The sequence below is a fragment of the Streptomyces coffeae genome, from assembly GCF_016741875.1.
Taxonomy (GTDB): Bacteria; Actinomycetota; Actinomycetes; order Streptomycetales; family Streptomycetaceae; genus Streptomyces; species Streptomyces coffeae.
The window spans coordinates 1-56626 of the sequence record NZ_JAERRF010000026.1; the positions used below are offsets into that span (position 1 = coordinate 1).

At 71.8% G+C, this 56626-nt stretch carries 50 protein-coding genes, 5 tRNA genes and 1 pseudogene (1 of these 56 cut by a window edge); 43 read left to right on the forward strand and 13 right to left on the reverse strand.

From position 1 onward, the window contains the following. Positions 1–30: 30 nt before the first annotated feature. The gene (locus JK363_RS31865) at positions 31–3813 is read right to left on the reverse strand and encodes a sensor histidine kinase (RefSeq protein ID WP_201880637.1); all 3783 of its coding nucleotides are present in this window, start codon (positions 3811–3813) and stop codon (positions 31–33) included. A gap of 584 nt (positions 3814–4397) precedes the next feature. On the opposite strand from JK363_RS31865, the gene JK363_RS31870 reads away from it, so the two are divergent. The 8 genes from JK363_RS31870 (at position 4398) to JK363_RS31905 (ending at position 7637) form a co-directional block, all read left to right on the forward strand. Beyond that, positions 4398–4577 (forward strand): hypothetical protein, encoded by a 180-nt coding sequence (locus JK363_RS31870; protein WP_201880805.1) that lies wholly within the window; start codon positions 4398–4400, stop codon positions 4575–4577. A gap of 141 nt (positions 4578–4718) precedes the next feature. Next, positions 4719–5510 carry a fumarylacetoacetate hydrolase family protein gene (locus JK363_RS31875; RefSeq protein ID WP_201880639.1) on the forward strand — a complete coding sequence of 264 codons (792 nt, stop codon included), beginning with the start codon at positions 4719–4721 and terminating at the stop codon, positions 5508–5510. Then, on the forward strand, positions 5503–6990 hold the full coding sequence (gltX, locus tag JK363_RS31880; RefSeq protein ID WP_201880641.1) for a glutamate--tRNA ligase: 1488 nt from the start codon (positions 5503–5505) through the stop codon (positions 6988–6990). Before JK363_RS31875 ends, gltX begins: the two co-directional genes overlap by 8 nt. A 164-nt stretch (positions 6991–7154) precedes the next feature. Beyond that, a tRNA-Gln gene (locus JK363_RS31885) sits at positions 7155–7226 on the forward strand. A 53-nt stretch (positions 7227–7279) separates the two neighbouring features. Further along, positions 7280–7352, forward strand: a tRNA-Glu gene (locus JK363_RS31890). A gap of 30 nt (positions 7353–7382) precedes the next feature. Then, a tRNA-Glu gene (locus tag JK363_RS31895) sits at positions 7383–7455 on the forward strand. Between the two features lie 13 nt (positions 7456–7468). Next, positions 7469–7540 (forward strand) — tRNA-Gln (locus JK363_RS31900). A 24-nt stretch (positions 7541–7564) separates the two neighbouring features. Next, positions 7565–7637, forward strand: a tRNA-Glu gene (locus JK363_RS31905). Positions 7638–7709: 72 nt separating this feature from the next. On the opposite strand, the gene JK363_RS31910 is transcribed toward JK363_RS31905, so the two are convergent. Then, entirely contained in the window at positions 7710–8348 is a 639-nt protein-coding gene (locus JK363_RS31910) for a MerR family transcriptional regulator (RefSeq protein ID WP_201880642.1), read from the reverse strand. A gap of 95 nt (positions 8349–8443) precedes the next feature. Between JK363_RS31910 and JK363_RS31915 the strand changes: the two genes are divergently transcribed. After that, complete coding sequence (locus JK363_RS31915) at positions 8444–8935, forward strand: DUF4188 domain-containing protein (RefSeq protein WP_201880644.1); 492 nt, start codon at positions 8444–8446, stop codon at positions 8933–8935. A 149-nt stretch (positions 8936–9084) separates the two neighbouring features. On the opposite strand, the gene ndgR is transcribed toward JK363_RS31915, so the two are convergent. Beyond that, positions 9085–9801, reverse strand: a complete 717-nt coding sequence (gene ndgR / locus JK363_RS31920) for an IclR family transcriptional regulator NdgR (RefSeq protein ID WP_201880646.1) — start codon at positions 9799–9801, stop codon at positions 9085–9087. Positions 9802–9944: 143 nt separating this feature from the next. Here ndgR and leuC point away from each other — a divergent pair, with 143 nt between their 5' ends. From leuC to JK363_RS31940, 4 genes are all read left to right on the forward strand, one after another. Then, a complete protein-coding gene (leuC, locus tag JK363_RS31925; RefSeq protein WP_201880648.1) occupies positions 9945–11375 on the forward strand; it encodes a 3-isopropylmalate dehydratase large subunit in 1431 nt (476 codons plus the stop codon). A 6-nt stretch (positions 11376–11381) separates the two neighbouring features. Continuing rightward, positions 11382–11975: a 3-isopropylmalate dehydratase small subunit gene (gene leuD / locus JK363_RS31930; RefSeq protein ID WP_201880650.1), complete on the forward strand. Its 594-nt coding sequence runs from the start codon at positions 11382–11384 to the stop codon at positions 11973–11975. Positions 11976–12099: 124 nt separating this feature from the next. Further along, positions 12100–12345 carry an SCO5555 family protein gene (locus tag JK363_RS31935; protein WP_176180444.1) on the forward strand — a complete coding sequence of 82 codons (246 nt, stop codon included), beginning with the start codon at positions 12100–12102 and terminating at the stop codon, positions 12343–12345. Between the two features lie 125 nt (positions 12346–12470). Then, entirely contained in the window at positions 12471–13043 is a 573-nt protein-coding gene (locus tag JK363_RS31940) for an HU family DNA-binding protein (RefSeq protein ID WP_201880652.1), read from the forward strand. 78 nt (positions 13044–13121) lie between these two features. Here the strand turns inward: JK363_RS31940 and JK363_RS31945 are convergent, their stop codons facing one another. Together JK363_RS31945 and cofC are read right to left on the reverse strand one after the other, a co-directional pair. Continuing rightward, positions 13122–13325, reverse strand: coding sequence for a hypothetical protein (locus tag JK363_RS31945; protein ID WP_201880653.1), 204 nt, complete (start codon positions 13323–13325; stop codon positions 13122–13124). Positions 13326–13335: 10 nt separating this feature from the next. Then, on the reverse strand, positions 13336–14040 hold the full coding sequence (cofC, locus tag JK363_RS31950; RefSeq protein ID WP_201880655.1) for a 2-phospho-L-lactate guanylyltransferase: 705 nt from the start codon (positions 14038–14040) through the stop codon (positions 13336–13338). A 171-nt stretch (positions 14041–14211) separates the two neighbouring features. Between cofC and JK363_RS31955 the strand changes: the two genes are divergently transcribed. From JK363_RS31955 to JK363_RS31965, 3 genes are read left to right on the forward strand one after another with little or no spacing between them, the layout of a single operon-like run. Then, a complete protein-coding gene (locus JK363_RS31955) occupies positions 14212–14973 on the forward strand; it encodes a lysophospholipid acyltransferase family protein (RefSeq protein ID WP_201880657.1) in 762 nt (253 codons plus the stop codon). After that, the gene (locus JK363_RS31960) at positions 14970–15989 is read left to right on the forward strand and encodes an NAD(P)H-dependent glycerol-3-phosphate dehydrogenase (RefSeq protein WP_201880659.1); all 1020 of its coding nucleotides are present in this window, start codon (positions 14970–14972) and stop codon (positions 15987–15989) included. The genes JK363_RS31955 and JK363_RS31960 overlap by 4 nt, the downstream gene beginning before the upstream one ends. A 34-nt stretch (positions 15990–16023) precedes the next feature. After that, positions 16024–17196, forward strand: a complete 1173-nt coding sequence (locus JK363_RS31965; protein WP_201880661.1) for a D-alanine--D-alanine ligase family protein — start codon at positions 16024–16026, stop codon at positions 17194–17196. Here JK363_RS31965 and JK363_RS31970 read toward each other — a convergent pair. Further along, entirely contained in the window at positions 17193–17690 is a 498-nt protein-coding gene (locus JK363_RS31970) for a DUF3515 domain-containing protein (RefSeq protein ID WP_307821947.1), read from the reverse strand. The two genes, JK363_RS31965 and JK363_RS31970, sit on opposite strands and share 4 nt — an antisense overlap. Positions 17691–17709: 19 nt before the next feature. After that, a complete protein-coding gene (locus JK363_RS31975) occupies positions 17710–17943 on the reverse strand; it encodes an Lrp/AsnC family transcriptional regulator (protein ID WP_014055158.1) in 234 nt (77 codons plus the stop codon). Between the two features lie 137 nt (positions 17944–18080). Between JK363_RS31975 and JK363_RS31980 the strand changes: the two genes are divergently transcribed. Together JK363_RS31980 and thiD are read left to right on the forward strand one after the other, a co-directional pair. Beyond that, positions 18081–19049, forward strand: coding sequence for a thiamine-phosphate kinase (locus JK363_RS31980; RefSeq protein ID WP_201880665.1), 969 nt, complete (start codon positions 18081–18083; stop codon positions 19047–19049). Positions 19050–19059: 10 nt separating this feature from the next. After that, positions 19060–19908: a bifunctional hydroxymethylpyrimidine kinase/phosphomethylpyrimidine kinase gene (gene thiD / locus JK363_RS31985; protein ID WP_201880667.1), complete on the forward strand. Its 849-nt coding sequence runs from the start codon at positions 19060–19062 to the stop codon at positions 19906–19908. Between the two features lie 178 nt (positions 19909–20086). On the opposite strand, the pseudogene rpmB reads toward thiD, so the two are convergent. Next, positions 20087–20197 (reverse strand): annotated as a pseudogene (gene rpmB / locus JK363_RS45065) (50S ribosomal protein L28); the annotation flags it as partial. Positions 20198–20418: 221 nt separating this feature from the next. On the opposite strand from rpmB, the gene JK363_RS31995 reads away from it, so the two are divergent. The 9 genes from JK363_RS31995 (at position 20419) to mutM (ending at position 29999) form a co-directional block, all read left to right on the forward strand. Further along, complete coding sequence (locus JK363_RS31995) at positions 20419–22236, forward strand: DAK2 domain-containing protein (RefSeq protein WP_215911469.1); 1818 nt, start codon at positions 20419–20421, stop codon at positions 22234–22236. Between the two features lie 61 nt (positions 22237–22297). Beyond that, complete coding sequence (gene recG, locus JK363_RS32000; protein WP_201880671.1) at positions 22298–24574, forward strand: ATP-dependent DNA helicase RecG; 2277 nt, start codon at positions 22298–22300, stop codon at positions 24572–24574. 144 nt (positions 24575–24718) lie between these two features. Beyond that, positions 24719–25306: a 16S rRNA (guanine(966)-N(2))-methyltransferase RsmD gene (gene rsmD, locus JK363_RS32005; RefSeq protein ID WP_201880673.1), complete on the forward strand. Its 588-nt coding sequence runs from the start codon at positions 24719–24721 to the stop codon at positions 25304–25306. Further along, on the forward strand, positions 25303–25812 hold the full coding sequence (gene coaD / locus JK363_RS32010; RefSeq protein WP_215911470.1) for a pantetheine-phosphate adenylyltransferase: 510 nt from the start codon (positions 25303–25305) through the stop codon (positions 25810–25812). The genes rsmD and coaD overlap by 4 nt, the downstream gene beginning before the upstream one ends. 101 nt (positions 25813–25913) lie before the next feature. Further along, positions 25914–27143 (forward strand): cell division initiation protein, encoded by a 1230-nt coding sequence (locus JK363_RS32015; protein ID WP_201880675.1) that lies wholly within the window; start codon positions 25914–25916, stop codon positions 27141–27143. A gap of 173 nt (positions 27144–27316) precedes the next feature. After that, a complete protein-coding gene (locus tag JK363_RS32020; protein ID WP_307821948.1) occupies positions 27317–27907 on the forward strand; it encodes a YceD family protein in 591 nt (196 codons plus the stop codon). Positions 27908–27909: 2 nt separating this feature from the next. Next, the gene (gene rpmF, locus JK363_RS32025) at positions 27910–28083 is read left to right on the forward strand and encodes a 50S ribosomal protein L32 (protein ID WP_009714764.1); all 174 of its coding nucleotides are present in this window, start codon (positions 27910–27912) and stop codon (positions 28081–28083) included. A gap of 19 nt (positions 28084–28102) precedes the next feature. Next, a complete protein-coding gene (rnc, locus tag JK363_RS32030; RefSeq protein ID WP_201880676.1) occupies positions 28103–28984 on the forward strand; it encodes a ribonuclease III in 882 nt (293 codons plus the stop codon). A gap of 109 nt (positions 28985–29093) precedes the next feature. Beyond that, positions 29094–29999, forward strand: a complete 906-nt coding sequence (mutM, locus tag JK363_RS32035; RefSeq protein ID WP_201880677.1) for a bifunctional DNA-formamidopyrimidine glycosylase/DNA-(apurinic or apyrimidinic site) lyase — start codon at positions 29094–29096, stop codon at positions 29997–29999. Here mutM and JK363_RS32040 read toward each other — a convergent pair. Beyond that, positions 29942–30388, reverse strand: coding sequence for a winged helix-turn-helix transcriptional regulator (locus JK363_RS32040; RefSeq protein ID WP_201880678.1), 447 nt, complete (start codon positions 30386–30388; stop codon positions 29942–29944). The genes mutM and JK363_RS32040 overlap by 58 nt on opposite strands. Before the next feature lie 111 nt (positions 30389–30499). On the opposite strand from JK363_RS32040, the gene JK363_RS32045 reads away from it, so the two are divergent. Beyond that, on the forward strand, positions 30500–31087 hold the full coding sequence (locus JK363_RS32045) for a flavodoxin family protein (protein WP_201880679.1): 588 nt from the start codon (positions 30500–30502) through the stop codon (positions 31085–31087). A gap of 125 nt (positions 31088–31212) precedes the next feature. On the opposite strand, the gene JK363_RS32050 is transcribed toward JK363_RS32045, so the two are convergent. Beyond that, positions 31213–32052: a CAP domain-containing protein gene (locus JK363_RS32050; RefSeq protein ID WP_307821949.1), complete on the reverse strand. Its 840-nt coding sequence runs from the start codon at positions 32050–32052 to the stop codon at positions 31213–31215. Positions 32053–32311: 259 nt separating this feature from the next. Here JK363_RS32050 and JK363_RS32055 point away from each other — a divergent pair, with 259 nt between their 5' ends. The 4 genes from JK363_RS32055 to JK363_RS32070 all read left to right on the forward strand — a co-directional run bounded on the left by JK363_RS32055 (position 32312) and on the right by JK363_RS32070 (position 39011). After that, positions 32312–32593 (forward strand): acylphosphatase, encoded by a 282-nt coding sequence (locus JK363_RS32055; protein WP_176180424.1) that lies wholly within the window; start codon positions 32312–32314, stop codon positions 32591–32593. 370 nt (positions 32594–32963) lie between these two features. After that, positions 32964–33170 carry a hypothetical protein gene (locus JK363_RS32060; RefSeq protein WP_201880683.1) on the forward strand — a complete coding sequence of 69 codons (207 nt, stop codon included), beginning with the start codon at positions 32964–32966 and terminating at the stop codon, positions 33168–33170. A 239-nt stretch (positions 33171–33409) separates the two neighbouring features. Further along, complete coding sequence (locus JK363_RS32065) at positions 33410–37372, forward strand: AAA family ATPase (protein ID WP_201880685.1); 3963 nt, start codon at positions 33410–33412, stop codon at positions 37370–37372. A gap of 217 nt (positions 37373–37589) precedes the next feature. Beyond that, positions 37590–39011, forward strand: a complete 1422-nt coding sequence (locus tag JK363_RS32070; RefSeq protein ID WP_201880687.1) for a sugar porter family MFS transporter — start codon at positions 37590–37592, stop codon at positions 39009–39011. A 42-nt stretch (positions 39012–39053) separates the two neighbouring features. On the opposite strand, the gene JK363_RS32075 is transcribed toward JK363_RS32070, so the two are convergent. After that, the gene (locus tag JK363_RS32075) at positions 39054–40034 is read right to left on the reverse strand and encodes an LLM class flavin-dependent oxidoreductase (protein ID WP_201880688.1); all 981 of its coding nucleotides are present in this window, start codon (positions 40032–40034) and stop codon (positions 39054–39056) included. Between the two features lie 236 nt (positions 40035–40270). Here JK363_RS32075 and JK363_RS32080 point away from each other — a divergent pair, with 236 nt between their 5' ends. The 5 genes from JK363_RS32080 (at position 40271) to ftsY (ending at position 45618) form a co-directional block, all read left to right on the forward strand. After that, positions 40271–40693, forward strand: a complete 423-nt coding sequence (locus JK363_RS32080) for a YqxI family protein (RefSeq protein ID WP_215911478.1) — start codon at positions 40271–40273, stop codon at positions 40691–40693. 141 nt (positions 40694–40834) lie between these two features. Beyond that, a complete protein-coding gene (locus tag JK363_RS32085; protein ID WP_201880690.1) occupies positions 40835–41122 on the forward strand; it encodes a hypothetical protein in 288 nt (95 codons plus the stop codon). Position 41123: 1 nt separating this feature from the next. Further along, positions 41124–43700 carry a histidine kinase gene (locus JK363_RS32090; RefSeq protein ID WP_236076269.1) on the forward strand — a complete coding sequence of 859 codons (2577 nt, stop codon included), beginning with the start codon at positions 41124–41126 and terminating at the stop codon, positions 43698–43700. Then, positions 43690–44358 (forward strand): response regulator, encoded by a 669-nt coding sequence (locus JK363_RS32095; protein WP_201880691.1) that lies wholly within the window; start codon positions 43690–43692, stop codon positions 44356–44358. Before JK363_RS32090 ends, JK363_RS32095 begins: the two co-directional genes overlap by 11 nt. A 33-nt stretch (positions 44359–44391) precedes the next feature. Then, positions 44392–45618: a signal recognition particle-docking protein FtsY gene (gene ftsY / locus JK363_RS32100; protein WP_201880692.1), complete on the forward strand. Its 1227-nt coding sequence runs from the start codon at positions 44392–44394 to the stop codon at positions 45616–45618. A 110-nt stretch (positions 45619–45728) separates the two neighbouring features. On the opposite strand, the gene JK363_RS32105 is transcribed toward ftsY, so the two are convergent. Next, positions 45729–46400, reverse strand: a complete 672-nt coding sequence (locus tag JK363_RS32105; RefSeq protein ID WP_201880693.1) for a bifunctional DNA primase/polymerase — start codon at positions 46398–46400, stop codon at positions 45729–45731. A gap of 445 nt (positions 46401–46845) precedes the next feature. Here JK363_RS32105 and nsdA point away from each other — a divergent pair, with 445 nt between their 5' ends. The 5 genes from nsdA (at position 46846) to ffh (ending at position 54669) form a co-directional block, all read left to right on the forward strand. After that, the gene (nsdA, locus tag JK363_RS32110; RefSeq protein WP_201880811.1) at positions 46846–48372 is read left to right on the forward strand and encodes a transcriptional repressor NsdA; all 1527 of its coding nucleotides are present in this window, start codon (positions 46846–46848) and stop codon (positions 48370–48372) included. A gap of 210 nt (positions 48373–48582) precedes the next feature. Continuing rightward, positions 48583–49884: an ammonium transporter gene (locus JK363_RS32115; protein WP_201880695.1), complete on the forward strand. Its 1302-nt coding sequence runs from the start codon at positions 48583–48585 to the stop codon at positions 49882–49884. Continuing rightward, on the forward strand, positions 49881–50219 hold the full coding sequence (locus JK363_RS32120) for a P-II family nitrogen regulator (RefSeq protein ID WP_176180413.1): 339 nt from the start codon (positions 49881–49883) through the stop codon (positions 50217–50219). The genes JK363_RS32115 and JK363_RS32120 overlap by 4 nt, the downstream gene beginning before the upstream one ends. Before the next feature lie 149 nt (positions 50220–50368). Continuing rightward, positions 50369–52888, forward strand: coding sequence for a [protein-PII] uridylyltransferase (locus JK363_RS32125; protein ID WP_307821953.1), 2520 nt, complete (start codon positions 50369–50371; stop codon positions 52886–52888). A 233-nt stretch (positions 52889–53121) separates the two neighbouring features. After that, positions 53122–54669, forward strand: coding sequence for a signal recognition particle protein (ffh, locus tag JK363_RS32130; RefSeq protein ID WP_201880699.1), 1548 nt, complete (start codon positions 53122–53124; stop codon positions 54667–54669). Positions 54670–54783: 114 nt separating this feature from the next. Here the strand turns inward: ffh and JK363_RS32135 are convergent, their stop codons facing one another. Then, positions 54784–55680 (reverse strand): SAM-dependent methyltransferase, encoded by an 897-nt coding sequence (locus JK363_RS32135; protein ID WP_201880701.1) that lies wholly within the window; start codon positions 55678–55680, stop codon positions 54784–54786. A 280-nt stretch (positions 55681–55960) separates the two neighbouring features. Here JK363_RS32135 and proS point away from each other — a divergent pair, with 280 nt between their 5' ends. Continuing rightward, positions 55961–56626, forward strand: partial view of a proline--tRNA ligase gene (gene proS / locus JK363_RS32140; protein WP_201880703.1) — the beginning only. The gene runs 750 nt beyond the window's last position; the window shows 666 of its 1416 coding nt (coding positions 1–666); the start codon lies at positions 55961–55963; its stop codon lies off the right edge, out of view.

The following is a 56626-nucleotide window of genomic DNA, read 5'->3' on the forward strand; positions in this document are numbered from 1 at the left end:
ATTCTGCGCCGCCTGGCTCATCGGGCTCAACTAACGCTCCTGCTGGTAAGTCGGGCCTACGCCGCGATCGTGATTGCCGTCGAAGTCGGTTCCGGCCTGACGGCCCTGCTGGATCCCCCGGCGGAGGTTGGTCAGCCTCCCGCGTACATCGTCGGGCGCGCGAGACACCTGCGGCCCGCTCTGGGTGGGCTGGGCCGACTGCGCGGCGCCCTCCACGAGATTCGCGCGGGGCACCCGTCGCGGCAACCCGGACGATGTGACACCGCCCGCCGCGGGCTCACGGATCTGCTCGGCACGGCGCCAGCGCTCGTCGTTGGCCGACGTACGCCAGGAACCGGTGCCGTTCAGACCACCGGGACCGGCGGCGTTCGCGCCGTTGGTGCCATGGTGTCCGGCGAACTCGCCGGTGCCCCGGGACGCCGGCTGCGGGCGCGGGGCGGGGGGAACGGTCGGAGCGGCCGGCTGCCCGGATACGGGCGGCTCCGGCGCGGTGGGCCTGGCCGGCCGCGCGGGGCGGCTCGGCTGAGCGGGCTCCGACGGCGCCGACGGGAACTGGGAGTGCCCACCGGAGGTGTCGGTGGGTCCGGCCTGCTCGCGGAACCAGTTCGACTCGATGGTGTCGAAGATCGGCGTACGGCCGTCGCCGGGACCGGCGGGCGGCAGCGACTCTTCCTGCCCGGCGTTGCCGCGCGGGTCCCGGGGGAGCGGGAACTCCCCGGTGTCGCCGGGTCCGGCGGCGCCCACATCCGGACGGGCGAACTCCCCGGTGTCGCCGGGGCCCTGGCCGAGATCGGGGCGGGCGTACTCGCCCGTGCTCCCGGGACCCTGACCCAGGTCGGGACGGGCGTACTCGCCGGTGCTGCCCGGACCCTGGCCGAGCTCCGGGCGCGCGAACTGACCGGTGTCGCCGGGGCCCTGGCTGAAGTCCGGGCGCGCGAACTGGGCGGTGTCGCCCGGTCCGCGGCCCGCGTCCTGCGGTCCGCGGGCACCCGCGGTGTCCGGACGGCCCGGCATCGCGAACTCGCCGGTGTCGCCGGGGCCGCGGCGCGGCTCGAACATATCGGGACCGTCGCCCTGGTCGGGCCGGGCGAACTGGCCGGTGGAGCCGGCCTCTTCATGGCCGCGCGGCGCGTCGCCCGTGTCACGGGGCGTGGTCGGCCAGTCGTCGTCGCCCGCCGCCGCGCGGCGCGCGCCCCAGCTGGTGCCCGGCTGGGTGGGAGCGGGCAGCTCCGGTGCGCGGTCGCGTGTGGGGAGCTGCGGACGGGCGCCCTGGTCGCCGGAGTCGGCACGGGCCGGGGCACCGGTCGGCGGGGCGACGGTCGGGCCGTCACCGCGCTGCGGAAGCGGCGGGCGGCCGGAGTCGCCACCGGGGCCGCCCGGACCGCCGGGGCCCGCGGGGGCGTTGCCCCGGGGGCCGGGAGGCCGTCCGGAGTCGAAGAGGCTGCCGCCGGACGGGGCGCCGCCCTGCGGGCCCGTCCCGGCACCGACCGGCCGGGTCGGCAGTCCGCTGCCGGTGGTGCCGCTGCCGGGCAGCGCGGCGCGTGAGGCGGAACCGGGCACCTGGCGCCGTGAGGGGGCGGAGCCCAGCAGACCCGCCGAGCCGTTCCCCGGTCCGCCGGAACCCGGCGCGCCCGCACCGGCCTTGCCGCCGCCGGGTGCCTGGGCGCCCTGCTTGCGGCCGCCCTGGGCGACGTCGACGGGCAGCATGACCAGGGCCGTCGTACCGCCCGAGTCGGACGGCCGGAGCTGGATGCGGATGCCGTGCCGCAGGGACAGCCGGCCGACCACGAACAGACCCATGCGCCGGGAGACCGACACATCGACCGTGGGCGGGCTGGCCAGCCGCTCGTTGATCGCGGCCAGGTCCTCGGGCGAGAGTCCGATACCGGTGTCGTGGATCTCGACCAGCACCCGCCCGTCGGGCAGGGCGTGACCGGTCACCTTGACCTTGGTCTGCGGCGAGGAGAACGACGTGGCGTTCTCCAGCAGCTCGGCGAGCAGGTGGACGAGGTCGTTGACGACCCGGCCCGCGACCTCGGTCGCCGGGACCGAGCTGAGCTCGATGCGCTCGTACTGCTCCACCTCGGAGGCCGCGGCGCGGAGCACGTCCACCAGCGGAACCGGCCGGGTCCACCGGCGGCCCGGCTCCTCACCGGCGAGGACCAGCAGGTTTTCACCGTTACGGCGCATACGGGTGGCCAGGTGGTCCAGCTTGAACAGCGAGGACAGCTGGTCCGGATCGGCCTCGCGGCTCTCCAGCTCGGAAATGAGCGAGAGCTGACGCTGGATGAGGCCCTGGCTGCGGCGCGAGAGGTTGGTGAACATCGCGTTGACGTTGCCCCGCAGCAGCGCCTGCTCGGCGGCGAGACGGACCGCCTCGCGGTGCACGTCGTCGAAGGCCGTGGCCACCTTGCCGATCTCGTCCCGGCTGTGCACACCGACGGACTCCACGGAGGTGTCCACGTCCTGGGGGTCGGACTCGGAGAGCTGCTTGACCAGTTCGGGCAGCCGCTTCTGGGCGACGTCCTGCGCGGTGTCCTGGAGGCGGCGCAGCGAGCGGACCATGGAGCGGGCGACGACGAAGGCGCCGACGAGGGAGACGCCGAGGACGAGGAGGACCATCGCACCACCGATGATCGCGTCCTGCTGGGCGTCCTGACGGAGCTCATGAGCCTTCTGCTGCATCTCGCTGAGCAGCGACTCCTCGATCTTGCCCATCTCTTCGATCTTGATGCTGTCCTGGTCGTACCAGTCCAGATCGGTGCGCTTCTCGGCCGTCAGGCCGTCCGGGTCGCGGACCGCGCGGTCGGCGTACATGGTCGCCGCCTTGATGTCCGGGCGGCTGTCCAGCGGTTCGAGGAGGTCCTCGGAGTTGCCCTGGCGGATCTGCTTGAAGCGGCCCAGGGCCTCGTTCTCCCGGTCCACCGCGGTCTTGGCGAAGCGGCGGTCGTTGGCGGAGAACTCGGCGCCGTCCGGATCGGCGAGCGCGGCGCTGATCAGCGCGCGCTGGATGGACGCGTACTCCTTCGCGGAGGAGAAGGTGGCCAGCGCGCGGGTGTTGTTGATCATCGCGCGGTTGCTGGTCGCCTGCGCCATGTCCTGGGAGAGCGACAGCAGCGAGTTGATCAGCTCGTTGTAGTTCTGGACCGTCAGCGAGTAGTACTGGCTGTTGTCGTACGCCTTGTCGCGGATCTCATTGATCTTGCCGAGCTGACGGCTGATATCGACGAGCGTGGACTGCACACCGGCCATCGACTGGTCACCGGGGTCGATGTCGTCGGTGGCGGTGCGGAACGCCGAGATGGCGCGGTCGGTGTCCTCACGGGTGGAGACGACGCGGTCGTCCTTGGCGTTGCCCCTGCCCGCCAGCGGCCCCGCCGACTTGTCGCGCTCCTCCTGGAGGGCGCTCGCCAACTGGGTCGCCTGCTGCGTCATCTCGGTGAGCAGCTTCATCTGGTCCAGCTGCTCGATGTTGTCGAGCGAGTCCTGGATCCGCAGGGCGCCCATGGTGGTCGCGGCGACCACGGGGAGCGCGAGCAGGGAGACCAGCCTGGTGCTGATGCGCCAGTTGCGCAGGGCCATGCGGTTGCCGGGCCCGCTGGGGGTCTTGGGCTTGGGCTGCTCGGCGGCCTTGCCGCCGCCGGACCTGCCGGCCGCCTGGGCGCTCTGCGCGCCGGACTCGGAGCCCTGGTCGGCCGACGGCCTGCCGGTGCTCTGGGCGCGCTGAGGCGAGGAGCCGCGGTCCGTCGCACCGCGCGGCTCCGGGTCCGCCGAAGCTTCCCCTCTGCCCTGGCGGGCCGGGGAAGCCCCCATACCATCCCTCTTGAAACGTCCCTGCACTAGCGTCGCAACCTCTGGACCAGGCGCTTCACCGAGCGACGATGAAGCGGTGTCGAGTCGTGGGGGACCGCGATCCCCCCTGTCGGTCGTGAGTGACCGGCGCGCTTCCTTTCGTATCGACAAGAGGAACCCCCGCCGCTCGGCGCCTCTCTGCGCCCCTGCGCCGGCCGATTCCCGCGGCGGTCCCGGGAATTCCAGCACAGTGCCGGATGCTGCAACAAGGGCAGGGGATGAGGGTGTGATGCGCGTGACGCTGCGTACGGGCATTATTACCGGACGTGGAAAGTTATGTCGGCAATAGCGGACGTTTGTGAACGAGTCGAGCGTGCGCCTCGCGTGTCCGGCTAGCGGCGATCAAGAGCGGAACGTCAGCTTCGGAGCGGCAATGTCCGTTTAGGGCGATTGAATCAACTGTCGCCAATGCGGCATTTGCCCGATGATTCGTGAGCAAAATCACATGCTGACGGCGACTTTTTCTGCGAATTCGTGGGCAAGGCCGCCTCTAGCCTGACGCTTTACACAGCCGGTCAAGACGACAACAGCGAGGCATGACCCCAGTGAAGACGACGATGATGTTCCGCACCATAGCCAACCCGCAGCGCACCAACCTGGCGCATCTGAAGGATGCCGAGGAGCTGCGGACCGCGACCGAGGAGCAGCCGGAGCACTCCGTCGATCTGCCGGTCCAGACCGCCAACCCGCGGCGCACCGTGCTGACCGAGGCCCCGGCCCACTGACACCTGACCCGGGACCGCCCGGCCGGGCGGCCGTGGTGGACACCACCGCCCCCGGCCGGCGACGCGGCGGCGCGCGGGACGCGGAGCGATAGCCTGGAGCGTCAGTCTCCAGCGAGTCCAGTTAAGAGGCAGCAGCTTCCCGTGCGCATCGCCAGGTTCTCCATCGACGGCAACGTCGCCTTCGGAGTGGTCGAGGGTGAGCCGTCCGGCCAGGACGGCCCGGTCGTCGACATCATCAAGGGCCATCCCTTCGCCGACTTCGAGCGCTCGGGGCAGAAGATCCCGCTGAGCAAGGTCCGGCTGCTGCCGCCCGTGCTGCCGAACAAGGTCGTCGCGATCGGCCGCAACTACCGTGAGCACGCCGCCGAGCTGGGCAGCGAGGTCCCGGACGTCCCGGTCACCTTCTTCAAGCCGTCCACCTCGGTGACCGGCCCCGGTGACCCGGTCGTGTACCCCTCCTTCTCCTCCGAGGTGCACCACGAGGCCGAGCTGGCCGTGGTCATCGGCCGGATGTGCCGTGAGGTGCCGCGGGAGCGCGTCAAGGACGTCATCCTCGGCTACACCTGCGCCAACGACATCACCGCGCGTGATGTGCAGCGCCGTGAGGAGCAGTGGGCGCGGGCCAAGGGCTTCGACACCTCCTGCCCGCTGGGCCCCTGGGTGGAGACCGATATCGACCTGACGCGTGCCGGGGATCTCGGCATCATGTGCACGGTCAACGGTGAACAGCGTCAGCTCGGCCGTACGAGCGAGATGGTGCGCCCGATCGAGGATCTGATCGTGCACATCACCGAGGCCATGACACTGCTCCCGGGCGACGTGGTGCTCACCGGCACCCCGGCGGGCGTCGGCCCGCTCTCCGTCGGCGACGAGGTCGCCGTCACCATCGAAGGCATCGGCACTCTCACCAACAAGGTGATCAAGCGTGGCTAGCGCAAGCTCCCCCGCCCCCGTGCGGGTTCGTTTCTGTCCCTCGCCGACCGGCAACCCCCATGTCGGCCTGGTCCGCACCGCTCTGTTCAACTGGGCGTTCGCCCGCCACCACGGCGGCACCCTGGTCTTCCGCATCGAGGACACCGACGCGGCCCGCGACTCCGAGCAGTCGTACGAGCAGCTGCTGGACTCGATGCGCTGGCTGGGCTTCGACTGGGACGAGGGGCCCGAGGTCGGCGGGCCGCACGCGCCCTACCGCCAGTCGCAGCGGATGGACATCTACGCCGACGTCGCGGACAAGCTGCTGGAGGCCGGGCACGCCTACCGCTGTTACTGCACCGCGGAGGAGCTGGAGGAGCGCCGTGAGGCGGCGCGCAAGGCCGGGCGTCCCTCCGGTTACGACGGCCAGTGCCGTGACCTGACCGCCGAGCGGATCGCCGCGTACGAGGCCGAGGGGCGTTCCTCGATCGTCCGCTTCCGGATGCCCGACGGGCCGATCACCTTCACCGACCTGGTCCGCGGTGAGCTGACCTTCACGCCGGAGAACGTGACGGACTACGGCATCGTGCGGGCCAACGGCGCTCCGCTCTACACGCTCGTCAACCCGGTGGACGACGCGCTGATGGAGATCACTCATGTGCTGCGCGGCGAGGACCTGCTGTCCTCCACCCCGCGCCAGATCGCGCTGTACCGCGCGCTCGCCGAGATCGGGGTGGGCGGCGGTCTGGTGCCCGCCTTCGGCCACCTGCCGTACGTCATGGGCGAGGGCAACAAGAAGCTCTCCAAGCGCGACCCGCAGTCGTCGCTGAACCTCTACCGGGAGCGCGGCTTCCTGCCCGAGGGGCTGCTCAACTACCTGTCCCTGCTGGGCTGGTCCCTCTCGGCCGACCAGGACGTCTTCTCGATCGAGGAGATGGTCGCGGCGTTCGACATCGACGGTGTGAACGCCAACCCGGCCCGCTTCGACCTGAAGAAGGCGGAGGCGATCAACGCCGATCACATCCGGATGCTGGATGTGAAGGCGTTCATCGAGGCCTGTGGTCCCTGGCTCCAGGCGCCGCACGCACCCTGGGCCCCCGAGCGGTTCGACGCCGCGGCCTTCGAGGAACTGGCGCCGCTGGCCCAGACCCGGCTGACGGTGCTGTCCGACATCACCGCCAATGTCGACTTCCTCTTCCTGGCGGAGCCGGTGACGGACGAGGCGTCCTGGGTGAAGGCCATGAAGCCGGGTGCGGACGCCCTGCTCGCCACCGCTCGGGCCAAGCTGGCCGAGGCGGAGTGGGCGGCCGAGCCGCTCAAGGAGGCGGTCCTCGCGGCCGGTGAGGAGCACGGGCTGAAGCTGGGCAAGGCCCAGGCCCCGGTGCGGGTCGCGGTCACCGGCCGTACGGTCGGTCTGCCGTTGTTCGAATCGCTGGAGGTCCTGGGGCGCGAGCGCACCCTCGCCCGGATCGACGCGGCGCTGGCGAAGCTGGCGGCATGAGTCCACGGGGCGCCGGGTGCCCGGCACGCGGCGCCCCCGCACGGCGAATCCGTTTTGGTGGCCCGTCCACCATCGGGTAATGTTCTTCCTGCGCCGGACGGGCGGGCCGAGAGGCCGACCGGAGGCGCAAACCAAACAAAACCCCTACGAGGGTGGCGTTTTGGTGGGGTATGGTGTAATTGGCAGCACGAGTGATTCTGGTTCACTTAGTCTAGGTTCGAGTCCTGGTACCCCAGCAAGAGATCTTCTCGGAATTCTCCGGTGGATCTCTTGATCAAAGCAGGACCAAGCCCCCGTTGTGTAGCGGCCTAGCACGCTGCCCTCTCAAGGCAGTAGCGCCGGTTCGAATCCGGTCGGGGGTACGGATCCTTCGGAAACGAAGGACTGCTGGGGCCCCCGTTGTGTAGCGGCCTAGCACGCCGCCCTCTCAAGGCGGTAGCGCCGGTTCGAATCCGGTCGGGGGTACTGGTCTATACCATGGGCTATGGTGTAATTGGCAGCACGAGTGATTCTGGTTCATTTAGTCTAGGTTCGAGTCCTGGTAGCCCAGCGCAGTACAGCTTGTGCTGATCAGGCCCCCGTTGTGTAGCGGCCTAGCACGCCGCCCTCTCAAGGCGGTAGCGCCGGTTCGAATCCGGTCGGGGGTACAAGGGATAAGGCCCTCCGCGGTGTGCGGAGGGCCTTTCGCTTTCCTGGCCGGAGCCCCGGGGCATGCCCGCTCAGGTGTCGAAGCGCCGGTGGGACTCCTCGGTCTGCGCCAGCCGCCGCAGGCTCAGCAGCACCGGCTCGTACAGCACGGTCAGTGCGACGACCGCCTCGATCCGCTCCTGCGGTGTGTAGGTCTCCACCAGATCCAGGTCCGCGACAGCCAGTTCGGCCGAGAGCCCGGCGTGCAACTGCAAGTGGCCGGTCCCATGCGGATATCCGAGGCGGTCCAGGGTCGCGATGGCCGACACCAGCATCCGGTACGCGGGGGAGGTGGCGCCCAGCTCTTGGCAGTACGTCCACTCCAGCCGCCCCAGCAGGGTGTCCACCTGCTCCCGGGCGCGTGCCGTCCCGGGGTCGTCCTCGTCGGGCTCGGAGCCGTGTGGCAGTGCCCAGACCGCGGCTCCCATCCGGGTGTTCTCGCTGAGCGACTCGTCCTCGGCGGCGTCCAGCACCTCGCGGGCGGTGGCCACCGGCATCCGGCCGACCTGGATCAGTGCCCGGACCAGCCGCAGTCTGCGCAGATGCTCCTCGCCGTACTCGGCCTTGGTGGCGGTGATCCGCTCGCCCTGCGGCAGCAGCCCCTCGCGCAGGTAGTACTTGATCGTCGCGGTGGACACTCCGCTGCGCTCGCTGAGCTCCGCCAGTCGCATACCTGTTGCACCTTCCTTTGGAGAGTGGCACTATCCAAGTTATGGATAGCGCAGCTATCCAATCCTGTCGCGGCGCGAGGAAACGAGGGATCACCATGGGTGCCGAGCTGCTTGCAGGACGTATGACCGCCGAGGCCGAGGGGGACGTGACCGTCTTCCTGATCGGGATGCGCATCAACCGCTTCCGGGCGCCGCGCAGCTGGCTTCCGGTGTTCACGTCGATGCCGCGGATGCTGCGCGAGCTGTCACAGGACAAGGACAGCGGGATGCTGGCTTACCAGCTGCTGTTCGGCCCGCCGCGGGTGATCTACGTGGTCCAGTACTGGTCGTCGCACGAGAAGCTGCTGGAGTACTCCGTCGCCCAGGACAAGGAGCACCGCCCCGCCTGGGCGGCGTTCAACCGCCGGATCCGGGAGGGCAGGGGCAAGGTCGGCTTCTGGCACGAGACCTATGTGGTCCCGGCCGGTGCCTATGAGTCGGTGTACATCAACATGCCGGAATTCGGCCTGGGGCAGGCCACCGGAGTGGTTCCGGTCGGCCGCCGCGGGGACCGCGCGGCCGACCGGCTGTCACTGAAGAGCGCCTGAGGCCCGCCGGCGCCTTCCTGTTTCCGGGTGCAGGCGGCTCCGCCGCATGGGATGCCGAGCACGGTCGACCACCGACAGGGGCTTCGGCACCCCGGCGGGGGCACCTCCCGGCGGTAGCCGGGGGAGACCCGGGCCCTCGACGGAGGCGATCAGTTGCCTCGGCGCAGGGCGTCGCTGAGCCGTCCGGCGGCGTCGATGACGGCCTGGGCGTGCATCCGGCCCGGGTGCCGGGTCAGCCGCTCGATCGGTCCGGAGACCGAGACGGCGGCGACCACGCGGTTGGAGGGCCCGCGCACCGGCGCGGAGACCGACGCGACGCCCGGCTCCCGCTCGCCGATCGACTGCGCCCAGCCCCGCCGCCGTACGCCCGACAGGGCCGTGGCCGTGAACCGGGCCCCCTGGAGCCCGCGGTGCAGCCGCTCCGGCTCCTCCCAGGCCATCAGCACCTGGGCGGCCGAGCCGGCCTTCATGGGCAGCGTGGAGCCGACCGGCACGGTGTCCCGCAGTCCGGACAGCCGCTCCGCTGCCGCCACACAGATCCGCATATCGCCCTGGCGCCGGTAGAGCTGGGCGCTCTCGCCCGTCACATCCCGTAGGTGGGTGAGCACCGGTCCGGCCGTCGCGAGCAGCCGGTCCTCGCCCGCCGCCGCGGCCAGCTCGGCCAGGCGCGGACCGAGGATGAAACGGCCCTGCATATCGCGCGCCACCATCCGGTGGTGCTCGAGTGCCACCGCCAGCCGGTGTGCCGTGGGGCGCGCGAGGCCCGTCGCCCCGACCAGCCCGGCAAGGGTGGCCGGACCGGACTCCAGAGCGCTCAGAACCAGAGCCGCCTTGTCGAGAACGCCGACGCCACTAGAGTTGTCCATGAAACGATACTCGCGTCTCACACTGTGAAACGCAAGTTCAATTTTCCGGGAGACCCGCCACTCTGGAATGGCGGGCCCGCGGACCAGGGCACGCACCCGATACGAGGCAGGGCCGCGCAGCGACGCCGGCCGGAGGGAAAGCGATGGCACGGACACTCGCGGAGAAGGTCTGGGACGACCATGTCGTCCGGCACGCCGATGGCGAGCCCGACCTCCTCTTCATCGATCTGCACCTGCTGCACGAGGTGACCAGCCCGCAGGCGTTCGACGGCCTGCGCAAGGCCGGGCGCCGGGTCCGTCGTACCGACCTCACCATCGCCACCGAGGATCACAACACCCCGACCCTCGACATCGACAAGCCGATCGCCGACCCCGTCTCCCGCGCCCAGTTGGAGACGCTGCGCAAGAACTGCGCGGAGTTCGGCGTCCGGCTGCATCCGCTCGGCGATGTCGAGCAGGGCGTTGTCCACGTAGTGGGACCGCAGCTGGGACTGACCCAGCCCGGCACCACCGTGGTCTGCGGCGACAGCCACACCTCCACCCACGGCGCGTTCGGCGCGCTCGCGTTCGGCATCGGCACCAGCCAGGTCGAGCATGTACTGGCCACCCAGACGCTGCCGCTGGCGCCGTTCAAGACCATGGCGATCACCGTCGAGGGCGAACTGCCCGAGGGTGTCACCGCCAAGGACCTGATCCTGGCGATCATCGCCAGGATCGGCACCGGCGGCGGCCAGGGCTATGTGATCGAGTACCGCGGCTCCGCCATCGAGAAGCTCTCGATGGAGGCCCGGATGACCGTGTGCAACATGTCCATCGAGGCGGGCGCCCGCGCGGGCATGATCGCGCCGGACGAGACCACGTTCCGCTATCTGGAGGGCCGTCCGCACGCCCCCCAGGGAGCCGACTGGGACGCCGCCGTCGGGTACTGGCGCACCCTGCGCAGCGATGAGGACGCCGTCTTCGACCGCGAGGTCGTCATCGACGCTTCCGCGCTGGCCCCGTTCGTCACCTGGGGCACCAACCCCGGCCAGGGCGCGCCCCTGTCGGCCTCGGTGCCCGACCCCGCCTCCTTCGAGGACGCGAGCGAGAAGCTGGCCGCCGAGAAGGCTTTGGAATACATGGGTCTGACGGCTGGTCAGCATCTGCGCGACATCGCGGTCGACACCGTCTTCGTCGGTTCCTGCACCAACGGCCGCATCGAGGACCTGCGCTCCGCCGCCTCCGTCCTCGAGGGTCGTTCGGTGGCCGACGGGGTGCGGATGCTGGTGGTTCCCGGCTCGGTGCGGGTCGCGCTCCAGGCCGTCGAAGAGGGGCTGGACAAGGTGTTCACCGCGGCCGGTGCCGAGTGGCGCCACGCGGGCTGCTCGATGTGTCTGGGCATGAACCCCGACCAGCTCGCGCCCGGTGAGCGGTCGGCGTCCACCTCCAACCGCAACTTCGAGGGCAGGCAGGGCAAGGGCGGCCGTACGCATCTGGTCTCCCCGCAGGTGGCCGCCGCCACCGCGGTGCTGGGCCATCTGGGCTCGCCCGCCGATCTGTCCGACGTCGACGCAACCGTTCCCGTGGGGGCCTGAGCAGTCATGGAAGCATTCACCACGCACACCGGCCGGGCCGTCCCGCTGCGCCGCAGCAATGTCGACACCGACCAGATCATTCCCGCGCACTGGCTCAAGAAGGTCACCCGCGACGGCTTCGAGGACGGGCTGTTCGAGGCATGGCGCAAGGACCCGGAGTTCGTGCTCAACCGCCCCGAGTACAAGGGCGGGACCGTCCTGGTGGCCGGTCCGGACTTCGGCACCGGCTCCTCGCGTGAGCACGCGGTGTGGGCGTTGCAGAACTACGGCTTCAAGGCCGTCGTCTCGTCCCGCTTCGCCGACATCTTCCGCGGCAACTCCCTCAAGAACGGCCTGCTGACCGTGGTGCTGCCGCAGGAGACCGTCGACCGGCTGTGGCAGCTGGTGGAGTCCGACCCGGCCGCGGAGGTCACCGTGGACCTCGTCGACCGCCAGGTGCGCGCCGAGGGCATCACGGCTGATTTTGAGCTTGACGAGAACGCTCGCTGGCGGCTTCTGGAGGGGCTGGACGACATCAGTCTCACCCTCAGGGAGGAGGCCGACATCGCCGCGTACGAGGCACGTCGTCCTTCTTTCAAGCCCCGTACGGTGGATGCCTGACCCCCCGGTTCTCCCTGTACAGAGCAGGTTTGGCATGATGCGCCGCCAGTCCTCGGACTGGCGGCGCATCATCATGTTGAGGCCCCATGAAGCGACAACTCGCCTCAGATGGCACAATCAGTGCATGGAACGCGACGGCCAACTCGAGCTCTACGGTCTTGTCGCCGCCCGGCTCAAGGAAGCGCACACAAGGGTGCGCACACTGCAAGTCCCGGAGGGCGTACGGATGGCGCTGTCCCGGAAGCTGCTGGTCATCACGTCAGCGGCGAAACACGATCTCGCAGACGCGGCAAGGCGTCTGGAGCGGTTGATGAACGACCTCGACGAGGGGCGTTTCCCCGAAGATCCCGACTCCGACGGAAGTCCGTGACGATCGAGTGCGTTGCGGCACAAGGGTGATTAGCCCGTTTCGTGTTTGATTTGCGGTATATATCTGCCTAACGTGCGAAAAAGCCTGAACAGATTCGTTCTGGCAATGTCTCCGAAGGGGAAGACGTGAACAAGGCGCAGCTCGTAGAAGCGATTGCAGACAAGGTCGGCGGACGGCAGCAGGCCGCCGACGCGGTCGACGCGGTCTTGGACGCCATCGTCCGCGCGGTCGTCGGCGGGGATCGAGTTTCGGTCACTGGATTCGGCTCGTTCGAGAAGGTGGAGCGTCCTGCCCGGTACGCCCGGAACCCGCAGACCGGGGAGCGGGTCCGGGTCAAGAAGACCTCTGTGCCCCGCTTCCGCGCGGGTCAGGGCTTCAAGGACCTGGTGAGTGGCTCGAAGAAGCTTCCGCGCGGTGGCGAGGTCGCCGTGAAGAAGGCTCCCAAGGGCAGTCTCCAGGTCGCCGCGAAGAAGGCCGCGGCCAAGAAGGTCACCGCGAAGAAGGCAGCGGCGAAGAAGGCGGCCAAGAAGGCTCCGGCGAAGAAGGTCACCGCCAAGAAGGCGGCGGCGAAGAAGGCTCCGGCCAAGAAGGTCACCGCCAAGAAGGCGGCGGCCAAGAAGGCCACGGCGAAGAAGGCCCCCGCGCGCAAGACCACCGCGCGCAAGACCGCCAAGAAGACCACCGCCAGGAAGCGCTAGTCAGCGGCGCACCGCCGCACCGTCACGCGCCGGGCCGGGCTCCCTCGGGGAGCCCGGCCCGCGGTGTTCCCGGGGCGTTCAGAACGTTTGCAGGGTTACGAGGACCACGCGGCGGTCCTCGCCCTCGCCCTCCACCTCGATCCGCACCCGCTGCCCCGGGCGCAGCATCCGCAGCCCCCCGGCGTCGAAGGCCGCCGCGTCGAAGGGCACCGGAGTGCCGTCGTCGAGCAGCACACTTCCGGCGCGGGTCTCGGGGTCGTAGGTGTACGCGGTTCCCTGCATGACCGCCACCCTAGCCCTCGCCGCAGGTCCGTTCCGGCACGGGCGGCCGGCCCCCGGACGCGGGAACGGGGCCCGGTTCCGGGCCGTACGCGGCCACCGGGCCCAAGCGGCGGGCGGTGTGCGGACCCACGCCGAGGAGCAGCGCCGCTCGCAGGTCCTCGCCGGTGTCCACATCGCGCCGTACCGAGTCCACACCGGCCAGTTCGATCTCCCGCGCCCCCGACTCCCGGTGCCGGGCCCGGGAGGGCCCGCCGAAGGCCGGGGCGAGCACGGTGCCCGGCGCCGCAGAGAGCAGGGTCGTGCCCACCCCCGCCGCATCCGCCAGAAAGGCGCGTGGGAGCCCGGAAGCGGTGTCGAGCACCTGGTCGAGCTCCGCGGGCCGCAAGGCCGGGAGATCGGCGTTCAGGGCCGCTACAGCGGCTCCTGGGCGTTCCTCCCGGACGGCGCGGGCGCCGTGCGCGAGCGCCGCGTTGAGTCCGCTTCCCGGCGGGTCGGGCAGGATCCGGGCCCCAAGTGCCGACAGCTCACGTCCGGCGAGCGGGTCATCGGTGACCACGGTCACCTCCCGCACCAGCCCGGCCGCCAGCGCCGCCGCCACCGTGTCCAGCGCGAACGCCAGCGCCAGCCCCGGCCGCAGCTCATCACCGGCGGCCTCGGCGAGCCGGCTCTTGGCCCGTGCCAGGGGTTTCAGCGGCACCACCAGCGTCCACGCCACACGGGCTCCGTTTGTTCCCACGGGCTTCATTCTCACCCGCTGTCGGTCTCGTCCGGGACGTGCGGGGTTACGGTGTCCTCGACAGACCGGGTACCTGGAGCGACACTTGTGCGGCTGCCCGGACGGCAGTAAGCCAGCAGGTCAGCAGGGTCAAAGAGGAGGATCTTCCGAGTGTCCGGCCGCAGAATCGGCATCTGGTACCGCATGGCAGCGGTCTTGGTCAAACCGCCGCTGGTGGTTCTGTTCAAGCGGGACTGGCACGGAATGGAGCACATTCCCGCCGACGGTGGATTTATCACCGCGATCAACCACAACTCGTATCTCGACCCGCTCTCCTACGCGCACTTCCAGTACAACACCGGACGCGTGCCCCGCTTCCTCGCCAAGGCCGCGCTCTTCAAGGGCAGCTTTGTCGGAACCTTCCTGCGCGGCACCGGCCAGATCCCGGTCTACCGCGAGTCCACCGACGCGGCCAACGCCTTCCGGGCCGCCGTGGATGCCATCAACAAGGGCGAGTGCGTGGCGTTCTACCCCGAGGGCACCCTCACCCGCGACCCGGAGATGTGGCCGATGCGGGGCAAGACCGGCGCGGCCCGCGTCGCGCTGCTCACCAAGGCGCCCGTCATTCCCGTCGCCCAGTGGGGCGCCAACGAGGCCGTCCCGCCGTACGCCAAGGAGAAGAAGGTCCGCCTCTTCCCCCGCAAGACCCTCAAGGTGCACGCCGGACCGCCGGTGGACCTGTCCGCGTACTACGGCCAGGAGCCCACCGCCGAGGTGCTGCGGGCCGCCACCGACACCATCATGGCCGCCATCACCGACCTGCTCGCCGAGGTGCGGGGAGAGCCCGTGCCCGTCCGCGCCAAGGACATCCCGGCCGCCCGGCCCCACGTCGCCGACCAGCCGCGCCCCGTGGCCGAGGAGGAGAGCAAGTGACGCGCTGCGCCGTCTTCGGCACCGGCTCCTGGGGTACCGCGTTCGCGATGGTGCTCGCCGACGCCGGCTGCGAGGTGACGCTGTGGGGCCGCCGCGCGGAGCTGGTGGAGGCCATCAACACCGGCCGTACCAACCCCGACTATCTCCCCGGCACCGAACTCCCGCGCGCGGTGCGCGCCACCACCGACCCGGCCGAGGCCGCCCGGGACGCGGAGTTCACCGTGCTCGCGGTGCCCTCCCAGACGCTGCGCGACAACCTCGCCGGATGGGCGCCGCTGCTGCCCGCCGACACCGTGCTGGTCTCCCTGATGAAGGGCGTCGAACTCGGCACCGCCAAGCGGATGAGCGAGGTCATCGAGGAGGTCGTCGGCAAGGCGTCGCCCGGCACCGATGTGGCCGCGCGGGTGGCCGTGCTCACCGGCCCCAACCTGGCCCGGGAGATCGCCGCCCGGCAGCCCGCCGCGTCCGTCGTGGCCTGCCGCGACGAGGGTGCGGCCCGCCGCCTCCAGGCCGCCTGCCACACCCCGTACTTCCGCCCCTATACCAACACCGACGTGGTCGGCTGCGAGCTGGGCGGCGCCGTGAAGAACGTGATCGCGCTGGCCGTGGGTATCGCCGACGGCATGGGCCTGGGCGACAACGCCAAGGCATCGCTGATCACCCGCGGACTGGCCGAAACGACCCGGCTGGGTCTGGCGATGGGCGCCGACGCGCACACCTTCGCGGGCCTGGCGGGCCTGGGCGACCTCGTCGCCACCTGTTCCTCCCCACTCTCCCGCAACCACACCTTCGGCACCAACCTGGGCCGCGGGATGACGCTGGAGGAGACCATCGCGGTCACCCGGCAGACCGCGGAGGGCGTCAAGTCGTGCGAGTCCGTGCTCGATCTCGCCCGGCGCCACGACGTCGACATGCCCATCACCGAGACCGTGGTCGGCATCGTGCACGACGGCAAACAGCCGCTGGTCGCACTCAAAGAGCTGATGTCGCGCAGCGCCAAGGCCGAGCGGCACTGACGGCACCGGAACCGCAAGGTAACCTCAACGCGATATGAGCAGCCAGACCCCTTCCCCACGCCCTGTCCCGGCCTCCTCCGAAGGCGAGCCGCGGAAGCCGCGCGTCGCCGTCGTCTTCGGCGGGCGCAGCTCCGAGCACGCCATCTCCGTGGTCACCGCGGGCGCCGTGCTGCGGGCGATCGACCGTGAGAAGTACGACGTGCTGCCGATCGGCATCACCTCGGACGGCCGTTGGGCCCTGACCGCCGACGAGCCCGAGCGGATGGCCATCGCCAACCGCGAGCTGCCGACCGTCGCGGGGCTCGCCGAGTCCACGGAAGGCTCGGTCGTGCTCCCCGTCGACCCGGGCAGCCGTGAGGTCGTCTACAGCGAGCCCGGCTCGGTGCCCAAGGCGCTGGGCGACGTCGACGTGGTCTTCCCCATGCTGCACGGCCCGTACGGCGAGGACGGCACCCTCCAGGGGCTGCTGGAGCTGTCCGGGGTGCCCTATGTGGGCGCCGGTGTGCTCGCCTCCGCCGTCGGCATGGACAAGGAGTACATGAAGCGGGTGTTCGTCTCCTTCGGGCTGCCGGTCGGCCCGTACGAGGTGATCCGCCCCCGCGAGTGGGAGAAGGACCCCTCCGCCGCCCGCCGCACGATCGTGGACTTCGCCGAGGAGCACGGCTGGCCGGTCTTCGTGAAGCCCGCCCGCGCCGGTTCGTCCATCGGCATCACCAAGGTCGACGACGCCGCCGGGCTGGACGCCGCGGTCGAGGAGGCACGGGCCCACGACCCCAAGGTCATCGTGGAGGCGCTGCTGCGCGGCCGCGAGATCGAATGCGGGGTGCTGGAGTTCGAGGACGGCCCGCGCGCCAGCGTGCCCGCCGAGATCCCGCCGGTCTCCGCCCACGACTTCTACGACTTCGAGGCCAAGTACATCGACTCGGCCGACGGCGTGGTGCCCGCACCGCTCACCGAGGAGGAGACCCGGCGGGTCCAGGAGCTCGCGGTGCGGGCGTTCGAGGCGGTGTCCTGCGAGGGCCTGGTGCGCGCCGACTTCTTCCTGCTGGACACCGGCGAGTTCGTGATCAACGAGGTGAACACCATGCCCGGGTTCACCCCGATCTCGATGTACCCGCGCATGTGGCAGGAGAGCGGCATCAGCTACCCGGAGCTGGTCGACCGGCTGATCCAGGCCGCGCTGCGCCGCTCCACGGGGCTGCGCTAGGCCACGCCCTCGGGCACGGTCTTCTTGACGGCGCTCGCGAGGTCGATCAGCGGGTCGACCTCGGGCGCGTACTTCTCCGGCACCGTCACCTCGACATACGCCCGGCGCAGTACGGTGGTGAAGCGGTAGCCGTCGTCCCGCTTCTCGGGCAGCCACTCGACGCCGTTGACACCGGCGGAGCGGGTCGAGGCCGACATGGCGGCCGGGCGGGAGACCCCGCAGCGCAAGCTCACTGCGGGGTCGCCCCAGACGGCGGTGAATTCCGAAGCGGGCTCGGGCTCACGCCGCTTCAGCCCGTTCACGGTGCCGGGAAGCTCCTTGTGCAGTGCCCGGCACAACGCGGCCGCCTGTTTCGTCGGCTTGGGAACCGCCGGCGCCGCGGAGTCGTCGGAATCTTCGGTGAACGAGCAGCCGGCCACCGAGAACAGAACCAGGGCCGCTGTGGCGGCCAGCGGAGCGATCTTTCGCGTGGAACTACGGTGTGCGGAATTCACCGCTCGAGCATACGGGGGGCTACAGATGGACCACGGGGCAGGTGAGGGTTCGCGTGATGCCCTCCACTTGCTGGACCTTGGCGACCACCATGCGGCCCAGTTCATCGACCGTGTCGGCCTGGGCACGCACGATCACGTCGTACGGTCCGGTGACGTCCTCGGCCTGTATCACCCCCGGCAGTTTGGCGATGACGTCGGCGACGGTCGACGCCTTGCCGACCTCGGTCTGGATCAGGATGTACGCCTGTACCACGGAACCTCCAGGGCGGCTACGAGGATCATGTGGGGAGAAGGGACGCCACGGTACCGCGTCGCCAGGCGGCACGGGGAGACCCGCGCTCGGTGCGCGGCGCGGCGGGCAACGAGCCATCAGCACGAAGGGGCAATGGGATGAAGGGCACCGTGGGCGAGTTGGGGGAGTTCGGGCTCATCAGGGAGCTCACCTCACGGCTCACCACCACCCCGGCGGTGAAGCTGGGGCCCGGTGACGACGCCGCGGTTGTGGCGGCACCCGACCGGAGGGTGGTGGCGAGCACCGATGTGCTGCTGGAGGGCAGCCACTTCCGCCGGGACTGGTCCACCGCCTATGACGTGGGCCGCAAGGCCGCGGCCCAGAATCTGGCCGATATCGCGGCGATGGGCGCGGTGCCCACGGCGCTGCTGCTCGGTCTGGTGGTGCCGGCCGATCTGCCGGTGACCTGGCCGGCCGAGCTGATGGACGGCATCCGCGACGAATGCCAGGTGGCGGGCGCGGCGGTGGCCGGTGGCGATGTCGTGCGCGGTGACACCATCACCGTCGCGATCACCGCCCTGGGCGACCTGCGCAACCACGAGCCGGTCACCCGATCCGGTGCCCAGCCGGGCGACGTTGTCGCGGTCACCGGCTGGCTGGGCTGGTCCGCGGCCGGACATGCGGTGCTCTCGCGCGGTTTCCGCTCACCGCGCGCGTTCGTCGAGGCACACCGGCGTCCGGAGCCGCCGTACCACGCGGGCCCCGCGGCCGCCGGGCTCGGCGCCACCGCCATGACCGATGTGAGCGACGGCCTGGTCGCCGACCTCGGGCACATCGCCGAGGCCAGCGGGGTCCGGATCGATCTGCGCTCGGGAGACATCGACATCCCCTCGCAGATGTCGGACATCGGACAGGCCGTGGGCGTCGATCCGTTGCAGTGGGTGCTCAGCGGGGGAGAGGACCACGCGATCGTGGCCACCTTCCCGCCGGATGTGAAACTGCCCGCCCGCTGGAAGGTGATCGGCGAGGTGCTCAACCCCTCGGCGCTGCCCCAGGTGACGGTGGACGGCGCCCCGTGGCTGCACGCGGGATGGGACCACTTCGGGGACGACAAGGGCGCCGAGTAGATTCGGCCGTATGTCGCCCTCTTCTCGTCCCCGGCCTCCCGAGCCCCCCGTTCGTCCTGCCCGGATAGCGCGCACCGGTGGGGCGCCCGCCCGTGTGCTCACCGTCGCCGGGTCGGACTCCGGCGGCGGTGCGGGCATCCAGGCCGACCTGAAGACGATGCTGGCCCTGGGCGCCCACGGGATGAGTGTGATCACCGCGGTGACCGCTCAGAACTCGCTGGGTGTACAGGGCGCCTGGGAACTGCCCGCCGACGCCGTCCGGGCCCAGTTCCGCAGCGTCGTCGACGACATCGGCGTCCAGGCGGTCAAGACCGGCATGCTGGCCACGGCCGGGCTGGTCGAGACCGTTGGCGCGCTGCTGGCGGAGGTCACCGTTCCTGTTGTTGTCGACCCGGTCGGGGTCTCCAAGCACGGTGACGCGCTGCTGGCCACCGACGCGCTCGACGCGGTCCGTACCAAGCTGCTGCCGACCGCCACGGTGGCCACCCCCAACCTGGACGAGGTCGCCCAGCTCACCGGCGTCCGGGTGGAGTCGGAGGACGATCTGCGGCGGGCGGCCGGGGCGGTGCTGGCCCTCGGCCCGCGCTGGGCGCTGATCAAGGGCGGTCATCTGGCGGGTGACGCGGTGGATCTGCTCACCGACGGCGCCGAGGAGCACTGGCTGCGCGCGCCGCGCTACGACAACCGCCATACGCACGGCACGGGCTGCACCCTCGCCTCGGCCGTCGCCACCTTCCTGGCGGGCGGATACGACGTCCCGCGGGCCGTCACGGCCGCCAAGAGTTATGTCACCGGCGCCATCGCGGAGGGCTTCCCACTGGGCGGGGGCATCGGCCCGGTCGACCACGGCTGGCTGTGAACCGAGCCCGGAACATCGTGTGAGGGCATGCGAAAAGGCCGGTCCACGTCATCGGTGGACCGGCCTGAGCACCGGATCCCGCGTGAGCGGGGAGGCCGTGCGCCTAGCGCGAGACCTTGCCGGCCTTGATGCACGAGGTGCAGACGTTGAGCCGCTTCGGGGTGCGACCGACCACAGCGCGCACCGTCTGGATGTTGGGGTTCCAACGACGGCGGGTGCGGCGGTGCGAGTGCGAGATGTTGTTGCCGAAGCCCGGCCCCTTGCCGCAGACGTCGCAGTTGGCAGCCACGGGTTACTCCAAAGACGGGTCAGCCTCGCTTCTCGCGAGGAGACAGACACTTACGGGAACCCCGGACGTTGCCAAGGTCCTGGGAGACCGGCGGCGCCTGGGGGAATGGCCCGATTCTCATCGGGCAACCGGAGCAGCATACAACGGCCACTCCCGTACAGCGAAACTATCATGGCTGCCCCGGCACCCGCCGAGGGCGGCGACTACCCTGCGATGACCTGATGACCGACCCCGCTCCAGCCCTCCCGAGGAGTACGTACGTGCCGCACACGCTCGACGCCGATGCGGTACGGACCTGGTGCGGGCTGGCGCTGGACGCGCTGGGCCGGGCCCGCGAGGAGATCGACGCGATCAACGTCTACCCGGTCGCGGACGGGGACACCGGCACCAATCTGTATCTGACCGTCGAATCCGCCGCCCGGGCCGTGGACGCCGCCTTCAACGGCCACGCCGCCTCGGCCGCCGCCTCCCGCCCCACCCTCGCCGACGTGGTGCGCGCCATGGCCCACGGCGCTCTGATCGGCGCGCGGGGCAACTCGGGCACCATCCTGGCGCAGCTGCTGCGCGGGATGGCCGACGTCCTGGCCGACGGCGGACCGGGCAGTGCCGCGGGCCCGGCGGGCCGGAGCGATGAAGCCGGTGCGGCCGGTGAGGCCGACGACGCCGGTGAGGCCGACGGGCTGCGGCGGGCCCTGCGCCGCGCGGTCGACCTGGCCTACCTGGCTGTCGCGCACCCGGTCGAGGGCACCGTCCTGACCGTCGCCGTGGCCGCCGCCGAGGGCGCGGAGCGGGCCACCGGCGACATCGGCACGGTGGCGCGGGCGGCGTATGAGGGGGCGCGCACGGCGCTCCAGGCCACCCCCGGACAACTCGACGCGCTCGCCCGCGCGGGCGTCGTCGACGCGGGCGGCTACGGCCTGGTGACCGTTCTGGGCGGGCTGGCCGAGACGCTGTCGGGCGAGGCCCCGGAGGCCCCCGCCGCCCCGGGACGCCCCCGCACCGCCGACCCCGCGCCCGCCGAGGCCCCGCGGATCCCGGGGTCCGGGGACTGCGCCGCCGGGACAGCCCCCTCCGGCGGGCCCGGCTACGAGGTGATCTATCTGCTGGAGGCGGACGAGACGGCCGTGACCCGGCTGCGTGAGCGACTGGACGCGCTCGGTGACTCCCTGGTGGTCGTCGGCGGCGACGGGCTGTGGAACGTCCACGTCCATGTGGACGACGCGGGCGCGGCCGTCGAGGCGGGCATCCAGGCCGGACGGCCGTACCGGATCCGCATCACCCACTTCGGCGCCGCCGGACACCCGGACCATCCGGCCGCGGACACCGGCGGGCGGCGGCCCGAGGAGGCCGACCACGAGCCGTCCGGCACCCCGCTCGCGCCCCGCGCGGTGGTCGCCGTCGTCCCCGGCGACGGGATCGCCGCCCTGTGTGCCGAGGCCGGGGCCACCGTGGTCACCACGCGCCCGGGGGAGCCGCCCGCCAGCGGTGAGCTGGCCGAGGCGGTCCGGCGGGCCCACGCCCGCGAGGTCGTGCTGCTGCCCAACGACGCCGAGCTGCGCCACCCCGCGGCGGCCGCCGCGGCGCAGGCCCGCGCCGAGGGTGTCCGGGTCGCCGTCATCCCCACCCGCTCCGCGGTCCAGGGCATCGCCGCGCTCGCCGTCCACGAGCCCGGTCGCAGTTTCGACGAGGACGTCGTCGCCATGACCTCCGCCGCGGGCGCCACCCGCTACGCCGAACTGGCCGTCGCCGAGCGCCAGTCCTGGACCATGGCCGGGGTGTGCCAGGCCGGGGACGTCCTGGGGCTGATCGACGGCGATGTGGCGGTGATCGGCTCCGAACTGGCCGCCACCGCCGAGACCGTGCTGGACCGGATGCTGGCCGCGGGCGGCGAGATGGTCACCCTGGTGCTGGGCGAGGATCTGCCCGAGGACCTCGCCGAACGGCTGGAACGGCATGTGCGGGAGGGGCACTTCGCCGTCGACACGGTGATCTACCGGGGCGGCCAGCCCTCCGCGCCGCTGATCATAGGCGTCGAATGACTCTCCCCGGGGCTTGCGCAACCCCGCCGCCTGCCCCCGTCTGTCGGTGCCGTGGTGTGCAATGGACTGCGTGCCCGTGCTCGAAGAACCCCTGAAGAAGGTCCTCGGCGGCAACACCGCGAAGGTGATGGCCGAGCACCTCGGCCTGCACACCGTCGGCGATCTGCTCCACCACTACCCCCGGCGGTACGCGGAGCGCGGTGAGCTGACCCGGCTGTCCGATCTGCCGCTGGACGAGCATGTGACCGTCGTCGCGCAGGTCGCGGACGCCCGCGTGCTGAAGTTCAACGGAGGCCGCGGACAGCGCCTCGAGGTCACCATCACCGACGGCAGCGGCCGTCTCCAGCTCGTCTTCTTCGGCAAGGGCGTCCACAAGCCCCGCGCCCAGCTGGTCCCCGGGACCCGCGCCATGTTCGCGGGCAAGGTCACGGTCTTCAACCACAAGCGCCAGCTGGCCCATCCCGAGTTCAAGACCCTGGGCGCCCAGAGCGGCGCGGACGTCGTCGAGGCGTTCGCCCATCAGCTGCTGCCGCTGTATCCGGCGTGCAAGCAGATGGAGTCCTGGCAGATCCAGCAGGCCGTGGACACCGTCCTGGGCCCGTCGGGCGCCGAGGACGCCGTCCTGGCCGATCTGGTGGACCCGCTGCCCGACGCCCTGCGGAAGGGCCGCGGTCTCACCACCCTGCCCGAGGCGCTGCGCAAGATCCACCGGCCGCGCACCAAGGCGGACATCGCCGCCGCCAAGGACCGCCTCAAGTGGGACGAGGCATTTGTCCTCCAGGTCGCCCTGGCCCGTCGCCGCCGGGCCGACGCCCAGCTGCCCGCCGCCCCGCGCCGCCCGGTCCAGGACGGTCTGCTCGCCGCGTTCGACGCGCGGCTGCCGTTCACCCTCACCGACGGCCAGCGTCGGGTCAGCGAGCAGATCTTCGCCGACCTCGCCGCCGAACACCCCATGCACCGGCTGCTCCAGGGCGAGGTCGGCTCGGGCAAGACCATGGTCGCGCTGCGGGCGATGCTCGGTGTGGTGGACGCCGGGGGACAGGCGGCGATGCTCGCGCCCACCGAGGTGCTCGCCCAGCAGCACCACCGCTCGATCACCGAGATGATGGGCGAGCTGGCCAGTTGGGGGCTGTGGCGCGAAGCGCCTCCCCAGAACGGCGGTGGTGGGCGACGGGAGGGCGGAATGCTGGGCGGCGCCGAGCAGGGCACCAAGGTGGTGCTGCTCACCGGCTCCATGGGCGCCGCGGCCCGCCGTCAGGCGCTGCTGGACCTGGTCACCGGCGAGGCCGGGATCGTGATCGGCACCCATGCGCTGATCGAGGACAAGGTCCGGTTCCACGACCTGGGTCTGGTGGTCGTCGACGAGCAGCACCGCTTCGGCGTCGAGCAGCGGGACGCCCTGCGCTCCAAGGGCACACAGCCCCCGCATCTGCTGGTGATGACGGCCACCCCCATCCCGCGCACCGTGGCCATGACCGTCTTCGGCGATCTGGAGACCTCCGTCCTGGACCAGCTGCCCGCCGGGCGTTCCCCGATCGCCTCCCATGTGGTGCCCGCGAAGGACAAGCCGCACTTCCTGGCCCGCGCCTGGGAGCGGGTGCGCGAGGAGGTGGGGGGCGGGCACCAGGCGTATGTGGTCTGCCCGCGCATCGGGGACGAGGAGGACGAGGCCAGGGCCGCGAAGCAGAAGAAGTCCGGTGACGAGGGGGACGAAGCCGAGAAGCGGCCCCCGCTCGCCGTGCTCGACGTCGCCGAGCAGCTCACCAAGGGCCCGCTGAGCGATCTGCGGGTGGAGGTGCTGCACGGCCGGATGCAGCCGGAGGCCAAGGACGAGGTGATGCGCCGCTTCGCCGCGGGCGCGGTCGACGTCCTGGTGGCCACCACCGTGATCGAGGTCGGCGTCAACGTCCCCAACGCCACCGCCATGGTGATCATGGACGCCGACCGGTTCGGCGTCTCCCAGCTGCACCAGCTGCGCGGCCGGGTCGGCCGTGGCTCCGCCCCCGGGCTGTGTCTGCTGGTCACCGAGATGCCCGAGGGCAGCCCGGCCCGGACGCGGCTCGGCGCGGTCGCCGCCACCCTGGACGGCTTCGAGCTGTCCCGGATCGACCTGGAGCAGCGCCGCGAGGGCGATGTGCTCGGCCAGGCCCAGTCCGGGGCCCGTTCCTCGCTGCGGGTGCTCGCGGTCATCGACGACGAGGAGGTCATCGCCGCCGCGCGGGAGGAGGCCACCGCCATCGTCGCGGCCGATCCGGAGCTGACCGGCTATCCGGAGCTGCGCACCGCGCTGGACGCCCTGCTGGACGAGGAGCGCGAGGAGTTCCTCGACAAGGGCTGACGGGGGCCGGCCCGGACCGGCGGGGGCGGCCGGCCGGGAGCTCGGCGGCCTCCGGCGGCGTGGGACGCCATATCGTGGAGGGGCGGCGGTCCGTGACCGCACGGCCCGCCGCTGCCCCGACCACCGCGAAGGACTGCCTCACCCATGACCCGCGTGATCGCCGGAGCGGCCGGCGGCCGACGGCTGGCCGTGCCCCCCGGAAACGGCACCCGACCCACCTCGGACCGGGCGCGCGAGGGCCTGTTCTCCACCTGGGAGTCGCTGCTCCGCTCCCTCGACGGCGCCCGGGTCCTGGATCTGTACGGCGGTTCGGGCGCGGTCGGCCTGGAGGCGCTGTCCCGGGGCGCGGCCCATGTGCTGCTGGTGGAGTCCGACCCGCGCGCGGCCCGCACCATCCGGGAGAACATCCGCGCACTCGCCCTGCCCGGGGCCGAGCTGCGCACCGCGAAGGCCGAACAGGCCCTGGCCGGACCGGCGCCCGCCACCGGCCCGTATGACGTGGTCTTCCTGGACCCGCCGTACGCCGTGACCGACGACGATCTCCGGGAGATCCTGCTCACACTCCTCCGTAAACGCTGGCTCGTGCCCGACGCGCTGGTCACCGTGGAGCGGAGCACACGAGGCGGGGAGTTCGGGTGGCCGGACGGTTACGAGGGACTGCGGGCCCGTCGCTACGGCGAGGGCACGCTTTGGTACGGTCGCGCCGCCTCGACGTGCGACAACGCGTCATGACCGGACCCGAGAGCGAGGAACCACTGTTGCGCCGCGCAGTCTGTCCGGGGTCCTTCGACCCCGTCACCAACGGACACCTCGACATCATCGGCCGTGCCTCGAAGCTGTACGACGAGGTGTACGTCGCCGTGATGATCAACAAGTCCAAGCAGGGTCTGTTCACGGTGGAGGAGCGCATGGACCTCCTCCGCCAGACCACCGCGGAGTACGGAAACGTCTCGGTGGAGGCGTTCCACGGGCTGCTGGTCGATTTCTGCAAGCAGCGTGAGATCCCCGCGATCGTCAAGGGGCTGCGGGCCGTCAGCGACTTCGACTACGAGTTGCAGATGGCGCAGATGAACAACGGCCTGTCGGGGGTGGAGACGCTGTTCGTCCCCACCAACCCCACCTACAGCTTCCTCTCCTCCAGCCTGGTCAAGGAGGTCGCGGCCTGGGGTGGCGATGTCTCCCACCTGGTGCCCCCGCTGGTCCTTGAGGCCCTGGCCGACCGGCTCGGGCGGAGGTAGTCGCTGACGGGGCGTCAGCGGGTGTCCGGCAGGCGCCCGCTGGCCGTACAGTCGTCCCCGTTCGTGTCCATCCGCATCCGATCAGTCTGCGAGCACTCACAGTGGACGTGCAGAAGAAGCTCGACGAGATCGTCGAGGCCGTCGGCAGCGCCCGGTCCATGCCCATGTCGGCCTCGTGCGTGGTCAACCGCGCCGAGCTGCTCGCCATGCTCGAAGAGGTGCGGACGGCGCTCCCGGACTCCCTGGCCCATGCCCAGGAGCTGATCGGCGGCCGTGACCAGATGGTCGAGGAGGCCCGCCGGGAGGCCGAGCGGATCGTCGAGGCCGCCCACGCCCAGCGCACCTCCCTGATCTCCGGCACCGAGGTGGCCCGGCAGTCCCAGGAGGAGGCGGACCGGATCCTGGGGGAGGCCCGCCGGGAGGCCGAGGAGATCCGCGCCGAGGCCGACGACTACGTCGACAGCAAGCTGGCCAACTTCGAGGTCGTACTCACCAAGACCATCGGCTCGGTGGACCGCGGCCGGGAGAAGCTGCTCGGCCGCGCCCCCGCGGATCCCTACGGCGACGGGGCGGCCGACGCCGCCGGGCAGCTGGAGGAGGCGCCCGAGCGCAGCGCCGATCCGCACACCCTGCGGCAGCGGGCCGACGCGTACGTGGACACCAAGCTGGGCGCCGTCTCGGCCGTGCTCGCCAAGACGCTGGAGGCGGTCGGGCGCGGCCGTCAGAAGCTGCTGGGCGCACGGCCGGCCGATGAGCTGGGCGCCCATATGGCGGCCCAGGACGCGGTCGGCGGCGGTCTGCACACCAGCGACGACGACTACCTCGCGGACCTCGCCCAGTCCGGGGTGGGTCTCGCACCGGACGTTCCGGACGTCGCGTCCGTCCCCGGAGCCCCGGCCGCCCCGGCGGCTCCGGCCGCCTCGGCCGCCCCGGCGGCTCCGGCGGCTTCGCCCGGGGTGCCCGCCGCGCAGCCCGAGCACGCCGCGGCCGACGCCGGGTACTACGCCGGCACCGCGGGCTATCCACAGCAGGCGCAGGTGGACGCGTACGGCTATCAGCAGCAGTACGTGCCGCCCATGCCCCAGCAGGACCCGTACGCCGCGGCCGCGCAGACCGGTTACCCGCAGCCGGACGCCTACGGCTGGCCGCAGCAGGCACAGCCGGCGGCCCAGGGCTACGACGCGGGCGCCGGGTACGCCGTCCCGGAGCAGCACCAGCACCCCCAGCAGCATCCGCAGGCACAGTCGGGCGCCGCGCTCGACGAGACCAGCCTGTTCGACACGAGCATGATCGACCTCGATCAGCTCCGTCAGTACGAGCAGGGGCGCTAGCGCCTCTCCCCACCGGGCGGATTGGGCCTACGGCGAGCCGTCCAGTATCCTGGCTCTTCGGTCGCGCTACGTCCGCGATCTCGGCTGCCCGCGTTGAATCAGCTCCGGGCGGCCCGCCGCAGCGTAGAAAGCAGGAAGCCCTGAACGCCCGCCTCGACCACCGTGCCCCTCTCGTGTTCGACACACGTGAGCTGGGTCGTCGTCCCGGTGCGCTGAAAAGGATCTCCCGCTCGGTGGCGGCACCCAAGGACCTCGGTATCGAGGTCATCGGGGTGCGGGAGGACGCGACCGTGGAGCTCGACCTCCGTCTTGAGTCGGTCATGGAAGGGGTGCTTGTCACAGGCACCGCCCGTGCGCCGCTCTCGGGGGAGTGCGTAAGGTGTCTGGAGCCGCTGGAGCGTGAGCTCGAGGCGGATTTCCAGGAGATGTACTCCTACCCCGACGCCGACGACCGGAGCCGCGAGGCGGACACCGGCGACGACGCCGAGGAAGAGGAGACGCTCTTTCTCGAGGCCGACCTGTTCGACCTCGAGCCCGTGCTGCGGGACGCGGTGGTGCTCTCACTGCCGTTGCAGCCGGTGTGCCGGGAGAACTGCCCGGGGCTGTGCGCCGAATGCGGTGCCAGGCTCGCGGACGACCCGGACCACCAACACGACGTCGCCGACATCCGTTGGGCGTCATTGCAGGGACTCGCCGACGCCATGAGGGACGGCGAGAAGGACAACGCACCCCGCGATCGCGGGGATGACCCACAGGAGAAGTAGCCGTGGCTGTTCCGAAGCGGAAGATGTCGCGCAGCAACACGCGCCACCGCCGGTCGCAGTGGAAGGCTGCGGTCCCCACCCTGGTGGCGTGCGAGCGCTGCCACGAGCCGAAGCAGCAGCACATCGCGTGCCCGAGCTGCGGCACCTACAACCGCCGCCAGGTCCTCGAGGTCTGATCGGCGGGTGACAGGCTCTATGTCGGACGCCACTACGCCTCCCCGCAAGCGCGGGGGTGAACCTCGCGGGGGTCATCCGCGCGGCGGTGAAGCGGTCCAGGCGGACACGGCCTCGTCCCACACGATCCTGGAAGGGCGGCTCGGGTACCAGCTCGAGTCCGCCCTTCTGGTGCGTGCGCTCACCCACCGGTCCTTCGCCTACGAGAACGGCGGGTTGCCCACCAACGAGCGGCTGGAGTTCCTCGGGGACTCCGTGCTCGGCCTGGTGGTCACCGACACGCTGTACCGCATCCACCCGGACCTGCCCGAAGGCCAGCTGGCCAAGTTGCGGGCCGCGGTGGTCAACTCGCGTGCGCTGGCAGAGGTGGGCCGGGGTCTGGACCTCGGCGCCTTCATCCGGCTCGGCCGGGGTGAAGAGGGCACCGGGGGCAGGGACAAGGCATCCATCCTCGCCGACACCCTCGAAGCGGTGATCGGCGCGGTCTATCTCGACCAGGGGCTCGACGCCGCCGCCGAACTGGTGCACCGGCTCTTCGACCCGCTGATCGAGAAGTCCTCGAATCTCGGCGCCGGCCTGGACTGGAAGACCAGCCTCCAGGAGCTGACCGCCACCGAGGGTCTCGGGGTTCCCGAGTACCTGGTCTCCGAGACCGGGCCCGACCACGAGAAGACCTTCACGGCTGCCGCCCGCGTCGGTGGTGTCGCGTACGGCACCGGCACCGGCCGCAGCAAGAAGGAAGCCGAGCAGCAGGCGGCCGAGGCCGCCTGGCGCGCCATCCGCGCCGCTGCCGACGAGGCCCAGGCGAAGGCGGAAGCCACGGCCAAGGCCGAGGCGGACGCCGGAGTCGTCACCCCGGCGGACGGCGGGGCCGCCGCGGACGCGGCCTCCACGGCACGCTGATCTCCTTCCGCACTGTCCGTACCGCTCTCGCGGTTCCTCCCGCCCCGCGGTGGACGGCCCGGCCGTTCTCCCGCGGGGCGCGGAGGGTTCGAGGCCAAGGAGGCCCCTCTTGCCCGAGCTGCCCGAGGTCGAGGTGGTCCGGCGCGGGCTGGAGCGCTGGGTCAGCGGCCGTACGGTCGCCGAGGTCCAGGTGCTGCACCCTCGTGCGGTCCGCCGTCACCTCGGCGGCGCGGAGGATTTCGCGGCCCGGCTGACCGGCCGCACCGCCGGAGTGGCCCGTCGCCGCGGCAAGTATCTGTGGCTGCCGTTCGACGATGACGCCGCCGCCGAGTCGGTCCTCGCCCACCTCGGCATGAGCGGACAGCTGCTGGTCCAGCCGCACGGCGCCGCGGACGAGAAGCATCTGCGCATCCGGGTCCGCTTCGCCGATGACACCGGCACCGAGCTGCGCTTCGTCGACCAGCGCACCTTCGGCGGCCTCTCGCTGCACGACACCGTGCCCGGCGCCGCGGACGGACTGCCCGACGCCATCGCGCATATCGCCCTCGACCCGCTGGACCCCGCCTTCGACGAGGCGGCCTTCCACACCGCGCTGCGCCGCCGCCGGACCACCGTCAAGCGCGCCCTGCTCGACCAGTCGCTGATCAGCGGCGTCGGCAACATCTACGCCGACGAGGCGCTGTGGCGCTCCCGGCTGCACTACGACCGGCCGACCGCGACCCTCACCCGCCCGCGCAGCGCCGAACTCCTCGGCCATGTGCGCGAGGTGATGACCGCGGCGCTGGCGGTCGGCGGCACCAGTTTCGACAGCCTCTACGTCAATGTGAACGGTGAGTCCGGGTACTTCGAGCGTTCCCTGGACGCCTACGGCCGGGAGAACGAACCGTGCCGCCGCTGCGGCACCGCGCTGCGCCGCCGCCCCTGGATGAACCGTTCCAGCTACTTCTGCCCGCGCTGTCAGCGCCCGCCGCGCCCGGCCGCCGTCCGGCCGCTGTCCGCGCGCGTGCCGTCGTAGACCGCCTGGGCCTCCAGCACCTCCGGCATCCGCTCCTCGACCAGATTGATCAGAGCCAGCAGCCGGGTCGCGACCGCGCTGCCCAGCGGGGTGAGCCGGTAGTCCACCCGCGGTGGGTTGGTCGGCTGCGCGTCACGGTGCACCAGTCCGTCGCGCTCCAGCGCGTGCAGCGTCTGGGACAGCATCTTCTCGCTGACGCCGTCGATCCGGCGGCGCAACTCGTTGAAGCGCAGGGTGCTCTCGTACAGCGCGCCCAGGGTGAGACTGCCCCACTTCCAGGTGACGTGCTCCAGCGTCCCGCGTGACGGGCAGGCCTTGGCGAACACATCGAAAGCCAGGTCATCGGTCTCCGGCGCGGGACATGCCGCATCGGTGCGTTCACGGTCCATGTATCCAGCGTACTCGTATGCAGCGCTAACTCGCAGGTTGCGCTTTCCAAAAGTTAGTGCTTCTCTGGTTGCGTCAGCCACCGTGTTACGACGCCCGAGGAGCGCATCACCGTGACCACCCCCGTTGTCTCCATCGCCTATCACTCCGGCTTCGGCCACACCGCCGTGCTCGCCGAGGCCGTCCGTGCGGGCGCGGCCGCCGCCGGTGCCACCGTTCACCTGATCAAGGTCGACACCATCACCGAGGAGGAGTGGGAACTCCTGGACGCCTCGGACGCGATCGTCTTCGGCTCGCCCACCTATATGGGCACCGCGTCCGGCGCCTTCCACACCTTCGCCGAGTCGACCTCGAAGCGCTTCTTCAGCAAGGCGTGGCAGAACAAGCTCGCCGCGGGATTCACCAACTCCGCCTCCAAGAGCGGGGACAAGCTGCACACCCTCCAGTTCTTCACCGTGCTCGCGGCCCAGCTGGGCATGCACTGGGTGAACCTGGGGCTCCAGCCCGGCTGGAACGCCACCACCGCGTCCGAGAACGACCTCAACCGGCTCGGCTTCTTCCTCGGCGCCGCCGCCCAGTCCAACGCCGACCAGGGCGCGGAGGGTGTGCACAAGGCGGATGTCGAGACCGCCGCGCACCTGGGGCGGCGGGTCGCCGAGACCGCGCGCGCCTTCGCGGCGGGCCGGTCCGCCGCGGCCTGAACCGGCGGCGAGAGCGCGGCAGACGGCGGCCCGGGGCGCAGTGGACGCGCCCCGGGCCGCCGGGTCGTGGTGCAGTCGGCCCCTTGATCCGGACCTTCTCCGAGGTCTGCCGCCGGGCTACGGCCTCAGAAGCCGAAGTCCTGGGTCCACCAGGGGCCGTCGCCGTCGAAGTGCGCGCCGACACCCATGGTCGTGTACTCGCAGTTGAGGATGTTGGCGCGGTGGCTGGAGCTGTCCATCCACGTGTCCATCACATCCTTCGCGGTCGACTGGCCGCGGGCGATGTTCTCGCCGCCCAGGTCGACGATGCCCGCCCGCTCGGCGCGCTCCCAGGGGCTCTCGCCGTCCGGGTTGACGTGGTCGAAGAAGTCGCGCAGCGACATGTCGTCGCTGAAGTCGTCGGCCAGCTGGGAGAGTTTGGGGTCGAGGGTCACCGGTGAGCAGCCGACCTTCGCGCGCTCCTTGTTGACGCGCGCGAGGACCTGCTTCTCGGCCGCCGCCTCCCGGCCGCCCGCCTTGTCCGGAGCGCTGGTGTCCGCCGGCGGATCGGCGGGCTTGCTCGGCGGAGGGGTGTCCCGGTCGTGGTCCGAGGAGCCCTTGCCGCCGCCGCGGCCGCGGTCATGGTCCCCACCGCGGTCCGAGGAACCGGGCGAGCCCGGCCGGTCGGACGGCGAAGTGGACGGAGTGGAGGGCCTGGAGGGCTCGGAGGGCTTCGAGGGACTGGTGGACGGCGCCTGGGAGCGGTCGCCGCCCTGGCCCGCCGGGACCTGCCCGGGCAGCGAGGGGGACGGTGACTGGGTGCCCTGGGGTCCCAGACCGGTGTCGGCCGGACCCTCCGCCTGCACCTGGCCGGCGGAGTCATTGCCCCCGCCGATCTGGTGACCGCCTCCGGGGAGCAGTCCGGAGGCCATCGCCACCGCGCCCACCGCGACGGCGGCGGACATGCCCAGCAGTCCGGTCCGCACCGGCGCGAAGGCGCTGCGGTGCGCCCCCCGGTGGCGGCCGGATCGCGGGGGAACTACCGCGGGACCGGGGGCAGATCGTCGATGGCGGCCCATCTCCTGCCTTCCTTATGTGCTCAGTATGTGCTCGGCTGGAATTGTGTCACTCATGTGGGCGACTCATGAACCACTCGTGTGGGTGAGTGTTGTTGACGCCGGACTGTACGCCATGAGGCCCCTATCCGGCGTGCTGACCGGCTAATTGGCCCGTTAGCGTGCACCCATGAACGAAAGAGTCCGTCTCACCGTGTGGGTCCGCGGCCAGGTCCAGGGAGTGGGCTTCCGCTGGTACACCCGGGCCAACGCGCTGCGTATCGGGGGCCTCGTCGGCTTCGCCTCCAACCTCTCCGACGGGCGGGTGCAGATCGTCGCGGAGGGCCCGCGGCCGGAGTGCGAACAGTTGCTCGACTGGCTGCGGGACGGCGACACGCCCGGCCGGGTCGACGGTGTGACCGAGATCTGGGACACACCGCGAGGCGGCTACGACACCTTCGAGATCCGCTGACGGACCCACCGGAATGATCCTCTCCGGGGTCCGTCGACCGCACCATCCGCGCCAGCTGTGAGCAGAAATCGGCTGATGGTTGCCAACGGCGCCACTCCGTGGAAGGCTGCGGAGTCACGGAAGATCTTCGTCACCGCGGGGCTCTTTCTGGAGAGAGCGGCAGTGTGTGCCGCCGGAATGCTCTCGTCCCCCGCGGCCTGGGCAGCGTGTGATCGTGTTGACCCTCAAACCAATTGGTGAGACGCTGGAAGTCCCCGCGCACCTTAACTTGTCCGCCAGGCAGCACGGTAGTACGGGCAGACATCGCGGGTGCGATCCCTCACGACCCACACCGCTTCGGTCGGTCACTCATTGTGGAGGACCATCCATCATGGCAAAGGCGCTTCTCGGTTACGTCGGCGGCTCCGACCCCCGAGTCCTCGCCGAGATGCGACGGCTTCAGCAGCGCGTTCAGGATCTTGAATCCGAGATCATTCGGATTCAGGCCGAGAATGACGCGCTGTCCGCCGCCGCTCATCAGAGCGACTCGCTGCTCGAAGGCATCGACGTATCCCAGGCGGAGCCTGCGCTCGCCTGACCCAGCCCCAGGGCCGGTCGGGCTGCATCGTCAGCCGCTTGAGAATCTTCAAGGGACGCCTCGGCGTCCCTTCGTCGTGTCTCCGCGTTCCTTCCGGGTTTTCCTTACCGACTGATGTGCCCCTCCCTCTCGTCGGTGAAACCGATCTTTCCTGAAACCCGGAAAAAGCCGGGACGCGCCCGCGCCGCCCCGTGCCGGGGACGATGCCGGGCGGAAGGCGGGAGGTAGAGTCCAACGGCGTGCACCTGAAGAGCCTGACTCTCCGAGGCTTCAAATCCTTCGCCTCCGCCACGACGCTCCGCTTCGAGCCGGGTATCACCTGCGTCGTCGGCCCCAACGGCTCGGGCAAGTCCAATGTGGTGGACGCCCTTTCCTGGGTCATGGGCGAACAGGGTGCCAAGTCCCTGCGCGGCGGGAAGATGGAGGACGTCATCTTCGCCGGGACCACCGGCCGCCCGCCGCTGGGCCGCGCCGAGGTCTCCCTCACCATCGACAACGCCGACGGTGCGCTCCCCATCGACTACGCCGAAGTCACGATCACGCGGATCATGTTCCGCAACGGCGGCAGCGAGTACCAGATCAACGGCGACACCTGCCGACTGCTGGACATCCAGGAGCTGCTGTCCGACTCCGGCATCGGCCGGGAGATGCATGTCATCGTCGGGCAGGGCCAGCTCGACGGCGTACTGCACGCCGATCCCACCGGCCGCCGCGCCTTCATCGAGGAGGCCGCGGGCGTCCTCAAACACCGCAAGCGCAAGGAGAAGGCGCTGCGGAAGCTGGACGCGATGCAGGCCAACCTCGCCCGCGTCCAGGACCTCACCGACGAGCTGCGGCGCCAGCTCAAACCGCTCGGCCGCCAGGCCGCCGTCGCCCGCCGGGCCGCCGTCATCCAGGCCGATCTGCGTGACGCCCGGCTGCGGCTGCTCGCCGACGACCTGGTCACCCTGCGCAAGGCGCTGCGCGCCGAGGTCGCCGACGAGGCTGCCCTCAAACAGCGCAAGGAGGCGGCCGAGGCCGAGCTGCGGGCCGCGCAGGCGCGCGAGGCCGCGCTCGAGGAGCAGGTGCGGCAGCTCACGCCGCGGCTGCGGGACGCCCAGCAGACCTGGTACGAGCTGTCCCAGCTCGCCGAGCGGGTGCGCGGCACGATCAGCCTCGCGGACGCCCGTGTCACCAGTGCCACCTCCGCCCCCGCCGAGGAGCGGCGGGGCCGCGATCCGGAGGACATGGAGCGCGAGGCGGCCCGGATCCGGGAGCAGGAGGCCGAACTCGAAGCCGCGCTGGAGGCGGCCGGCCGGGCCCTGGAGGATACCGTCGCCCACCGGGCCGAGCTGGAACGTTCCCTGTCCCAGGAGGATCGCCGGCTCAAGGACGTGGCCCGCGCCATCGCCGACCGCCGTGAAGGGCTCGCCCGGCTCCAGGGCCAGGTGAACGCCGCCCGCGGCCGGGCCGGTTCCGCCCGGGCCGAGATCGAACGGCTGGCCACCGCCCGGGACGAGGCCCAGGCGCGGGCCGTCGCCGCGCAGGAGGAGTACGAGCAGCTCCAGGCCGAGGTGGACGGACTCGACGCGGGCGACGCGGCATTGGCCGAGCGCCACGAGGCGGCGAAGCGGGAGCTGGCCGAGGCGGAGACGGCCCTGAGTACGGCCCGCGAAGCCGCCACCGCCGCCGAACGCGAGCGGGCGGCCACCGCCGCCCGGCATGACGCGCTGGCGCTCGGGCTGCGCAGAAAGGACGGCACCGGCGCCCTGCTGGCCGCCTCCGACCGGCTCACCGGCCTCCTCGGCCCCGCCGCCGAACTGCTCACCGTCACCCCGGGCTTCGAGGTCCCGGTGGCCGCGGCCCTGGGCGCCGCCGCCGATGCCCTCGCCGTCACCGACCCCGCCGCCGCGGCGGATGCCCTGCGGCTGCTGCGCGCCCAGGACGCGGGCCGCGCGGCCCTCCTGCTGGGTGCCTCCACGAGCCCGGCCGACCGGGCCCCCCTGGCCGCCGCCCGCGAGACCCATGGCGCGTCCGTGGCCCAGGACGGCGTCCACGCGACCGAGCCGGAGGGCGGCCTTCCGGCGGGCCCGGGGGCCGAGCGCGGGAGGTCCGTCCCGGACCCGGCCGATCCCGGCTCGGGCGCGACGCCCTCGGCTCCGGCCGCGCCCGCCCACCCGGGGGTCCCGGCCCCGCAGACGCCGTCCGCCGACCGTGATGGGGCGGCGTCCGGGCGCGGCCCGGCGGTCGCGGAGCCGGATCGGTCCGGTGCGCCCGCGCCCGTCGTCCCCGGAACGCGGTCCGGGGCGGACGGGGGTGAGGACGATGTCCTGCGAGTGCCGCATCCCGCTGAGCCCGGGGGCGGTTCCGGGGGCGAGGTCAGTGTTCCCGGGGCGCGGACGGGGCCGGGGGACGCCGACGGTCCGCCGCGCGTGGTGGATCTGGTGGGCGGGCCCGAGGGGCTGCTGCCCGCGCTGCGCCGGCTGCTGGACGGCATGGTCGTGGTGCCCACCCTGGAGGACGCCGAGGAACTGGTCGGGCGGAAGCGGGAGTTGACGGCCGTGACCGCCGAGGGCGATCTGCTCGGGGCGCACTTCGCGCAGGGCGGGTCCGCCGGGGCGCCCAGTCTGCTGGAGGTGCAGGCGTCGGTCGACGAGGCCGCGGCGGAGTTGGAGGAGCTCGCCGTACGGTGCGAGGAGCTGGCCGTGACGCAGCGCGCGGCGGGGGAGCGGCGCACCGCGTGTGTGGCCCTCGTCGAGGAGCTGGCGGCCGGGCGCAGTGCGGCCGACCGGGAGAAGTCGCAGGTCGCGCAGTCGCTCGGGCGGCTCGGCGGACAGGCGCGCGGGGCCGCGGGGGAGGCCGAGCGGATGACCGCGGCCGCCACCCGGGCCGAAGAGGCGCTGGAGCGGGCGGTCGAGGAGGCCGAGGAGCTCGCCGAGCGGCTGGCGGTGGCGGAGGAGGAGCCGGGCGAGGAGGAGCCGGACACCTCGGTGCGGGACCGTCTCGCGGCGGACGGGGCCAACGCCCGGCAGACCGAGATGGAGGCACGGCTCCAGGTCCGTACCCATGAGGAGCGCGTCAAGGGGCTTGCGGGGCGGGCGGACGCGCTCGACCGGGGCGCACGCGCCGAGCGTGAGGCACGGGCGCGCGCCGAGCAGCGGCGTGCCCGGCTGCGCCGTGAGGCGGAGGTGGCCGCGGCGGTGGCGGCCGGTGCCCGTCAGCTGCTGGCGCATGTCGAGGTGTCGCTGGTGCGGGCCGAGGAGGAGCGGGACGCCGCGGAGCGCGCCAAGGCCGAACGCGAACGGGAGCTGGTCGCCGAGCGCAACCAGGGCCGCGATCTGAAGAGCGAGCTGGACAAGCTGACCGACTCGGTGCACCGGGGCGAGGTGCTGGGCGCGGAGAAGCGGCTGCGGATCGAGCAGTTGGAGGCCAAGGCACTGGAGGAACTGGGCGTCGAACCGGCCGGGCTGATCGCCGAGTACGGACCGGACCAGCTGGTGCCGCCGTCCCCGCCTGCGGAAGGGGAGGAGCTGCCGGAGGATCCTGAGCACCCCCGCAACCAGCCGGTGGCCTACGTCCGGGCGCAGCAGGAGAAGCGGCTGAAGGCCGCGGAGCGCGCGTACCAGCAGCTGGGCAAGGTCAATCCACTGGCGCTGGAGGAGTTCGCGGCGCTGGAGGAGCGGCATCAGTTCCTCAGCGAGCAGCTGGAGGACCTGAAGAAGACCCGGGCCGATCTGTTGCAGGTGGTCAAGGAGGTCGACGAGCGGGTCGAGCAGGTCTTCACCGAGGCCTACCGGGACACCGCCCGCGAGTTCGAGGGCGTCTTCTCCCGGCTGTTCCCGGGCGGGGAGGGGCGGCTGATCCTCACCGACCCCGAGAACATGCTGACCACCGGGGTGGATGTGGAGGCCAGGCCGCCGGGCAAGAAGGTCAAGCGGCTGTCCCTGCTGTCCGGCGGTGAGCGGTCGCTGACCGCCGTGGCGCTGCTGGTGTCGATCTTCAAGGCGCGGCCGAGCCCGTTCTATGTGATGGACGAGGTCGAAGCGGCGCTCGACGACACCAACCTCCAGCGGCTGATCCGGATCATGGAGGAACTCCAGGAGTCCTCCCAGCTGATCGTGATCACGCACCAGAAGCGGACGATGGAGGTCGCCGACGCCCTCTACGGCGTTTCGATGCAGGGCGACGGTGTGTCGAAGGTCATCAGCCAGCGCTTGCGGTGACCGCTTCAACACTTGAAGTCAAGGCCCTATGAGGCGTGTCGCGATGCAGGGGTTGATTTCTTCGCCTCACCCTATTGACTTCGAAACTTGAAGGAATAGTCTCTGCAACGTTGCTTTTACCTTCAAGTGGTGGCCGACCTCTCGGCTCGCCTCCGCTGGAAGGGCCAGCCAGCCCCGACGTCCGGCAGCGCTGCCGGACGGGCCACAGGAGTTCACGTTGACCACCACCGTGCAGGCACAGCAGAGGTCCGAGGGCCGCAAGGCCCAGCCGGACCACCTCGGCCACGTCATCTTCATCACCGCCGCCGCCGCGATGGGCGGCTTTCTCTTCGGCTACGACAGCTCGGTGATCAACGGAGCGGTCGAAGCCATCCGCGGCAAGTACGACATCGGTTCCGCGGCCCTCGCCCAGGTCGTGGCGATCGCCCTGATCGGCTCGGCGATCGGCGCGGCCACCGCCGGCCGGATAGCCGACCGGATCGGCCGGATCCGCGTCATGCAGATCGCCGCCGTCCTGTTCACCGTCAGCGCGGTCGGCTCGGCCCTGCCGTTCTCGCTGTGGGACCTCGCCATGTGGCGGGTGCTCGGCGGTATCGGCATCGGCATGGCCTCCGTGATCGGCCCGGCCTACATCGCCGAGGTCGCCCCGCCCGCGTACCGCGGCCGTCTCGCCTCGTTCCAGCAGGCGGCGATCGTCGTCGGCATCGCCCTGTCCCAGCTCGTCAACTGGGGCATCCTCAACCTCGCCGACGGTGACCAGCGCGGCACCATCGCCGGTCTCGAGGCGTGGCAGTGGATGCTCGGTGTCATGGTCGTCCCGGCCGTCCTCTACGGGCTGCTGTCCTTCGCCATCCCCGAGTCGCCCCGCTTCCTGATCTCCGTCGGCCGCATCGACCGCGCCAAGGAGGTCCTGCGGGAGGTCGAGGGCAAGAGCGTCGATCTGGACGTCCGGGCCGACGAGATCGAGCAGGCGATGCGCAGCGAGCACAAGTCGACCTTCAAGGACCTGCTGGGCGGCCGCTTCGGTCTGCTCCCGGTGGTCTGGATCGGTGTCGGACTGTCGGTGTTCCAGCAGCTCGTCGGCATCAACGTGGCGTTCTACTACTCCTCGACGCTGTGGCAGTCCGTCGGTGTCGACCCGAGCAGCTCGTTCTTCTACTCCTTCACCACGTCGATCATCAACATCCTCGGCACCGTGATCGCGATGATCTTCGTCGACCGGATCGGCCGCAAGCCGCTCGCGCTCATCGGCTCGATCGGTATGGCCGTGTCGCTGGGCCTGGTCGCCTGGGCCTTCTCCGCGGACCTCGTGGGTGGCAAGCTGCCGCACACCGAGGGCGTGGTGGCCCTGATCGCCGCCCACGCGTTCGTGCTCTTCTTCGCCCTCTCCTGGGGTGTGGTGGTCTGGGTCCTGCTCGGCGAGATGTTCCCGAACAAGATCCGCGCCGCGGGCCTCGGTGTCGCCGCCTCCGCCCAGTGGATCGCCAACTGGGCCATCACCGCCAGCTTCCCGAGCCTGTCGGACTGGAACCTGTCCGGGACGTACCTGATGTACACGGCCTTCGCCCTGCTCTCGATCCCGTTCATCCTCAAGTGGGTGCCGGAGACCAAGGGCAAGGCGTTGGAGGAGATGGGCTAACCCCCCCGCCGCCCGCTCCTCGCACAGGAGAGCTGCCCCGCCTCAGTCCTTGAGGCGGGGCAGTACTCGTTCCGCGAACAGCCGCAGCGAACGCCGGCCCTCCTCCACCGGCATCCCGCCGCACAGCGGATGCAGCACCAGGCTCGTGAGTCCCTGCGACGCAAGGGCCACACACTCCTCGGGTGTGACCACCCGGTAGACGCCCTCCTCGCGCAGCGCCGCGGTGTCCTGGGCCCGGGAGCGCACCGCCGAACGCTGCCCCTCCGGCTGCCAGGACGCGTAGGTCCGTGCCTCGTGCAGCAGATGACGGCCGTACTCCGCCCAGACCCGGTCCGGATCCTCCGCCACATGCAGCAGCGCAGTGGTCTCCGGCGGCATCAGACACCAGCCCTCGGTGCCGTACTCCGCCCGCCGGGCGTGGTAGTACGCCTCCAGCTCCGGCAGATGGGCGCTGGGGAAGAACGGCAGGCCCAGCCGGGCCGCCCGGCGCGCCGCGGCCCGCGAGCCGCCGCCCACCAGCAGCGGCGGATGCGGCCGGGTGGACGGGCGCGGGGTCACCCGCACCGTACGGCCCCGGTAGCCGAACGGCTCGCCCGTCCACGCCGCGAGCAGCGTCTCCAGCGCCTCGTCCTGGAGCGCCCCGCGCCGCGCCCAGTCCCGTCCGTGCGCCGCGTACTCCTCCGGGCGGTAGCCGATCCCGGCCACCGTCACCAGCCGTCCGCCGCTCACCAGGTCCAGCACCGCGATGTCCTCGGCCAGCCGGAGCGGGTCGTACAGCGGGGCGATCAGGGCGGAGACCGTCACCGTGATCCGCCGGGTCGCGCCGAGCACCGCGCCCGCGAACACCAGCGGCGCGGGCAGCCAGCCGTCGGTGGACCCGTGGTGTTCCTCGGTCTGGACGGTGCTGATGCCCCGCTCGTCGGCGTAGGCCGCCATCTCCAGGGCGGCGCGGTAGCGGCCGGACAGGGAACCGGGGGTGGCGGCGGGATCGACGAGATTGAGCCGTACGACCGTGACGGGCATGGCGGATCTCCCCTTCGTCCCGGGCGGCGCCCGGGGGGAGTGCGACGGTAACTGACGATCCGTCAAATATCCATCGCCGTACGGCGGACGGGAGAGCCACCTGCGCCCGCCCCCGCGCACGGGCAGGCCGGGACGGATGACTCATGTGCCTGGGACGCGGGGCGGCCCATCGTGGACACGGCCCGCTCCGCGGGCCGTGTCCCGCACACATCCCGCAACCCAAGGAGCGGCGCGTGATGATCAGCACGGGGGAACCACACCTCATCACCGGGTCCGACATCGACGATCTGATCGTCCGGGTCCGGCTCAACGGCACCGGCACTCCGGAGGGCGACGCGGCACTCGAGGCCGAACTCGAAGCCGCCCGGACCTTCCTCTGCTCCCCCGGGAACCCCGACCCCGCCGTGGCCCGGCTGGTCCGGCAGCGGCTGGTGGTGATCGCCCTGCGCCACGGCGGCGCACTGCTGGCCAAACTGCTCGCCCGGCTCAGCTCCCGGGAGACGGCCATGGTCCGCCGGTACGCCCACCGGCTCGCCCGCTTCCTCGACTCGCTGGAGACCTGGGCCGCCCAGCCGATCATGCTCGCCCTGATGCGGATCGGCCTGTGCTACGCGGAGGCGGAGGACATCGCCGTCACCGTCCTGATGTTCGTGTGGTGAACCCCGCTCGCCCCCAACTCCCGCCGCCCTGAACGGAACGCGGGTGCTAGGAGGTCACCGGTTCGGGTGGGCCGGGGTTTCCTCGCACTTCAGCGCCGTGGCGACGGGTAGTGCACGGGGGCGAGAACAAGGAGATTGACCATGCGCCCTTCCCCGACCCGCGCGACCCTCGCGCTCGGCCTGCTCGCTGGAGCCGTCCTGTGGAACGCCGCCGCCTCCCCGGCCACCGCGTCCGGGAGTACCTCCTGGCGCGAGGCGGGGCACTTCGACACCAGCGGGGCGTGTCAGCGCGCGGGCAGGGAAGGGCTCCGCAAGAACAGGTGGGACGAGTACAAGTGCCGCCCCGGCCGCGGCGATGCGAACGTCACGCTGTGGGTGCGAGGCGGCCGGTCCCGCGCCGGAGCGCCGCACCACGCGCCCGCCCGCTGACATGAGGCGTGCCGCACTGCCCAAGGACCGCGCCGTCCAGGCCGCGGGCGGGGTGTCGGCGCTGTTCGTGGTGGTGCTGGCGGGCTGGCTCGCCGGGCTGCTGCGCGTCAACGACCAGTGGTTCTCGCTGACTTACCCGCGTCCGCGCGGCGCCGCCGTGCTGACCCGGATCGCCGTCGGCATCCCCGTCCTCGGGGTCGGGGTGCTGCTGCTCGCCGAACGGTCCGCCCGGCGCTACGGCAGCGTGCTGCTGGTGGCCGGAGCCCTGTGGCTGCTGCCCTCCGCCGTGGGCGAGTTGCTGGGCATCGCCGACCTCGGCACCACCGGCGCCGTGGTGTCGCTGCTGCTGGCCGCGGGAAAGATGGCCTGCCGCCCGCTGACCGTTCTGCTGCTGCCGCTGTGGCTGTTCCCGCGCGGTGCCCGTCGCCGGTGGCAGTGGTGGGCCATGAGCGTGGGCGCCTCCGCCTACTGGCTGGGCTACGCGGTGCTGTGGCTCATCAGCGAACCCCTGGTGGGCAGCGTCCCCAACCCCGCCTTCGGCACCGTTTGCGGACAGTGGGCCTTCGACCATCTGGGCACCTACGCCGAGGCCGAACCCTGGGTGCTGCGCACCGTGTCCGTCGCCGTGACCGCCGCCCTGTGCTGGCACGCCGCCGACTCCCGCGGCGCCGAACGCCGCGACTGGGCCCTGCTGGCCGCCGCCTACCCGGCCTGTGTCTCCCTGCTGCTCACCGAATGGGGCGAGGGCATGCCCACCATCGTCGCCCGCACCGTGGGCAGCGCGGTCTGGGCCGCCGCCATCTGCCTCGGCGTCGCCCGCACCGGTATATGGCGGCTGGACCGCTCCACCAGCCACCGCCTCGCCCGCGCCTTCGTCCTCACCTCCCTGGCCGCCGTGGTCGTCTGCGCCGTGGTCGCCGTCCAGGCCGGGATCCCCTCCGTCCGCAGCGGCGCCACCACCCTCACCGCGGGCTGTGCCCTCGTACTGGGCTGGGCCCTGCGGCCCAGCGCCCGCTGGCTGACCCTCCGCGTCGAGCGCGCCTTCTACGGGCCGCGCGCCCGCCCGCACGAAGCCGTCAGCGCCCTGGCCGTACGCCTCCAACAGGCCCCGCACCCGGGCGAGGTGCCCCAGCAGATCTGCCGCAGCGCCGTGGAGGACCTCGGCGTCTCCGGCGCCGCCGTCAGCGTCGACACCCGCGCCGGGCCACGGCGGCTGGCCGCCGCCGGAGCGCCGCTCACCGGCCCGGTGCAAACCTTTGTGCTGCGTCACCACGGCCGCCCCGTCGGCCGGCTCGAAGTCTCCCGCGACGCGTCCGGCACCCCCGCCGGACGCGACAGCGGGCTGCTCTCCCTCCTCGCGGACCAGGCCGCCCCCGCGCTCGCCGCACTGCGCCTGGCCGAGGAGGCCCAGGCGGCCCGGGAACGGCTGGTGCTCGCCCGCGAACAGGAGCGCCGCCGGCTGCGCCGGGAGATCCACGACGGCCTCGGCCCCCAACTCGCCGCCGTACGGCTGCGCCTGGACATCGCCCACACCTCCTGCGACCCCGGCCATCCCGCCCGCTCACAGCTGTGCGAGGCCGCCGAGACACTCGCCGAGGCCCTGGTCGAGGTGCGCCGGATCACCTCCGGGCTCGCCCCGGCCGCACTGGCCGACCGCGGACTGGCCGGTGCGGTACGGGACTTGGGCCACCGGCTCGGCGTCGACGGGCTGCGGGTCAGTGTGGGCAGCCGCCCCCTCGCCCTGCCGCCGCTGTCGCCCGGCGTCGAGACGGCCGCCTACCGCATCGCCGCCGAATCGCTGACCAACGCGGTACGCCACGCCCGGGCGCGCCAGGTGCACATCGAGCTGACCGCGGGCCCGGACACCCTCCAGGTGAAGGTCACCGACGACGGCAGCGGTCTGCGCGAGACCGCGGTGCCCGGCGTCGGCCTCGCCTCGGTGGCCGAACGTGCCGAGGAGATCGGCGGCTCCTGTACGGTGACCGGCTCGGCCACGGGCACGGTGGTGCACGCGGTGCTCCCGCTGGCCGGACCCGGAGAGGACGGCAACCCCGAGGCCCATCGCAAGAAGACGACAGGCCACGAATCCTGCGGCGCCCGCACCGCGGTCCCGGCGCCCCCACCGGGGCCGCCACCATCGCGCGGAGCGCCCGCGCCTCGGGGGGCACCTGAAAGGCCACCGGCGCCCCGCGCGGTCTCGTGGGAGGCGTCCGCGCCAGCAGGGCCCGCGTCGCCGGGCGAGCTCCTGCCCCCCGCAGGGCCAGTGCCCTCCGGACCGGCAGCACGCGCAGCCCACCGCGCGCCGGTGTCACCGGCGCTCTGCCCACCGGGCCGGAGCCCCGCGCCGCCATCGCCCACCGGGCCGCCGCCGGAGCCCGCTCCGCCCGCGCCGCTCGTGTCCGCCGACCCGTCCGCGCCTCAGGCGGCACACGAGAGGCCATCCGCGCCCCGCGCGGTCGCGTCTCCCGCGGCGGGCGCGCCCGCGCCGACGGCGGACGCGCACGCGGCGCGCGGGCATCCGGGGCACCCCATGAGTCCGTACCAGCCGGAGAGAGGACGCCGGGACGGTGACAGCTGACGCGGAGGCGCCGCAGTGGCGGGTGCTGCTGGTGGATGACCATCCGTTGTTCCGGGAGGGGCTGGCCGCGGCCGTCAATCTCGATGACGCGTTCAGCGTCGTCGGGCAGGCGGCCTGCGCGGACGAGGCCGTTGCCGAGGCGGCGCGGACCGGGCCCGATCTGGTCGTGATGGATCTCGGGCTGCCCGGGCGGTCCGGGCTGGAGGCGACGCGGCGGATCCTGTGCGGCCGTCCCGAAGCACGGGTGATGGTCATGACGATGTCCGAGGACGACGACAGCCTGCTGGCCGCCGTGCGCGCCGGGGCGCGGGGCTACCTCCTCAAGGGCGCGGGGCGGGACGAGATCCTCAGGGCGCTGCACACCGTGGCGCGCGGCGGCGCGGTGTTCAGCCCGCGGATGGCCGAACGGCTCGGGGTGCTGCTGGGCGCCTCCGCCTCGGCGTCCGCGAAGCAGGCGTTCCCCACCCTCACCGCGCGGGAGCGCGAGGTCCTGGATCTGCTGGCGCGCGGGCTCGGCTATCGCCAGATCGCCCAGCGGCTGGTGGTCACGGACAAGACCGTGCGCAATCACGTCGGGTCCATTTTCGCCAAGCTCCAGGTGCATGATCGCGCGCAGGCGATCGTACGCGCCCGGGAAGCCGGGCTCGGGGGCGAATGACTTCTCCGGCTCGTGGCTGATACTGGGTGCGTTATGGAATACGTCATCCTTGCTGTAGTCATCGCTGTGATCGCGGTCGCCGCGATCAGCGGGTTCGTGGTCACCAGCCGCAAGAAGAAGCAGCTGCCCACGGCCCCGCCGAGCAGCCCGTCCGTCACCGCGCCGCCCGCCGAACCGCATGTCGGCGAGGAGGCCGAAACCCCGCGTGAGGAACCGCGCAGGACCATCGAGGAGGTGGACCTGCCGGGGTCCGGCGCCCCGGCCGCGACGGCGGAGGCGCCCGCGCCCGCCGTGCCCGAGGTCCCGCCGGTCGAGGTTCCGGAGCCGACCGCCGGACGGCTGGTCCGGCTGCGCGCCCGGCTGTCCCGCTCCCAGACCACACTGGGCAAGGGGCTGCTGACCCTGCTGTCCCGGGAGCACCTCGACGACGACACCTGGGAGGAGATCGAGGACACCCTGCTGACCGCCGACGTCGGCGTCACCCCGACCCAGGAGCTGGTCGAGCGGCTGCGTGAGCGCGTCAAGGTGCTCGGCACCCGTACCCCCGATGAGCTGCGCGGGCTGCTGCGTGAGGAACTGCTGCACCTCATCGGCACCAGCGCGGACCGCACGGTGCACACCGAGAGCGGTGTGGGGGTGAACGGCGAGGAGAAGCCGGGCGTCGTCATGGTCGTCGGCGTCAACGGCACCGGCAAGACCACCACCACCGGCAAGCTGGCCCGGGTGCTGGTCGCCGACGGCAAGTCGGTCGTGCTGGGCGCCGCCGACACCTTCCGCGCGGCCGCCGCCGATCAGCTCCAGACCTGGGGCGAGCGGGTCGGCGCCCGGACCGTCCGGGGCCCCGAGGGCGGCGACCCTGCGTCGGTCGCCTTCGACGCCGTGAAGGAAGGCATCGCCGAGACCGCGGATGTCGTCCTGATCGACACCGCGGGCCGGCTGCACACCAAGACCGGTCTCATGGACGAGCTGGGCAAGGTCAAGCGGGTCGTGGAGAAGCACGGCGAGGTGGACGAGGTGCTGCTGGTGCTCGACGCCACCACCGGGCAGAACGGTCTGGTGCAGGCGCGGGTCTTCGCGGAGGTCGTGGACATCACCGGCATCGTGCTGACCAAACTGGACGGCACCGCCAAGGGCGGCATCGTGATCGCGGTCCAGCGCGAGCTGAGCGTACCGGTCAAGCTGGTGGGTCTGGGCGAGGGCTCGGACGATCTCGCGCCGTTCGAGCCGGAGGCGTTCGTCGACGCGCTGATCGGCGACTGAGCGGGCCGGGGAGACCCCCCGGGGGTTCCCATGAGCGCGGGGCGGACCGGAGACTCTCCGGTCCGCCCCGCGCTCATGGGGCCCGGGTGGCCGGAGCCGGGAGGGACGGCTCAGGCACCCGCGCGATGGCTCAGATAGGCGAGCGTGCCCAGGACCAGCCGGGCGTGCGGCGGGCAGCCCGCGGTGTCCAGGGCCGGGGGGCGCAGCCAGCGGACCGGTCCGAGACCGCCGAGGTCGGAGGGCGGGGCGGTGATGTGATCGCCCGGCCCCAGACAGCGCAGATCCAGCTCGGCGTCGTCCCAGCCCATCCGGTAGAGCAGCTCGGGGAGCTCACGGGCGGCGCCGGGGGCCACGAAGAACTGCGCGCGCCCGTGCGGGGTGACCGCCACCGGCCCCAGCGGCAGCCCCATCCGCTCCAGCCGGACCAGCGCGTGGCGCCCCGCGTACTCCGATACCTCCAGCACGTCGAACGCCCGGCCCACGGGCAGCAGGACGGCGGCACCGGGGATCTCCTCCCACGCCGCCGCGGCGGCGTCGAGCGTCGCGCCCGCCGGGACGGGGGAGGCGAAGGAGAGCGGATGGGCGCCGGGGGAGGCGCAGTCGTCCGCCCCGCATGAACATTCGTTTCTGCCGGCGCCCGCACCGCGCGCCGCCCGTGCGCCCGGCACCACGTCCCAGCCCCACAGACCGGTGTACTCCGCCACCGTCGTGGACTCGGACATACGGCCACGGCGCCGTGAGGCGGACCGCATGTCCCGGATGCCGCCGATCGTGAAGCCCATGCCCCCTCCAACGGGTCGCGCACTCGATGGTTACGAGCCGGAGCGCGGTGATGACGCTCCGTCGCCGACACGGGAGCGACGACGGTGCGCTCCGGTGTGACGGGGGTGGTGGGGTGCGACTCATGCGCCCCGGTGTGCACCCCTTCACCGCCTCCGGTCGCCCCGGTGTCAAGTGAATCGTGTGAATCGGCAAAGGGGTTCATTCGAAGGGGTGGCGAATGGTGGCGTTTTTGCGAACCACCCCACCGGAGGCGTGATCGTAGGATTACTTTGAGTGCATGAACCCTGGGCCCCGTGCTCGGTGGAGCACGGCCTGAGCATGGGCAGAGTGCGGATCGGTACATGCCAGAGGCATAAGGCGGTTCGCGTCCCCGACGGTTGATGAGCCGTATCGCGGGGACAACTGACCGTGACAGAAGGCATTCTGGTGGCGGTTCGGGAAGACATGTGGGATGGGGGCCTTCCAGTGGGCGACAGCGGCGGCGGTGCTGAGAAGCGTCCCAACGCGCAGTTGGGCTCGTGGTTTGTGCGCAGCGGCTGGTCGAAGGGGGAGCTGGCGCGCCAAGTCAACCGCAGAGCACGGCAGTTAGGTGCTCATCACATCAGCACCGACACCTCGCGGGTGCGCCGCTGGCTCGACGGCGAGCAGCCGCGCGAGCCGATTCCGCAGATTCTCTCCGAGCTGTTCTCCGAGCGCTTCGGCTGTGTGGTGGGCATCGAGGACCTCGGTCTGCGCGCCGCCCACCGGTCACCGTCCGTGTCCGGAGTGGACCTTCCCTGGGCCGGGCCCGAGACGGTCGCGCTGATCGGTGAGTTCTCCCGCAGCGATCTGATGCTCGCCCGGCGCGGCTTCCTCGGCACCTCCCTCGCGCTCTCCGCGGGCCCCGCTCTGATCGAGCCGATGCAGCGCTGGCTGGTGCCCTCGCCCGCCGGACCGGTCGGCGGCGCGCATCCGGCGGACAAGGCGCGCTCGCGGCGCGTCTCCCGGCTCTCCGAGCCGGAGTTGGAGCTGCTGGAGTCCACGATCAAGATGTTCCGCGCCTGGGACGCCCAGTGCGGCGGCGGGCTGCGCCGCAAGGCGGTGGTCGGCCAGCTCCACGAGGTCACCGACTTGTTGCAGGAGCCGCATCCGGAGGCCGTGTCCAAGCGGCTGTTCAAGGTCGCCGGGGAACTGGCCGAGCTGGCCGGGTGGATGAGCTATGACATCGGGCTCCAGCCCACCGCCCAGAAGTATTTCGTCCTCGCGCTGCACGCCGCGAAGGAATCCGGGGACCGCCCGCTGGGCTCGTACATCCTCTCCAGCATGAGCCGTCAGATGATCCATGTCGGACGGCCCGACGACGCCCTGGAGCTGATCCACCTCGCCCAGTACGGCAGCCGGGAGAGCGCCACCCCGCGCACCCAGGCCATGCTGTATGCGATGGAGGCCCGCGCGTACGCCAATATGGGCCAGCCCAGCAAATGCCACCGCGCCGTGAAGATGGCCGAGGACACCTTCGCGGACCGCGCAGCGGGCGACGGCGACCCGGACTGGATCGGCTTCTTCTCCGAGGCCGAGCTCAACGCGGAGAACGCCCACTCCTACCGCGACCTCGCCTATGTGGCCGGGCGCAGCCCCACCTACGCACAGCTCGCCGAACCGGTCATGCGCAAGGCCGTGCAGCTCTTCGGCCAGGAGACCGACCACGGCGAGGGCGGCGGCCACCAGCGTTCGTATGCGCTCAATCTGATCGGCATGGCCACCGTCCACCTCCTCCAGAAGGAGCCCGAGCAGTGCGCGGCGATCGCGGACAAGGCGCTGCCGCTGGCCAAGCGGGTCCGCTCGGAGCGGGTGAACAACCGGTTGCGCAAGACCGTGGACACCGCGGTGCGCCAGTTCGGCGAGGTCCCGGAGATCGCCGCGCTCAGTGACCGGCTGGTGACCCTGCTGCCGGACACCCCCGAGGGAGCGGGCGCCACCCAGGCCGTCTGACGGAGCGCATCCCGAGGTGGCCGGACGGTAACGGAGCGATCGGACCCGGCGACGGCAGTTCATCGGCGCGTAACACTCCCGCGTCCTTCGTCACTGCCGTGAAACATCGAGTGGCATCGACTGAAACGGTGCTGCGCCAATCTCGTGGCGCATAACCGGCCCACTTGATGTTCTGCCCGCACGGGCCGTCGCTTCGAGGAGACGTCCACTTTGAATGGCGCAAATACCGCATTCGTATTGATCAGCGCCGCACTCGTGATGCTGATGACCCCTGGCCTGGCCTTTTTCTACGGCGGCATGGTGCGGGTGAAAAGCACCCTCAACATGCTGATGATGTCCTTCATCGCGCTGGGCGTCGTCTCCCTGCTGTGGGTGCTGTTCGGCTACTCACTCGCCTTCGGCGATGACATCGGCGGTGGCCTGCTGGGCAATTTCGACCACATCGGCTTCAAGGGCATCGACCCGACGTCGCTGTGGGGCGAGAAGCCCGACGCCGTGCCGGTCCTGGCCTTCGCGCTCTTCCAGCTGATGTTCGCGGTGATCACCCCCGCGCTGATCAGCGGCGCCGTGGCCGACCGCGTCAAGTTCGGCGCGTGGACGCTGTTCATCACCCTGTGGGTCACGGTTGTCTACTTCCCGGTCGCGCACTGGGTGTGGCAGGCCGACGGCTGGCTGTTCAAGAAGGAAGTGATCGACTTCGCGGGCGGCACGGCGGTCCACATCAACGCGGGCGCCGCCGGACTCGCCCTCGCCCTGGTGCTCGGCAAGCGCATCGGCTTCAAGAAGGACCCGATGCGTCCGCACAGCCTGCCCCTGGTGATGCTGGGCTCCGGTCTGCTGTGGTTCGGCTGGTTCGGCTTCAACGCCGGCTCGGCCCTCGCCGCCAACGAGACCGCCGCCAACATGGCCTTCAACACCCAGATCGCCACCGGTGTCGCGATGCTCGGCTGGCTCGCCTACGAGCGCATCCGGCACGGCGCGTTCACCACGCTGGGCGCCGCCTCCGGAGCCGTCGCGGGCCTGGTCGCCATCACCCCCTCGGGCGCGGCGGTCGACCCCTGGGGCGCGATCGTGATCGGCCTCGTCGCGGGCGTCCTCTGCTCCTGGGCCGTGAGCCTCAAGTACAAGCTGGGCTTCGACGACTCGCTGGACGTGGTGGGCGTCCACCTGGTCGGCGGCGTCGTCGGCACGCTCCTGGTCGGCGTCCTCGCCACCGACGGTGTCGGCGGCATGGAGCAGCTGGGCAAGCAGGCGCTGGGCGCCTTCACCGTGCTCGGCTACTCGTTCGTCGCCTCCTATGTCCTCGCCAAGCTCATCCACGCGACCATGGGATTCCGGGCCAGTGAGGACGACGAGGTCAGCGGCATCGACCAGGCGTTCCACGCCGAGACCGCCTACGACTTCAGCGGCGTCGGCGGATCGCCCCGCAGTACGGTGCCGACCGTCAGCAACTCCCACACCGGCGCCGCCGCGCCGCAGAAGACATCGCAGGACAAGAAGGTGGACGCGTGAAGCTCATCACCGCAGTGGTCAAGCCGCACCGGCTCGACGAGATCAAGGAAGCCCTCCAGGCGTTCGGCGTCCAGGGCCTGACCGTCACCGAGGCCAGCGGATACGGACGCCAGCGCGGCCACACCGAGGTCTACCGGGGCGCGGAGTACACCGTCGACCTGGTGCCCAAGGTCCGTATCGAGGTACTGGCCGAGGACGAGGACGCCGACGACCTCATCGAGGTCGTGGTCAAGGCCGCCCGCACCGGAAAGATCGGGGACGGAAAGGTCTGGAGCGTCCCCGTCGAGACCGCGATCCGGGTCCGCACCGGAGAACGCGGCCCGGACGCCCTCTGAGGGCCCGTACCGCCCTCTTGCACCGACCGGACGCCAGCGCACAGGGAGCCGAGTTGACGGACAGCGTCGAGACCACGACGGACCGCGTCGAGAACACGACCCGTCCCGTCAAGAACACGACGAACACGACGAACACGCCCCAGGGCTCGGTGCCCGGCGGCTACGCGGCGGCCCGGCTGCGACTCCTCCAGGAGGAGTCGCGGTCCGGGCCGCCGCGCCGTACCGCCCTCGCCGAACTCACCGACCAGTGGCTCACCGCGCTGCTCAGCGCGGGAGAGCGGGCCGCCGGGACCGGCACGGGCGTCTCGCTGGTCGCCGTCGGTGGCTACGGACGCGGTGAGCTGTCCCCGCGCAGCGACCTCGATGTGCTGCTGCTCCACGACGGCTCCGCGGACCGCGGCGCCCTCGCCGCCCTCGCCGACCAGGTCTGGTACCCGGTCTGGGACATGGGGCTCGCCCTCGACCACTCCGTCCGCACCCCCGACGAGGCCCGGAGGACCGCGGGCGAGGACCTCAAGGTCCAGCTCGGGCTGCTCGACGCCCGGCATATCGCGGGCGACCCGGCGCTCACCGCGGGCCTGCGCACCGCCGTCCTCGCCGACTGGCGGGCCCAGGCCCCCAAGCGGCTGCCCGAGCTGCACGAGCTGTGCCAGGAGCGCGCCCAGCGCCACGGTGAGCTGCCCTTCCTGCTGGAGCCCGATCTGAAGGAGGCGCGCGGCGGACTGCGCGACGCCACCGCCCTGCGCGCCATCGCCGCCTCCTGGCTCGCCGACGCCCCGCGTGAGGGCCTCGCCGACGCACGGCGGCGGCTGCTGGACGCCCGTGACGCCCTCCATCTGTCCACCGGCCGCGCCACCGACCGGCTTGCGCTCCAGGAGCAGGACCAGGTCGCGTCCGCTCTCGGACTGCTCGACGCCGACGCCCTGCTGCGCCAGGTCTACGAGTCGGCGCGGACCATCGGCTACGCCGGCGATGTCACCTGGCGCGAGGTCGAGCGGGTGCTGCGCGCCCGCTCCGCGCCCCGCCCCCGGCTGCGCGGGCTGCTCGGCGGCCGCGGCGGCCGGGCCGCCGGTGCGGGTGCGGACGCGGGGGAGCGCAGCCCGCTCGCCGAAGGCGTCGTCGAACAGGATGGCGAGGTGGTGCTCGCCCGTACCGCACGCCCCGAGCGCGACCCCGTGCTCCCCCTGCGGGCCGCCGCGGCCGCCGCCCAGGCCGGGCTTCCCCTCTCGCTGCACGCCGTACGGCGGCTGGCCGCCGCCGCGCACCCGCTGCCGGTGCCGTGGCCGCCCGAGGCCAGGGAACAGCTGGTCACCCTGCTGGGCGCGGGGGAGTCCACGGTCACGGTCTGGGAGGCGCTGGAGGCGGAGGGTCTGATCACCCGGCTGCTGCCGGACTGGGAGCGGGTGCGCTGCCGTCCACAGCGCAACCCCGTGCACCGCTGGACCGTCGACCGTCATCTCGTCGAGACGGCCGTCCGGGCCAGCGCGCTCAGCCGCCGGGTCGGCCGCCCCGATCTGCTGCTGGTCGCCGCGCTGCTGCACGACATCGGCAAGGGCTGGCCCGGTGACCACTCGGTGGCCGGGGAGACCATCGTGCGGGACATGGCCGCCCGCATCGGCTTCGACCGCGCCGATGTCACCGTGCTGGCCACCCTCGTCCGCCACCATCTGCTGCTGGTGGAGACGGCCACCCGACGTGATCTGGACGATCCGGCCACGGTGCGGTCGGTCGCCGACGCCGTCGGCGGGCCCGTCACGCTGGAGCTGCTGCACGCCCTCACCGAGGCGGACGCGCTGGCCACCGGTCCGGCGGCGTGGAGCGCCTGGCGCGGCTCGCTCGTCGCCGACTTGGTCAAGCGGGTCGCTGCGGTGCTGGCGGGCGAGCCCGGCGCGGACCGGACCGCCCCGCAGCAGACCACGGCCGAACAGGAGCGGCTGGCGATCGAGGCACGGCGCACCGGCGGCCCGGTGCTCGCCCTGCACACCCGGTCCGAGGCACTGCCGCCGGACGCGGGGGCGGCCGATGCCGACGGGGGTGATCAGCCGGGGCCGGAGCCGATCGGCGTCGAGCTGCTGATCGCCGTGCCCGATCAGCCCGGTGTCCTGGCCACGGCGGCCGGGGTGCTGGCGCTGCACCGGCTCACGGTGCGCGCGGCGGATCTGCGCGCCCTGGAGCTGCCACCGGAGCTGGACGGGGCGGGCGGCCCGGCCGCGAACGGCTCGGGCCGGGGCGGTGACGTCCTGCTGCTGAGCTGGCGGGTGGCGGCCGAGTACGGCTCGCTGCCGCAGGCCGCCCGGCTGCGCGAGGACCTGATGCGGGCCCTGGACGGTTCGCTGGACATCGTCGCCCGGCTCGCGGAGCGCGAGGCCGCGTACCGGAAGTACCCGCGCCGCCGCGGGGTGCACGCCCCGCCGCCGCGCGTCACGGTCGCCCCCGGCAGCTCCCAGCTCGCCACGGTGATCGAGGTCCGCGCCCAGGACGCGCCCGGCCTGTTGCACCGCATCGGCCGCGCCCTGGAGGACGCGGGGGTGACGGTCCGCAGTGCCCATGTCAGTACGCTCGGTGCCAACGCCGTGGACGCGTTCTACGTCACCGATACGGCCGGAGCGCCGTTGCAGCCCATCCGCGCGGCGGAGGTCGCCCAGGAGGTTCAGCGGGCACTGGGGTAGTGGGCCCCGTGTGAGGGCGCCGCGCCCGCCCCGCCAAGGGGCTGGTGCGGGACGATCGGGCCCGCCGGGCGGCGGAGCCGGGCCCGGTGGCCGTGGTTCCGTGCGGGGGCCGGTGGCGGGATGTGACCCCGGCGCGGCGGCCATGGCACGGGGGCAGACCGTTCGCGCGGCGGGCGGATACCCTTGGAGGCCGACCGCCGACCCGACAGCCGACCGAAGGATTCGCGACCACCGTGTTCGATACCCTCTCCGATCGCCTCGCAGCGACTTTCAAGAACCTCCGGGGCAAGGGCCGCCTCTCCGAGGCGGACATCGACGCCACGGCGCGCGAGATCCGGATCGCCCTGCTCGAGGCGGACGTCGCGCTTCCCGTCGTCCGGGCCTTCATCAAGCAGGTCAAGGAGAGGGCGACGGGCGCCGAGGTCTCCCAGGCGCTGAACCCCGCCCAGCAGGTCATCAAGATCGTCAACGAGGAGCTGATCGGCATCCTCGGTGGCGAGACCCGCCGCCTCCGCTTCGCCAAGCAGCCGCCGACCGTGATCATGCTGGCGGGTCTCCAGGGTGCCGGTAAGACCACGCTCGCCGGAAAGCTGGGCCGCTGGCTGAAGGGGCAGGGCCACGCACCGCTGCTGGTCGCCTGTGACCTCCAGCGCCCCAACGCCGTCAACCAGCTCGCGGTCGTCGCCGAGCGTGCCGAGGTCGCGGTCTTCGCCCCGGAGCCGGGCAACGGTGTGGGCGACCCGGTCAAGGTGGCCGAGGACTCGGTCGAGTTCGCGCGTACCAAGCAGCACGACGTCGTGATCGTCGACACCGCCGGCCGGCTCGGTATCGATGAGGAACTGATGCGGCAGGCGGCGGACATCCGCGACGCGGTCCGCCCGGACGAGGTCCTGTTCGTCGTCGACGCGATGATCGGTCAGGACGCGGTCAACACCGCCGAGGCGTTCCGTGACGGCGTCGGCTTCGACGGTGTGGTCCTCTCCAAGCTGGACGGCGACGCGCGCGGTGGTGCCGCGCTGTCCATCGCGCATGTCACCGGCCGCCAGATCATGTTCGCCTCCAACGGCGAGAAGCTGGACGACTTCGACGCGTTCCACCCGGACCGCATGGCCTCCCGCATCCTCGGCATGGGCGACATGCTCAGCCTGATCGAGAAGGCCGAGCAGACCTTCAGCCAGCAAGAGGCCGAGAAGATGGCGGCCAAGCTGGCGAAGGGGCCGAAGGAGTTCACGCTCGACGACTTCCTGGCCCAGATGGAGCAGGTCCGCAAGATGGGCTCCATCTCCAAGCTGCTCGGGATGCTGCCGGGCATGGGCCAGATGAAGGAGCAGATCAACAGCCTGGACGAGCGGGATGTGGACCGCACCGCGGCCATCATCAAGTCGATGACGCCCGCCGAGCGCCAGGACCCGAACATCATCAACGGCTCGCGCCGCGCCCGTATCGCGCGCGGTTCGGGTGTTGAGGTGAGCGCGGTGAAGAACCTGGTGGAGCGGTTCTTCGACGCCCGCAAGATGATGTCCAAGATGGCCCAGGGCGGCATGCCGGGGATGCCCGGGATGCCGGGCATGGGCGGCGGTCAGAAGCGCAAGGGCAAGCAGCAGAAGAAGGTCAAGGGCAAGCAGCGCAGCGGCAACCCCATGAAGCGCAAGGCCGAGGAGCAGGCGGCCGCGGCGCGCCGCGAGCAGGCGGGCCAGCAGGGCGGCGCGTTCGGCATGCCGGGCGGCCAGGGCGGGCAGGACTTCGAACTGCCCGACGAGTTCAAGAAGTTCATGGGCTGAGCCCACCAGGGCGAAAGCCCCGGCACCGGGCCCCTGCGTGGACAGCAGGGGCCCGGCGCGTTTCCCGGCCGGAAACCACCGGTCGGCTGGACAAGGACGGTCAGACGCGAACGGTCAGACGCGAGCGATCAGATAGCGGAAGACGTTCGGCATCCACACCGTCCCGTCCGCCCGCTGATGCGGATGCAGCGCCTCGGCGATCTCCTTGGCGACCTGCGCCGGGTCCGTGGCCCGCTCCGCCGCGTCGAACAGCCCGGACGACAGCAGTCCGCGCACCGCGCTGTCCATGTCCGCGTAACCGAACGGACAGGCCACCCGGCCCGAGCCGTCGGGCCGCAGTCCGGCGTGCTCGGCCAGCCGCTCCAGGTCGTCCCTGCCGCATGGCCGCCAGCGGTCCGGGGCGCACATCGGGTCCGCGAGCCGTGCGCCCACCCGGAGGGCCGACGAGGTGGCGCACCGCTCCGGCGGGCCCCATCCGGCCAGCACCACGGCCCCGCCGCGCTCGGTGAGCGCCGTGGCCGCCGTGAGCGCGGACACCGCGGCGGCCATCGCCGCCCCGGGAGCCGTCCCCAGGGCGGGCAGGGGTTCGAAGGCGGTCACGACGGTGAACCCCGCCGTCGCCCTCGCGTCCGCGGCCGCCTCCGCCGCCTCCCGCGCCCAGGCGGGGTCCGGGTGGCCGAGCCCGAGCCGCGCCGGGGGCGTGTCCGCACCGCGCGGTCCGCCCGCGGCCGCCAGCCGCTTCCGGGCCAGCTCCAGACGGCTCGGGTCGGTGTCGGTTCCGCAGACCGCCGCGCCCCGCGCGGCCGCCATGAGGAGCGCGAGGCCCGAGCCGCAGCCCAGGCCCAGCAGCCGGGTCCCGGCGCCGACGTCCAGCCGTTCGTACACGGCCTCGTACAACGGCACCAGCATCCGCTCCTGGATCTCCGCCCAGTCGCGGGTGCGGGTGCCGGGATCCGCGGTGTGCGACGAGGAGGGGTGCGGGCGGCGCCGCCGGACGAGCGTAGATGTCATCGAAAGGGCCCCAATCAGCGAAGAGCACGTGCCGTCGTCAGATCCGGTTTCCATCCGCCGTCGTGCGCTGTGGCGTCCCACCCCCGTATGCCAGGGAACTCCCCATCCGTGCCCGCGTCCAGAGGTTTCACGGCCGTGCTTGCGTGCCCCCTCCGTGCGCCCCCGCACTCCTGTGCGTCCGCGCTGCTCCCGGGGCCGCCCCCGGGGACGCCGTCCGCTCCAGCCGGATCCTTTTGGCCCGATTCACGGTTCTGTGTGCCGCCGCCGTACGATCGGCGCCATGGCGAAAGCTCCCGTACTCACCCCGCAGGCGGAGGATTTCCCCCGCTGGTACCAGGACGTGATCAACAAGGCCGAGCTGGCCGACAACGGCCCGGTGCGCGGCACCATGGTCATCCGACCGTACGGATACGGGCTCTGGGAGCGGATGCAGGCGGACATGGACGCCCGGATCAAGGCGACCGGCACGCAGAACGCGTACTTCCCGCTCTTCATCCCGCAGTCGTATCTGACCAGGGAAGCCGATCACGTCGAGGGGTTCGCGCCCGAGCTCGCGGTCGTCACCCACGGCGGCGGCAAGGAGCTGGAGGAACCGGTGGTCGTCCGGCCCACCTCCGAGACGATCGTCAACGAGTACTTCGCCAAGTGGGTGCAGAGCTATCGCGATCTGCCGCTGCTGATCAACCAGTGGGCCAATGTGGTCCGTTGGGAGCTGCGGCCGCGGCTGTTCCTGCGGACGACCGAATTCCTCTGGCAGGAGGGCCACACCGCCCACGCCACCTACGAGGACGCCCGGGACTTCGCGGCCCGCATCCACCGCCATGTCTACGCCGACTTCATGGAGAACGTGCTCGCCATGGATGTCGTGCTGGGCCGGAAGACCGCCGCGGAGCGGTTCGCCGGAGCGCTCAACACCCTCACTCTGGAAGGGATGATGGGCGACGGC

Excerpts from the sequence above, each read along its gene's own strand:
- JK363_RS31865 (WP_201880637.1), bottom strand. The coding sequence starts at position 3,813 with ATGGGGGCTTCCCCGGCCCGCCAGGGCAGAGGGGAAGCTTCGGCGGAC.
- JK363_RS31910 (WP_201880642.1), bottom strand. The coding sequence starts at position 8,348 with ATGCGACTGGCGGAGCTCAGCGAGCGCAGCGGAGTGTCCACCGCGACG.
- JK363_RS31915 (WP_201880644.1), top strand. The coding sequence starts at position 8,444 with ATGGGTGCCGAGCTGCTTGCAGGACGTATGACCGCCGAGGCCGAGGGG.
- ndgR (WP_201880646.1), bottom strand. The coding sequence starts at position 9,801 with ATGGACAACTCTAGTGGCGTCGGCGTTCTCGACAAGGCGGCTCTGGTT.
- leuC (WP_201880648.1), top strand. The coding sequence starts at position 9,945 with ATGGCACGGACACTCGCGGAGAAGGTCTGGGACGACCATGTCGTCCGG.
- leuD (WP_201880650.1), top strand. The coding sequence starts at position 11,382 with ATGGAAGCATTCACCACGCACACCGGCCGGGCCGTCCCGCTGCGCCGC.
- JK363_RS31935 (WP_176180444.1), top strand. The coding sequence starts at position 12,100 with ATGGAACGCGACGGCCAACTCGAGCTCTACGGTCTTGTCGCCGCCCGG.
- JK363_RS31945 (WP_201880653.1), bottom strand. The coding sequence starts at position 13,325 with ATGCAGGGAACCGCGTACACCTACGACCCCGAGACCCGCGCCGGAAGT.
- JK363_RS31965 (WP_201880661.1), top strand. The coding sequence starts at position 16,024 with ATGAGCAGCCAGACCCCTTCCCCACGCCCTGTCCCGGCCTCCTCCGAA.
- JK363_RS31980 (WP_201880665.1), top strand. The coding sequence starts at position 18,081 with ATGAAGGGCACCGTGGGCGAGTTGGGGGAGTTCGGGCTCATCAGGGAG.
- thiD (WP_201880667.1), top strand. The coding sequence starts at position 19,060 with ATGTCGCCCTCTTCTCGTCCCCGGCCTCCCGAGCCCCCCGTTCGTCCT.
- JK363_RS31995 (WP_215911469.1), top strand. The coding sequence starts at position 20,419 with ATGACCGACCCCGCTCCAGCCCTCCCGAGGAGTACGTACGTGCCGCAC.
- recG (WP_201880671.1), top strand. The coding sequence starts at position 22,298 with ATGGACTGCGTGCCCGTGCTCGAAGAACCCCTGAAGAAGGTCCTCGGC.
- rsmD (WP_201880673.1), top strand. The coding sequence starts at position 24,719 with ATGACCCGCGTGATCGCCGGAGCGGCCGGCGGCCGACGGCTGGCCGTG.
- coaD (WP_215911470.1), top strand. The coding sequence starts at position 25,303 with ATGACCGGACCCGAGAGCGAGGAACCACTGTTGCGCCGCGCAGTCTGT.
- rnc (WP_201880676.1), top strand. The coding sequence starts at position 28,103 with ATGTCGGACGCCACTACGCCTCCCCGCAAGCGCGGGGGTGAACCTCGC.
- JK363_RS32040 (WP_201880678.1), bottom strand. The coding sequence starts at position 30,388 with ATGGACCGTGAACGCACCGATGCGGCATGTCCCGCGCCGGAGACCGAT.
- JK363_RS32055 (WP_176180424.1), top strand. The coding sequence starts at position 32,312 with ATGAACGAAAGAGTCCGTCTCACCGTGTGGGTCCGCGGCCAGGTCCAG.
- JK363_RS32060 (WP_201880683.1), top strand. The coding sequence starts at position 32,964 with ATGGCAAAGGCGCTTCTCGGTTACGTCGGCGGCTCCGACCCCCGAGTC.
- JK363_RS32075 (WP_201880688.1), bottom strand. The coding sequence starts at position 40,034 with ATGCCCGTCACGGTCGTACGGCTCAATCTCGTCGATCCCGCCGCCACC.
- JK363_RS32080 (WP_215911478.1), top strand. The coding sequence starts at position 40,271 with ATGATCAGCACGGGGGAACCACACCTCATCACCGGGTCCGACATCGAC.
- JK363_RS32085 (WP_201880690.1), top strand. The coding sequence starts at position 40,835 with ATGCGCCCTTCCCCGACCCGCGCGACCCTCGCGCTCGGCCTGCTCGCT.
- JK363_RS32090 (WP_236076269.1), top strand. The coding sequence starts at position 41,124 with ATGAGGCGTGCCGCACTGCCCAAGGACCGCGCCGTCCAGGCCGCGGGC.
- ftsY (WP_201880692.1), top strand. The coding sequence starts at position 44,392 with ATGGAATACGTCATCCTTGCTGTAGTCATCGCTGTGATCGCGGTCGCC.
- JK363_RS32105 (WP_201880693.1), bottom strand. The coding sequence starts at position 46,400 with ATGGGCTTCACGATCGGCGGCATCCGGGACATGCGGTCCGCCTCACGG.
- nsdA (WP_201880811.1), top strand. The coding sequence starts at position 46,846 with ATGTGGGATGGGGGCCTTCCAGTGGGCGACAGCGGCGGCGGTGCTGAG.
- JK363_RS32135 (WP_201880701.1), bottom strand. The coding sequence starts at position 55,680 with ATGACATCTACGCTCGTCCGGCGGCGCCGCCCGCACCCCTCCTCGTCG.